The sequence below is a fragment of the Paraburkholderia sp. J8-2 genome, from assembly GCF_905220195.1.
Classification (GTDB): Bacteria; Pseudomonadota; Gammaproteobacteria; order Burkholderiales; family Burkholderiaceae; genus Paraburkholderia.
Genome location: NZ_CAJMZA010000010.1, coordinates 169,931 through 227,601, shown reverse-complemented (window position 1 = coordinate 227,601; position 57,671 = coordinate 169,931). Strand labels below are relative to the sequence as shown.

Below are 57,671 nucleotides of genomic sequence, written 5' to 3'. Positions count from 1 at the left end.
TCACGCTGGAACGTGCGCGCCAGGCCCAGGCGTGCGATCTCGTGCGATCTCAGCCTGGACACGTCACGCCCACCGAGGACCACCCGGCCCGAGTCAGGGCCGAAAGGCGTCTTCGTGATGATATTGAAAAACGTGCTCTTGCCGCTGCCGTTCGGTCCGGCGATTCCAAGAATCTCGCCTTCGTTGACCGACAGACTGACGTCGCGCACCGCCCGAATGGCGCCAAACGATTTTGACGCCTCGGAGATTGATAACAAGGGTTGCATGATCAGGCTTTCATTTGTGTTGCATGAGCCGGCATTCGCCGGCCTTGCGAGGTCACTTCTTGATCCACGGCGGAGTCATGAAAGGCGACGCAGCATACTTCGCGGGTCCGACAAGCACGCGTTTGCCATCCTCGAGCTGCCAGAAAGTCGTCGGGACGTTGTCCTGGCCCAGCAGCGCGACGTGAGTCTTCGGGTCGAACTTGATCCGCCCCGCCACGGTGTCCTTGTTGATTGCGCCAATCGCGTTGCCGATTGCCTCGTGCTTTGACGGGTCTCCGACGGTCTTGAGCGCATCGAAGTACATGTTGGTCATCTCGTACAGACCAACGCCGTAGACACCGCTGTCGATGCCGAACCTTTTCTTGTATTCAGCCAGCAGTTTCGGACCGCGCGGCCATTTGGGCGTATCGAGTGGAGCGTTGATCAGATCGTAGAGAACCCCGGTCGACTTCTGTCCCGTGAGCTTGACGAATTCAGGCACAGATGGCGCGTACTGGAGGAAGACCAGACTATTGGTTGGATCCTCGAGGAACTGTTTGAGAAAGAGCGCAGAGTTTCCCGGCAGGTAGTCCGTGTTGATGACGAGATTTGGCTTCGCCTTGCGTACCTTCGTGAGAATGGGTCTCCAGTCTCCGACTTCGCCGAATGGCACAATCTCGTCCACAGCAAGCTTCCAGCCATCCGCCGCGAACACCTTCTTCATGCCTTCGGAGATCCCCTTCGAATAGGGGTTGTCCGACGAAATGATGGCGACGGTTTTGTCTGTGATGTCAGCCTTTCGGGCTGCGGCAAATGATTTCACTGCCGGGAGTACGTCCGTCGTGTACCCGGAGAAACTCGCGGTGTAGGACCAACAGCACCAGTAGTCCTTTGGTGCCTTGCTGACGATGGCTGCTACCGATGGAGACGGCCCCGCCGAAATGTAAGGAATCCCGTTTTCCTTGAACAGGTTGATCTCGAACATCGAGAGACTTGCATAGCCGGTCAGGACAACTTCCACACCCCCGGTGTCGGCAAGGCGCTCGACGGCACTGGTGACGTTCGCTGCAGAGCCGTCCTTGACGTCGGACACCGCTACCTTGAAGGTATATCCCGCAATGCCTCCTGCGGCATTTGCTTCATCGACTGCCCATTGCACGCCATTGACGAACTCTCGACCGTCGGAAGCGCTCGGGCCCGTGAGCGGTGCAAGCACCCCGATCTTGATCTCGGTAGCGTGGGCGATTCCGACAGAGGCGCCAGCAAAGAATGGAGTTACCGCGAGTGTGCGCGCAATGCGCTTGAGTGTGAGAGTGCCGCTCATGAAGGGTCTCCTTGTGGAAAAAGTCTGTGAGCGAACTATGCTGCTGTCATATTTCTGTGAGAACTAGCAAAGTTTGCAAAAGCGAAGCACTTCGAAACGCGATAAGGTTTATTGCGTCGCAGCAGCTGCGGACTTAGCCTGGAAGATGCGGGTAAACGCGCGTTCGACTCACCAGAAGATATGAGTAATCGAGTGACGGCTTTTGATTGTCAGCGGCGCCCAGCGTTAATTCATCGCACGTTCTCGCGCGCGGCCAGGCGAGTCATGCTCTTGCCAAAAGGCGCGCACTTCAGCCGTCTCTCGACGCGCTGCTCACATGCAAGCGACGGCAAGGCTGCGTGGACTGTACGACGGGTCTAGCGACCCGAGGCAGTGTCCTGCAATCGGATGTGCCTGCGGTTCAGGCGAGGCCATATGAAGGTTCAGGTCAACGTGTGCATCCGGCGCGTTGATGGAGATGAAGAACCGGTGCGCGGTACGATGACCGGGGAGTCGCACTACACAGCCACCCACACGCGTTCTTTCCTGAAAGACGTGGCCACGTTCTGCGACCATTCAGTTCTGGTCCCGTACGCGCTACCTATACGCTATGCACTCATATCTGGTGTCGAAGGGTTCTGTGAGCGACGATTGAGTTCGATGTTTCGAAATCCGGGGGCTGGTGTACAGGGTGATCCGAGTTGGTGTCTGGTTGTCACAAGGATCGCGGGCATCGGCGCGCGCATCCGGAAGTATTACGAGACGCGTGAGCGCCAGGTTACCGTTGAACATTCCGGCGTAGGTGGCCCGGTTGCTTCTTGGCGCAGCGACGTGGCGCGTATCGTCGAACCGAGAGTCCCGTCACCTGCCACGAACGTTGCTGTGAGCCGCCAACGGCTTTCACACCGTACGTGACCGCTCGAAGACGATCCGGTGTGCAGAGACGCTGATCACGCGAACAAGGCCGTCTTCAACAAGTGCGCACAACAATTCGTCGACCTGAACCGTCGAGCTCCCAAGGCTCTTCGCAAGCTCGACAGCCTGATAGACGCGACCATGCTCCATCGCCTGTAGAAGATCACCGGCACACAAGTCCATTTCCAATCTCCCCAGTCTCGAGACGCACTCTCAACAATCCCGATCGTCCTGCTATTTCAGTTCACGCAACCGTCGATAGCAGCCTGAACGGCTCGTAGCGAATTGCCGTCGCGGGTAAGCGACGACGCCTGCACGCGAGGATCAAGGTCGGGCACTATAGTGAAAGAAACGGATCGAATGCCGCCATGATCCTCGAAAGCGCACTGTACCGCACTGCACCGTGCATCGCCCATCAATGCAAATCGCGCTCGCGATCAGTACTGCTCCCATTCGCTATTACCCGGCCTCGCCAATCGCGTGGATACAGATCGCCCCCGAAGCGCGGATCGTTCCGAAGGAGCTCCGCCGGTGTTCGGCAGAGAAGGTATCGCGGGCCCTCGCATTCCTTGCGACGAAGTCTCTGGTAGTTTGAACACGCTGACGGCCTGTGTGAGTCGCTCAGCCTGATCCTGCAGCGACTGCGCCGCTGCCGCTGCCTGCTCCACCAGCGCGGCATTTTGCTGCGTGGTTTCGTCCATTTGCGTCACAGCGCGATCGACTTGCTCAATGCCCGTGCTCTGTTCATCGCTCGCAACGGTGATTTCTCCCATCACATGACTGACACGCCGGATACTCGTGACTACCTCATCCATGGTGGCACCGGCTTGCGCTACCAGCTTGCTGCCCTCGCCGACCTTTTCGACCGAATCGCCGATCAACAGTTTGATTTCCTTGGCAGCGGCCGCAGAGCGCTGTGCCAGTGTGCGGACCTCCGCTGCAACCACGGCGAATCCGCGACCTTGCTCTCCGGCACGGGCTGCCTCCACGGCAGCATTCAATGCCAAAATATTTGTCTGGAAGGCGATACCATCGATGACGCTAATGATGTCCACAATCTTCCCGGACGAGTTGCTGATGGTGCTCATGGTCTCGATCACACGACTGACCACGGCGCCGCCCTCAGTTGCGATCTGCGACGCTGACGCTGCCAGCTGATTGGCATGACGCGCATTCTCCGCGTTCTGTTTCACTGTTGACGTCAGTTGTTCCATTGCGGAAGCTGTTTCCTCCAACGAGGCAGCCTGCTGTTCGGTACGTGTTGAAAGATCCTGGTTGCCGTAGGCAATCTGAGCCGAGGCAGCGGCGATCGCGTCTGTGCCCAAGCGAACGTCGGCCACGATCTGCTGCAGGCGCGTGTTCATCGTTTGTAACGCTGCGATCAACTGTCCGGCTTCATCGTTAGAGTGGACCGCAATCGACTGGGTCAGGTCTCCATCAGCCACGCCCTGTGCTAGTTCCACGGCACGATTCAATGGTGCCGAAATGGCCCTGACCAGCAAGATGCCCATGATCACTGCGACCGAGAGGCCGGTCAGAATCGTCGCGATCGTCAGCGTCAGGAAGATTCTGTACCGCGCCTCCGTTTGCACATAAAGCTGCTTTCCGGCGTCTCGCTGAACCTGGACAAGCTGGTTCAGTGTCTCGTTCGCGCCATTAAATAGAACCTGAACCGGTCCATTGAATCGTTCGGTCGCCTCGCGATAATCGAGGTTATTCAGTGCCTCGATAGCGGGTTGGATACCCTCGAGTGACAGCTTCTTGTATTGCGAACTGAATTGCTCCGCGAGTTTAGCCTCTTGTGAAGACATGTCTGTTGCGAGGTATTCCTTCCAGATTCTCTCGCCCTCCTTCTGTGCCTTCTCAACGCGCTCCGCGTTCTTGCCTGAATCGCTGTAGCCGCCGAGGAGCGCCGCCGAAATGGCAGCATATCGGCTCGCGTTCAGGGAATCACTAAGCTGTCCCAATTTAACGAGAGCAATCATGTGCTCTTCGTACATAGATTTTGTATCGACGCTCGCCCGCTGCAGGCTGATCAGTCCCACGACGCCGAAAAGGCCAAGCAATGTCGACAGGAACCCGACAACAAAGATCAAGCGTGCTTTGATGGAAAAGTTGTTAAACATAAGCTTCATTGTTATTAAGTACCCTGCACAAAAGCGACTCGAGATCAACTCACTGGGGAGCAAAACAGGCAGCCGCGATTGCTATGTCTGACAGTTGTCGGCTTCCCTGGTAGCGCCGGATGCTTATGGCCAAGGACGTCTCCGTAAGAACACGTCAGAAGAATTTGACTGTTTTACAGAGGCACGCACGGCTCGGCCGTCGTCTACGAGGATTGACCGAGACCTGTCGCCGAGCATGGTGGGTTCCCTTGACTAATGTTTGTGCACGGACTATGCTCGCGCCATAAATGTCTGGGAACTGGTAAAGTTTGCAAAAAAGGAAGCACTTCGGACGGCGGATGATCATATGTTGCACGAAGGCTACTCTTTCGATTTTTCGAGCGCGACTTCGGTCAAGGAACTTGAAAGCATCGCGACCCAGTTCGCACAATCGATCGGCTGCGACTACTTCAGCTATCTGATGACAAGGTGGCCGGGTAGCAAGGTTGCCAGCAAGGATGTCGTGTTTCTCTCGAGCTATCCGGCCGAGTGGATGGCGCGATATCTTGCCCGTACATATCAGTTCTACGATCCCGTCGTAAGTCTCGCTCAATCAAATCGCCTCCCTTATTACTGGGGCCAACGCGGTTTTCTTCGCTCCTACAATAAAGCTGAGCGCTACGTTTTCCACGAAGCTGGAGAATTCGGTATTCTGGAAGGCTATTCAGTACCGATCGTCGGTCCTGATTTCGATGCAGGGATATTTTCCATCGTCGTCGATGCACGCAATCAAATCCCCGATATCGTGGAGGCGAGGGTTGGCCAGCTCCAGGTTTTTGCGACAAAATTCCATGACGCCGTAATCCGCCTGACAAAGATTGGCGCATCGGATGAAGATGACCATCTGACGGCGCGCGAACGAGAAGTTTTAACGTGGACGGCCGAAGGTTATTCCAGTGAAGCCGTCGCCGCCAGGCTGGGTCTATCCGCATCCGCTGTCAATTACCACGTCACGAATTGCTGTCGAAAGCTGGATGCGGGGAACAAGGTTCAGGCCGTGGCTCTCGCGATTCGACTGAACTTGATTTAGATTCCTGATGATTTATTGGTGGCCGTCCGTCCGGCATTCTGCGGTCGGTCGCCAACAGCAATCCGCACACTTTCCGCGGCGGCGAGGCTCGCACGCAGGCCCTTCCCACACTCAGGTCGGAACAACCGGTTGCCCGCCTGCTCCGCGGCCACGTTCTTGCATGCCAGTTAGGCCGTGCCTGTTGGCCTAACCATTTCCTCGCCCTAGAGCGGACGGCGCGTTTTGAGGCGATACCTTAGGCATTCTGAGCAAACCGATGGCGGTATCGTGCGCTCCATCGCGAACGGGCGGTACTTTGAGCGCGGAAGCCGGATCATGTCCTTCGCGTAACATTGATGACGGTCCGCGGAATCCTTCAAGGGAAGGTGGTTGCTCGCGAGAACTGTCCAGGCACGACTACGCGCGACGGTCGAAGGCAGATGCAAATGAAGCGTTTCGACAGCACCGCCGTGAAGATTCGCAGCACACAAGGGCCGACAGAACGCCGGCTCCAACTCAACTATAAGGAGTCCGTGTTGATGGCGTTGGCGACTCCGGTGAATAATGTCCCTGCCGACGTGCCATGACGTTGCGCAGCGCGATCCGCGCATACGCTTGCAGTGGCATTGAACGCGGTGTCGATGACCCGTCATCCGAAAAGACCGTGGCGAACCAGGGGCGGTCCTTCGTCGCCGTGGCAACTGATCCGGGCAGGAAGCCGTACAAGGATCCTGCGGAAGGTCGAAAGGTAGAACTGCGTAATAATTGCCAGATTGGTTGTGCTCGCGCGGGAAAGCGTTCTCTACTCGCAAGCGCCTGACTTTGCGGCGTCACCAAGCTCAAGCGTGATCGCGTACTGTCGGGATTCGCCACCCTCCAGCGTCATTGAACTGTCGTTCGCATTTGCCTGCGGATCAAATGGCCGGGCCGGCTCGAGGCCCAGCGCATAGATGCCCGATTGAAAGGCGCGCCAGATGCCGAAGACCGGCAACTGACTGCGACGGTACGAGATCCGTGCGCGTAACCCGCCCAGCACGGTGCCATTTCTGACCTCAATCGTAGCGGTCGGCTTGCCCGTGGTAACCGGGACACCCTGATAGTAATCCACGAAATCGTCCCGCGGCCGTTTGTCCTCCGCGTTAAACAGTGCGGTCGTCTCGCTGCAGAGATCGCCCGCTATCTGTGTCGCCTCGTCCAGGAAAGGGTACCCGAAGTTGATGTGGTACAGGATCGCGTGCGGCGTCGGACGGAAGCCCTGGTTTTGAACCGTATCGCTGACATGGATCATTCCGCCGTGTACGCTGAGGGTGATGCGCCGCTTCAGCACGAGGTTTTCGCCGAACACCGCGCTCTGCCTGATCACACCTTCGGCCCAGATAACCGGTTCGTCAGCATGCCAGTCGATCCCATAGCCGCAAAGCAAAGCTCGCTGGCTGGAAATCCGCCCATGCAGCGGATGAAAGACCTCTTTCCTGTGCTTATGGATATAGCGGCCTCCATCGTCCCTGCGCGCGCCGCCTATATGGTCGAGGCCGCACGTTACCAGAAAGCCGTCCAGGTTTCGATACAGGCCAACGCCATCTTCGGCGTCAACGGAATGGGGTGGCCAGGGCATGCCGTTGGCACTATTCCAGCCGATGTTCACGCCTCGCCAGGTTACCGCGGAGATATCAAAGCCACGGTCCACGGCAATTTCAAGTCCGATACCGGTCGCGTTACGAACGAACAGCAGCCGTTGTCCGCGGCCTGGGCCGTCCTCAACCTGCAACAGACGTATGTCCGCGATACCGCGGCCATCCACCGTACGCTTTCGCCACTCCTTCTGCGGCAATTCGCGGATCTCACTGGCTGCGCCCATACCCGAGTCAGTCACGTGTTGATCCCTCGAACGGCCGGTTGCCATCCATACGCGTGAGCAACGGACGAACTCTCGTCAGAAACGCGTCACTTCCGCATGCGAAGCGCAGCTTGTCGTCCAGACCCGTGGAATCCCAGTCAATCGTATGCGCCACGCCCAGATTGGCGAGAATGGGTAGTGCCGCCATGACATCCCATGTCGAGTCGCCCAGAGAAATGTAGCCGTCGGTCTCTCCCATCGCCACCGAAATGAGCGAAGCCGTTGCGGAACCGTTGACCCGAAAACTGATTCTTAGCTCGTCGCAAATGTAGCGTATCGCTTCCAGGCGTTCGTTCGTCGGCACGGAGGGATGGAAGCTGAGCCCCGTTGAAGCCTGTGACATATCGAGTGTCGGCAGCGGCTTCATCGGCGTTCCATTGAGCGTCGTAGCGAAACCGCGCCCACCAGCAAGCATCAAGTCCCGGATCGGCGCATAGATGACGCCAAACACCGGCCGATGGTCTTCATAGAGGCCAATCGAAACTGCCCAGTCCTGGCTGCCACGCACAAAGTTAAACGTCCCATCGATCGGGTCAATGACCCAAACGCGCCCGGAAGTCCCGGCAATATTGCCTCCCTCTTCTCCGAAGACACCATCATCTGGAAACGCCTCCTGCAGGTGAGCAACAATAACCGCTTCAACAGTTCGATCCGCTTCGGTTACCAGGTCCAGGGGGCCTTTCTTCTTGACCGCCAGGTTGGCCAGCGAACGGAAATGGTGACGTCCAATCTCGCCACCTTTGCGTGCGATTTCCATGACCACCGACACGAAATCATCGGTGGAGTACGTTCGGGTATTCCTGTCAACTGACATTTACTTCCTTCCTGATGTTGGCGAACGGATTTATCTCGTCAGAAAATTTCCAGCCGTCCGGTTCACAAAACTCGAATTCGACCTGCCGATTCCGCGTCGTGGTTCGGCGGTCGTTCCGACTGCCGGCGTTTCTTCATGGCTCGTACCACCACTGAAGATGAGCTCAAGCAGCGTCGCCAAATGCAAGGTCATCAATGGCTCTTTGCCCGGCGCTGCAGCCGCCGAACAATGCATCTATCTCGCTGGAAAACACGTGCGCCCCGGAATTGCACAGGCGCATGGGACCCACGAGGGGAATTTTCTGGCCCTCCTTGAATACACTCACGAGGGCCGCGCAGCCAACCTCGGCCATGCGGGCATCGGGCACCGTGAGCGTTGCATAATTCTCGACCAGGACATTGATCACGTAGCCCCGGTAGCAATAATCTCGTTCCATCACTTTCACGTTTAATGGTTCAGTCAACTTGCGAGGAAACCGCAAATCAGCATGCACGGCCAAAGGCTGCTTCCTCGATGGCGGCTCCGGCCTGTCAGCCCCTCACATACCACCCGACTTGAACACGCCCATCCATCCCATATCCATTCAGTACCTCAAATCTTTCTCCGGGCGCCAGATGCAGGGTCAGTATTGGCCTCACCGGCTGTGCGGCTCGACCGACACGTCACGCGAGTGAAATGCCGACTGCCGGACTCCAGAAGCGCTCCCGACAGTTCCCAACTGGCAAAGTCAAAGGAGGAGGATTCCGGCAGAGGGGTCGCCTGCGAACTGCTCCCGGTTTCAGGCACCATCGCCACAAGCGCACACAACCGAAGGACTGCGACGACGTAGCCCACCAACACACCCTGCTTCCCGGCGTTCGTCGCGCACTGCAAACGCCAACGTCGCGCCGGTTGCCGCCGTGACGGGGTAGCGCCCTGTTTTCAGTGGACGCCACAATTTTATTACACATCATGTGTAATAAATGTGACAGCGGAGCTATCGAGACGTCGCGGGGGCCGCGGGGTCATGACGCGGAGCGCCTGGGTAACGCCTCGACTCCCGGCATCACCCGGAAGATCGCCCCGCCTGGACGCCCAAGACTCGACTTCAAGCGGGCCCTGGCGAGAGGGGTGAGCCGACGGCGAGACCCGGAGGGGATCCAGGTCAGCAATGCGGAATCACACGTATTTCGGGCTCTTACGATGCGAACGCATACCCGCTTGCCGTTCGCAACTCGACCTGACAACGCTTGCACAGGACCGGGGGGCAAGCAGGTCGCCGGACGAACACTCCACCAGTTCCGGGACACGCAGTTTCTAGCGCGCCGGATTACCGTGATCAGGCCGGTTGCGCCCAACGAGCCCACCTCTATCAAAGGCTCGTAACATTAATTTCACACAGCACGGGTAATATTCGTCTGTGCTCGCAATCGCGTCCGGCGGGCAAATTGACCGGGGAGTACAAGTCCGTGCGCCTGATCAGCCCTTAACTGAGGTGGCCAACCTCACAGCATCCAGGTGAATTCCTGGCAAGGACAGCAGCAATGGCGTATTGCGCCGAAGGCCGGGGTGTTCAGGTTTGCACAAGACGGCAAGTCCCCCCAGCTTGCTTTTGGCGGGTGCCCCAAACCATCGGGGATGCCGGGCTGCCCCCCCGTGAAATGGGTCGATCGGTGCCTGGTCTCGAACGATCTGGTTGACAGGGCAGAAGGCCGATTGCACTGGAGCCGACGCGCACGCCTGCGAACGACGATTTCCCGGATGGGATCGATCGTGCGCAAACAGCGGCACTGATGGCTGATACGCCGCCCGGACCACAGTTCGCGCCGGTCGCCCCATCCGATGGCTCCTAAAGTTCGTGATTTGTTCGCGTTTTACCAACCAACAACAGAAACATCTATGTCACCGCTTCTTCGTTCCTCGACAGGAAAAATTCATATTTGCGGCCATCGTGGCCACAGCACCGGCGCTCCCGAGAACACGCTTGCTGCATTTCGCGCAGCACGTGCACTCGGCGGGACGACGTGCGAAACAGACCTCGTGCTGTCCGCTGACGGTGAACTCGTGCTGGTGCACGATGAGACTGTTGACCGCACCTCCGACGGCAAGGGTCTCGTCTCGAAAATGAAGCTTGCCCAGTTGAAGGAGCTTGACGCTGGAAGCTGGTTTTCTGCTGAATTCGCCGGCGAACGGGTGCCTACATTGCGCGAGGCGCTGGTGCTTGCACGCGAGATCGGTCTCACGCTGCAGGTCGAGCTGAAGATTCAAGGCAGGGATGACGAGCTTTTCCCGAAAACGGCAGCACTGCTTGACGAACTGGATGCTCACGACCTTGTAACGTTTTCGTCGTTCGACTTCAAACAGCTGCGTGACATCAAGCTTGAGATTCCGAAGGTTCCGACAGTCGGCATCACCCATTCGCGGCTCATTGATCCGGTTTCGATCGCCAGGGAAGCGCTCATGGATGCGGTCAGCATCGAGTGGCCCCAATTCCCCGCTGGGGACGCCATCCGGTTGCACGAGAACGGCATCGCAGCCCATCTGGTTGTTCCCCGCCCGAACATGTTCGCCCGGCACGCCGTTTACGGCGAGGATCTCGAGAAACGGCTCCAGGAGTGGATTGCCACCGGCCAGGTTGATCAGGTGCTGGGTGACGACGTAGGTTTCGTCTCCCGCGTGGTCAGCGGCCATAGTTGACAGGGATATCGTCGGCTCCGGTGTCAGTACCCGAGACTTTCTCGATCCAGCGTCGGAGAACACACTGAGGGTTCGTCCTCGCCGATCCGGAGTCGATGTCCGCGCCTTCTCATCAGCAACACCAAAGTAAAGAGATCAAACCAAATGCTCAAAACAGCTCGTAGAGACTTTTTGATTCGCTCCGGTGTCGCAGCGCTGGCATCGGCATCGGGTGTCAGATTCGCATTTGCTGCCCTGGAGGACAACCGTCCCGAATTGCGCATCGCGGTCCAGAAGAACCCGGAAACGCAGGAGCCCGTGGACATCCCCTCCAATGTCGCTTTCCGCAACAACTATTCGATCCACGAAACGCTGCTGAAACTCGACTCGACCGGGCAGTTCTCGGTGCAGCCGAACCTCGCGACATCGTGGCGCTGGATTGACGAAAAGACGCTCGAGGTAAAACTCCGCAAGGGCGTCATTTTTCACGACGGCCGTGAGATGACCGCCGAGGACGTCGCGTTCTCCTTCGGTCCGGAACGTCTGACGGACCCGAAGTCTCCTGGCTATCCCGCGTACCTGATCAACTTTTCGAGTATTGATCATGTCAAGGCAGTCGACCCCCAAACGGTGCGCTTCGTCACGAAGTTCCAGGACCCGATCCTCCTCCAGCGCCTTGCCGGCTACGCGGCTGTGGTCATCAGCAAGGATGCCTGGATCAAGCTTGGTGGAAACTGGGCGAGCTGGAAGCAGAAGCCCGTCGGAGCGGGGCCGTACATGGTTGCGGAGTCGATCACCAACGACCACCTTGCGCTGGTGTCCAATGACCGGTACTTCCGCGGCAAACCGCCGGCACGGAAAGTGACGTTCCGCGTTGTCCCAGAGGTTTCAGCCCGCATTGCCGGACTGCTCGCCGGCGACTACGACATTGCGACGGACCTGCCGCCGGACCAGCTCAAGGTCGTCAACAAGGCGCCCGGCTACAAGATTGTCGGCGGCCCGGTTCCAAATGACCGGATCCTGTTCCTCGACAAGTACAACCCCGCGCTCAAGGACCCGCGTGTTCGCCAGGCGCTGAGCCTCGCTATCGACCGGCAAGCGATTGTCGATTCGATCTGGAACGGCCAGACGGTTGTACCGAACGGGCTGCAGTTCAAGCAGTACGGTCCGGTGTATCTCAAGGATCGCCCCCGGTACAAGTACGATCCCGCGAGGGCAGCGCAGCTTCTGAAGGAAGCCGGTTACAAAGGCGAGAAAATTTCGATTCGCTCGCAGAACAACTACTACACGGCGGAAAATCCCGTCAGCGAAGCGGTCGTTGCCATGTGGCAGGCCGTCGGCGTCAATGCAAAGCTCGAATTTGTACCGGGCGATGGCCTGTTTGCCGAGAGCGGTCGCTCCACAGGCAACTGGTCAAGTACTGCAGTGATCGCGGATCCGTATGTCTCTTTCTATTCGATCTCGTTCGGCAAGAGCGCAATCATGGGCACGAGGCACATCTGGGTCAATGATGAATTTGATGCTCTGGGCGCAAAGCTCGAGAAGGCCGTTGATCCCAAGGATCGCGCCAGGATCTTCTCCGACATGCTGGATATCATTGAATGGAATGATCCCGGCGTCATTGTCCTTCACCAGAATGCCGTTTTCTACGGAATCTCCAGCAAGGTGAACTGGAAGCCGCAGCCGGCCTTCTCGATGGACCTCGGTCCGGGAAGCCTTTCATTTGCCAGTGTGACGAAGTGAGACTGAAAGCAATGACTCAACCCGTTCTCGCCGTCAGAGATCTGAGCATTTCCTTTCCCGCCGGCAGAGGCCAGACGACGGCGGTCAAGTCCATCTCTTTCGACCTGAACGAAGGTGAGATCCTGGGTATCGTCGGCGAGAGCGGCTCCGGCAAGTCACTGACCTGCCTCGCCGTCGCCGGCCTCTCTCCAGCGTCGGCGCATGTCACCGGCACGGCGACGATCTGCGGCAAGAACTTCGACGCCAGCACGCTGCCGAAGGCGCTGGCACGAAAGCAGTTGCCGTCGATCGGCATGATCTTCCAGGAACCCGTATCGTGCCTCAACCCGGTGCGCACCGTCGGCGACCAGATCGCCGAGGCGGCCCAGAGCGCCGGCCACCCACCGGAAGAAGCGCGCCGGATCGCATTGCAGCTTCTGCGCGACGTCGCAATCGCGGAGCCGGAGAAGCGTTACCACTACTATCCGTCCCAGTTCTCGGGGGGTATGTGCCAGCGGGTCATGATCGCGACGGCGCTTGCCCTCGAGCCGCAGCTTGTGATTGCCGACGAGCCCACCACTGCCCTCGACGTGACTGTCCAGGCGCAGGTGGTCTCGCTTCTCGTCTCTCTGGTGCGCCAGCGCGGAATTGCGATGATCTTCATCAGCCACGACCTTGATCTGGTCGCTGAAGTCTGCGATCGCATCGTCGTCATGTATGGCGGCGACATCCTGGAAGTCGATACGACCGAAAACATTTACGAGCGGCCGCGCCATCCGTATACGCGGCTGCTACTGGACGCGATGCCGGGGCACGGTGAACCCCTCACCCGGCTTGTCGAAATGCCTCCGGACTGGCGCCTTGAAGCCGCATCGTCATCGCCGGAGACGGAGTTGCCATGAGTTCGAATACAACAGGCCGGACGACGGTCCTCGAAGCTTCCGAGCTGGATTTCACCTATCGCGCTGGATTTTCGCTTTTTGCGAGCCGCCGCGAGGGCCATCACGCCGTTCGGGGCGTTTCCCTGACTCTCGGGCAGGGGGAGACGCTGGGACTCCTGGGCGAGTCGGGATGCGGCAAATCCACCCTTTCGGCACTCCTTTGTGGTGACCGCCGACCGGATAGTGGCGCTATGAGGTTGTTCTCGGAGCCGTTCGACAATTTCCTGAAGCCGAGCCGTCGCCGACTCGCTCGCGTGCTTCAGGTCGTCGCTCAGGACACGCTCGGCGCCTTCGATCCGCGCCAGACAATCGGTCGCCAGATCACGGAAGTGCTCGCCATCCATTCAATTGGTCAAAGGTCGGAATATCGCGACAGGGCAATCGAGGCACTGAGAGCCGTGGCTCTCCCAAGCAGCATGCTGGACCGCTATCCGCACCAGATATCGGGCGGTCAGCGTCAGCGGGCTGCTATCGCCCGGGCGCTCGTGACGGAGCCCAAAATCCTGCTTTGCGACGAGCCCGTTTCCGCGCTGGACGTCTCGGTTCAGGCTCAGGTTCTCAATCTCCTGCTCGATCTGCAGCAGCAGCGTGGGCTTTCGATCCTGTTCATCAGTCACGACGTCCGCGTCGTGCGCCACGTCTCGCATCGGGTTGCCGTCATGCAGATGGGGCGCGTCGTCGAGACCGGTCCAACAGAGCAGGTCTTTTCTTCACCGGCCAATCCCTACACTGCGAAGCTGCTCGCAGCCGTCCCAAAGGGAAGACGTCGGTCAAACCCAGCAGGCGCCAATGCCGCGCCTCGCATCCTCGGGGAGAACGCGGCATGCTGAAAACGATGCTCGGCGCACTTTTGCGCGCGATCCTGACGGTCCTTCTGGTCGTCACCTTTACCTTCGTGATGCTCCGCATCAGCGGCGATCCACTGCACTCGCTGCTGCCGATTGAAACGCCGCCGCAGGTGGTCGACATGCTGCGCCACGAGTGGGGCTTTGACCGTCCCCTGAGCGAGCAGTATTTCACCTATCTTGGCCGGGTCCTGACTGGCAATTTTGGAACCTCGCTGCTCAGCGGCCAGAATGCCCTCAGCCTGATCATGGAAAAGGTTCCGGCGACCCTGCAGCTGATGGGCGCAGCACTTCTGCTGGCGCTTGTTGTCGGTATCCCGCTGGGCATCATTGCCGCGCGCTACCGCGGCGGTTTCGTCGATCGTTCCGTCATCGGTCTCGCGGTGCTCACCCATTCGGTCCCGACGTTCCTGACCGGCATATTGCTGATCCAGCTCTTCGCCGTGAAGCTCCGCATCCTGCCTTCAGGAGGCGGCTCGACTCCTGCTTACATCGTGATGCCAGCGCTGGTGATCGGCCTCTACAACGCCGGCGTGATTGCCCGATTCGTTCGCTCCAGTGCGCTCGAAGTGATCGGTCAACGCTATATCCTTGCTGCAAGGGCAAGGCGCGTTTCGGAATGGACGCTGATCGTTCGCCACGTCATGCCGAATGCGGCGCTGCCGCTTCTGACGTTGCTCGGGTTCCTGCTCGGTGGTCTGATCGGCGGCTCGGCAGTCATCGAGGCGGTGTATGCCTGGCCTGGAGTCGGCAACCTGCTCATCGACTCCGTCAACTCGCGTGACGTCGCTGTCGTGCAGGCGATTGTCATTCTCATCACCATCGCCATGGTCAGTGCGAATCTGATCGTCGATTTTCTCCATGCAATGGCCGACCCCCGCCTGCGCCATTCCGGACATTCCTAAGGAAAGGCCCCCATGTCAGATCTCACTCCCACGGCCCCGAAAGCCCGCTCGAGCCTGCTGCACCGCCTTCCACAGGCCAATCTCCTGCTGGTCGCATGCCTGGTCGTTATCGCCGCACTCATCGTCGTGGCGATCTTTGCCGACAAGCTTGCTCCGTACGGCTTCATGCAGATCGACCTCAGGGCGCGCAAGCTGCCTCCCCTGCAATTCGGCAGCACAGGCACGCACTGGTTCGGTACAGACGAAATGGGCCGCGACATCCTGAGCCGCATCTTTTACGCGCTGCGTATGAGCATGTTGATCTCGCTTGGCGCTGCCGTCATCAGCATGGTCATCGGCACGACCCTCGGTCTGGTCGCCAGTTTTCGTCGCGGTATGTCGGATGCGCTTATCCGGGTCGCGGTCGATTTCCAGGCCTCCTTGCCGTTCATCATCATTGCCCTTGCCGTCCTGGCATTTCTCGGCAACAACCTGACCCTCTTCATTTGCCTGCTCGGCCTTTACGGATGGGAACGTTTTGCCCGACTGACGCGCACCATGGCGGCACTCGAACTTCAAAAGCCCTATATCGCAGCCCTGCATCGCAATGGCGCCGGTGCCCTGCGGATCGCGTTCGTCCATGTATTGCCCAACATCCTCGCCGTGGTCCTGGTGACCCTGACAGTCGTCATGCCGGAGATCCTCATCCTGGAGTCCTCCCTGAGCTTCCTGGGCCTTGGCGTACAACCGCCACAGGTCAGTCTCGGCTCGATGGTTGGCTTCGGCCGCGACTACATCATGACGGAGTGGTGGATCTCGGTCATTCCTGGCCTGGTGATCTTCGTGTTGTCGCTGACGGTCAGCCTTGTCGGTGACCAGTTACGCGACATCTTCGATCCCACCCTTAAGTGAGCACCGCCGCAGTTCATCTGTAAACATGGACGGTGACGATTCCTGCGTCACCGTCCATGTCGTTTAAATTGGCTGCCACTCACCGGCGCGAATACCCTTTACAACGAGAGCCGCACTTTCCGCAGAAGGGCTGAGGTTCTTCTGGAACCTCGACGGCCCACATGCTTCAATCGTTGCCGTCGGGCCCTCGAAACTCATGTAGTCCACCTTGGCCAACCGCGTGCCTCTCAATACCAGAGTCGGCATGAGGCCGCACGACGAAACGGTTTAACGCACCAGGAAACGCCATGGCCGCGGGCACGCGCCTGTGGTTGAGGAGGCGAAAAGACCCCGCAATCAGAAAAGGCGCGGCCGAATTCATGCTGTTCCTCACACAACCAGACGTCTTCTCGGATCGGCGTCGATGACCGGCTTCTGCCAATGGCGACTGACGTGTCGAGCTGACAGGAAGAAGAGGACTCCTGTTCAGGAATCCTGGTGCGGAGATGGCTGCCCCTCAAGCGATAACCAGGCCTCCGTCGCGGTTCATCAGACGGATACGTCTGGGCGACATCCAGCGAATTCGCGCCAGTGCCGACGACAATTCACGCCACAATGGAATGGGTTTCGGCGCTGCAACGAGCAGCTATCCGACATTGAAGAACAGGTTGGTAGCCCTGTATCCGGGACGCGACCGATGGTCGCTCAGTGGCACAAGTCAGTCGCTGGTCTCCGGGACTGGCACAACGCGGGCAACGGGAGCCAGACGTGTTGGCGCAAGCTTCGCGCGCTCGGGGCATCGTCCGGAGCGAGCGCACGTTGGCCAGACTAACCCCTCCCTTGACCCTCATCGAGATCCGCCTATGGCAAGCACGGTGATTGCGGGAGCCGTGCAACTGGTGTGTTCTGGTCGTCGGCCATGGCAGTCCCGCGTGCACTACCTGGTCACGGGGTACCGCGCACGAAGCCCGGCCGGTTAAGTCAGCAAAACCACTTCTCTGGCGCAGCAACCGGCAAGCCAATCCGGAATGCGCCTCGAGCGAGCATTTCAGTACCGCACACACGAGGTACCGCCGAAGCGGCGTCGATGCATCGCAGCGGCGACCTGAATCTGCCGCCCCCTGCTCTCGCACGCCTCCCCCCGGAGACAATCAGGACTCCAAGATATGCACTCGCTTAATAAGCGTGATTGTTGCGAAAAAGGCATGCTGTCACATTTACTACACTATCTGCGTATTAATATTGCATCGCCTGACCGCGGTCCCATCGATGCTCATTACGCTGGCGTGGGTTTGAGGCAGGCATCCTTGCAGCAGAGAAGTGTACCCTGGCCCTTCATATACCGTGATGGGCTCAAGCGGAAGCGTCCACGAGGCGCCTGCCGCCCGGTTGCAAGCCATCAGGATTCGAATGCGTCATCTTTAGTACACATAGTAGGTAGTATTATTCGATGCGACGAATCTCTTGGGCTGCTGCTCAAAAGTCTGAAGGAGTCGGCCTTGTTTCGCGCTATGCCACTGGGCGAGCCCCGCCATCAGCGTGGCAGCGCGCGAGTTCTGGGCCGGATGAGTCGACGGCAGGAGCGAAAATTCACGGCACCGGCCAGGTGCCATGCGACAACGTCGACAAGAAAGAAGGGGGAACACTAAAAACGACATCGATTCTAGCGGGATGTGGGACCGTGCAGCACTGCGTCGCGCAGCGTGGCTGGCGAGCTCACGCTGGCGTACCGATGCATCTGCGTTGTTCAGTGATTCTGCGCGACGGCCTGGGAGCCGACGGCGCAACCGGGATTCAGGTCACTGTGGATGGGTCGCACCACTTTCGCTGCATCAAAAAATATATACGACTCCAGGGAATCAACAGGAATCTCTGTTGAATTAAATAAGGATTGCAAAACAACTTACGTCAATGTTTTCGGTTATCTGGCACGCGTGCATCGCCGGTCCGGAGTGGACTCAGAGTGATGCCGCCTCGATTGTCTCCACCGATCCGGACACAACCGCGTGTACCAGAAAACGCCGCATGCGATAGCCGGCCTGCACTCACGCTACCTCAGTGCCTGCCCCACCCATTTCATAGACTTGAAGGAAAGTAGACCAATGCAAAAAACCGTCCCTTATGCCGTCGCGCTCGCTCTTACCGGCTTCGCGACCCAGGCGTTTGCCCAGAGCTCGGTGACGTTGTACGGCCTCATCGACACGGGGTTCCAGTACACGCACAACTCTGGCGGCAAAAGCTCGCAAATCGCGATGTCAAGCGGCAACCTGTCGGGTTCGCGCTGGGGATTGACGGGCTCCGAGGACCTCGGTGGTGGCCTGAAGACAATCTTCACCATCGAGAGCGGCTATAGCTCGACAACCGGAGCCGGTGGTAGCAGCCTGTTCGGCCGCTGGGCGATTCTCGGTCTCAAGAGCGACCACTACGGTACGCTGACCGCCGGCCGGCAATATGACCCGCTCATCATGCTCGTGAAGCCTTTTCAGGGTAACAACTTCCTCGGCGGCATGTTCGGGACGCCAGGCGATGTCGACAACGCGGGCAACAGCGCACGATTCAGCAAGAGCGTGTTGTGGGCGAGCCCGAATTGGGGTGGTCTGCAAACCCAGTGGATGTATGCCCTTGGCGGCGTTGCAGGGTCGGTGGGCTCCGGCCAGTCATGGAGCGGAGCGGCTTCGTATAACACGGGAGCGCTCGGCGTCGCCGCCGGCTACCTGCACATCGACAACGGCAACGCGACGCTGTCGAGCCGCGGCACATCGACGTCCGATTCGCTCTTCAACACCGCGGTTAACTCCGCGTATTCATCGGCCCGCTCGATCAACATCGCACGCGCGAGCGGCAGCTATGGGCTCGGACCAGTCACGCTGGGTGGCTACTACGGCTTCGCGCAATACAATCCGGACTCGAGCTCGACCTTCAAAACGGCCGAGAAATACAATACGGGCGAAGTATATGCGCTGTGGCACGTGTCGGTGCCGCTGACGACCCAGATCGGCTACACGTATACGAAGTCCAGTGGCGATTCGTCGGCGAAGTACAACATGTTCGCGCTGGGCGCTGACTACGCGATGAGCAAGCGCACCGACTTCTACGGCGTCGCCGGCTACCAGCACGCCAGCGGCAAAAACGGCCTTGGCACCGCGCAGGCTGTGCTGACTTCGACCAACTCGGGCAAGAGCTCGCAGGCCATTGTGATGGTCGGCATGCGTCACCAGTTCTAACGCGCATTCAACCAGATGCAAGGAGCCGGGCCGTCGGCCCGGCTTTCTTCGACGGGACAGCTTCGACTTGTATTCCGCCGCCTGGTCGTTTGTTGCGGGTTCTCCTCTTCCACACAAGCGGTCCGATCTTGTACGAAGGCATAGGTTGAGGCCTTGCAGGAGTGGCTGTCGAACTATGCGAGCAATTCAACCGGCTACAGTAGAAGCGGTACCAGAGGGCTTGCGACCGCACTTCTGGCATTGTCGAGAGATGATCCGACCTTCTGTCCGGACCGCTACCCGGCCCAGCCGCGCCACGATAGCCTCATTGTCATGTGTGCGCTGCCGGCCTGCGCTAGCCTGCATCATGCGGACCGGCAGGCCCCGGCACGCAAACGGTTTTCCCCGGGGGCGATCCGCCTGTGCGCAACACGTCGCATCGCCGGTCCCGGATCACATGACCGGCATCGGGCATCAACGCAGCGAAGAAATGTACTACGCGTTATATGTATTATTTGTGACTGATACGAATGCGCCTGCCTTCACGCACCTGTTTGCAGATGAACGCGCAGATAAAAAACTACGCACAAATCGCAGATTCGGGGAATTTTATTCCTCGTTTTGCCGACCGTTCGTTAATGCAATCACTTACATAACATCCTGATAGACTCAATGTCATTGTGCTGCCTCCAGCAGCCGAACGCCGGTTCAAATCTACAGACAATGAGTGCAAAAGTTCCCGTACCAGCCAGTGTTCCCACCCTCCGCGATGACCATGGCGGGGCGCCCTTCCTGACGGAAAACGAGCGCACCATCATGAATGTCCTTCGCCGCGCAGCGATGCCACGAGCCGCGGTAACGACTCACCTCGACCTGGCACAGCAGTCCGTTCACCGTCTGATTGAACAGCTTATTGAACGCGGTCTGCTGGTCGCAGGCGAACCCGTTCGGAACGGGCGGGGTCAACCGAGTCCGCAGATCGACCTGGCACGCGATGCCGCATTCGCCGTGGGCGTTTACGTGAACGCCGATTGCGCGGTCATCAGTCTGGCCGATCTAGGATGTAACGTAAGGGAAGAACTCCTGATTCGCACACCTCAGTCCAATCGCGTGTCTTCGCTGTCGAGCCTCAATGACGCGCTCAGCCGGATGCTGTCCCGCAACGGAGTGCCGCGAGAGCGTGTCGTTGGCCTGGGATTTGCGGTGCCGGGATTTTTTATAGGTGACGGGCATCAGCTCAATGCCGTACTGCCCCTGCGCGACTGGTCGCTGGTTGACCTGCAACCGATGCTCGAAGAGAGCTTCCAGTTACCGGTGTGGATCCAGAACAGTCATACCACCGCGGCGATCGGTGAAGCCCTCAGTGGTGTCGGCCGCTGGGCGCGCAATTTCGCCTACCTTGCCTTCAATTACGGATTTAGCTGCGGGATTGTCATCAACGGCAGCCCCTACTTCGGCTCACACGGTAACGCTGGCGATGTGGCAATGCACGCGAACCATGAACTCCGGATCAGACCTGCGCTTGCCTTCCTGATCGAAGAACTCGCAAAGAACGGCACCGCGGTTGATTCTCTTGAGGATTTAAGGCAGCGCTTTGATCCCGAATGGCCCGGTGTGGAGGAGTGGATCTCTGGAACGCTACCCGCACTCGACCGCATCGTGAATGGAGTCGCCGGACTCCTTGACCCTGAGGCCATCGTCTTCGGAGGTCAGATAGCCCGGCCTCTTGCCCAGACGTTGATTGAACGCGTCTCCTTCTGGGACGAGAACAGCCGCTATAACCGACCTCCCCCGAGGCCCAAGCTCGTGCTCAGCGAGACGAACGGCGACGCCTCCGCGCTGGGCGCAGCGCTCATCCCTCTCAGGCACCACTTCTTCTGAAAACTTGAGATTGTGCTGTTGTTCTAAAGCGGTGGTGCGCTGTGCAAACGCACTGCCCCCACGTCAGCAACACAATCCCGAGCGCAGCTAACGCATTTCCGGTCATCCTCGGCGTCCGATATTAGCCCGAGCGCTTGCGCATATGCCGAAGCCGTTCAGGGTTCCGCCGGTCGCCGTCCCAATGCGCGTGGTTTTCGACGGCGCCCTTTGCCCCTCGACGAGCAGCGCCGTCCGCTGCGATTCCACCCCGTCTTACGTTGAGACGAGGGTGGTATGCAATCCTTGCCCTTTGGCGTTGCATACGCCGTCGCTGCCGCTCCAGTTCGGGCCTTCGCGAAGACTCTGGCGCCGGCCACAAAGAGGCCGATACACAGCAACCTTGTCCGTGCATGGGCGGCAACGCCCTGTGTTCGGGGTCAAAGACCCCTGCCACGGCAATCGCGCACGACTGCGCATGGCCCGTTGAGCGGGACGCATCACTCCACCCGCCTGCTCGATCTGTCACCCCCGGAACCCGACGCGCTGTGCTCGGGTGTCAAGGCCACGGTGACGTGTCGGCACTCGCCGCGCCCGATACGACCTCGATGGGGACAGCGTCGTATCGATCGAACCTGAACATCGCGCCTGGGCTGTGGCCGCACACCACGCCTGCGCGATTCATGCCGATGCCTCTCACGGCGTGCGGATTGTCCTCGAGTGCTGGCTGCAAATGTGATTCGGCCCTTCGCGGCACGCAAAACACGAGAGCTACATGGCGCAATTGTCATCCTGGCGCCATTGAACGGTTATATGCCGCCCACTATTCTTGATCACGTAGATGAGGAGATTCCTGGCGACCGCCAGACCTCTTCGCTACGTCATATTTTCATAGGAGGCTGCCGTGAAAGTTCAACTAATGTGCCTGCTATCAAGTACATTGCTCGCAGTCAGCACTTCTGCGCTGGCTTCGGGTCCGCTCACGCCGCAACAGTGCGACTCATTCCCGTTTGTCCGGACGCACGCGGAAGTCACGCACGAAGATCTGATGAATGAGCTGGGTCTGCTCAAATCCGTTGGCTACATCCAGCCGGCGGGAGATGACGTGACCTATCCACGTGGCATCAGAACCGCGGGCAAGCGGCTTAATGCGAAGTATCTCGCCGACTGCGAGCCGGCCCAGGGGGCTGTCCAGGCGCCGCCGCAAGTGCAATAAGCCCTCGCCGCCGGAGCGTCCTTCACTGTTCAACGTTGTGCTCGCGGCCCGGCAGCGGCGAGCACAATCGTCTCAACTCAGCGCATCTCTAGCACTACCCAGTGCGCGGGAACACCAGCGCGGCGCTTAACGAATGCTAAATACCCTCCGTGGCGTTAGCGCACTGCATGCCATGTCCTGGCTGATTGAACCAGGCCACATAAAAAAACCCGGCGGGGCCGGGTTAACAACTCGTGAATTCCCACGACACGAGTTGACGTGGAATGTTGTCGACGTATGTTTCAAAACGCCGAAATGCCCCGCGACGACGAAGCAGGCCTCCCTGCGGGGGCCTCCACACAGCTCGCGGTGGTTGTCAGTCGTTATCCACCATTGCCGTTTATGTGTGCCAGTCCGAGCCGGCTCGACCCGTAAGGCAGGAGAGCGGCAAAAGGTCGTACTACACCCAACAGGTCTGCGTGTCACATAGGTGAAAAAGGAGCACTGCGAGATTGCAAATGGCCGGTGATCTGAGGAGCTCCGAGACGCGTCGCGGGGCGGTAGCTTCTTGCAAGAAGCTCGTGGCGCACCTGCAGCGACGATCGAGGAACAGAAAGCACGAGTTCACATACGGCTGCCCGACCCTCCGCTGAGTTGGCTAGTGGAAGGTGTCCATACGCCAGGAAAAAAAGATCGGCGACTCGGTCTCAAGCTGGGGATATTGTGGCGCTTCCGCGGCGTGAAAAGTACCTTCTTCGCAAGCCACGTCGGGCAGCGCGTCAGCGAGGCCCCCGAAAATCATAGACTCCCGTGAAGTGGGCGGACGTTGTTTGTCCGCTACCGACAATCGGATATATCGTCGACGATCTTTCAAGATCCTGTACAGCAAAGAACACCTCGATCTCTAGTTAAAGAGTTGGCGAGAGCGCCTACTTTGCCTCCCGCCGAAAAGTGAATGCCTGCGCGAACCAGTGCCGCCAGGCGTTTGGTCACGCAGATCGAGACAGCAATGTGAAACTCGCCATTCGCCCAGTAACGCAGGCAGCGTGAAAGTCAGAATGGCCGCTTCGACGTACACTTGGTAGTCTTCACCGCTTCTAAGAGCAATCAGATTACCCGTTGCGTCAATAAGCTGGCGCTTCAGACCACTTTCGCTTCGATAGTGACTGAAGCCATTTGCCGGAGCTCACCATTCCATCGCCGCGCACGACATTGTCTTCCTCTTCAATAACGAGCCGGTTCTCCCTGATGATTTCGGCAAAACCCCAGCCTAGTTGCCGGTTGCTCCTTTGTTCACCGGGAACCGATCACGTCGAAGAGCGGTTTGAAACCAGCAGTCGTAAGCTGATTTAGTGCCAATACGATGGCGTGTTGTTTATCCGGCCGAACGCTCCCAGCGGCCAGTCGGAAAAACTTCTCGACTATTTGCTCCCGGCTCATTGGGTTTGCGACATCTCCGAGCGGAGACTTAACTGTCAGGCTCTCCGGACCCGCCCCCTGATCCATTGTCACCCTACAGGGCGTAGTGGCCGGAAACGAATCAGCAAAATCCTCGTGGGCCACGAGTTCAGTTTTGGCCGCCAACGCAAGAACCTCGGCGTCCTCCAGCGAGGCTGGATTTACTGGCTGAAGCGCAGCGACTCCACGGATTGCAGCCAGAGCACAATTAAAGTAATAGCTATACTGGCCACCTTCCAGGGTTTTCGGAGCTCGTTCATTCGGGAGCGAGAGACCTTCCCGAAAAGTTTCGATACGGAGACTGAGAACCGGACGGCCAGGTCGGCGAAGAAACGCAATCGCATCTATCGCTGCATGCATGTACCGGCAGCACGCGTATGGCTTGAGGTAGCAGTCCTCCATCCACCAGCCGTCGCCTAGTCGACCAACGAGAATGTCGCGCCTGAAGCGATCGTCACGATCAAGAAGGTCCCGGGGGCCTGTAGCGCCCGCCTGTGCACGATAAGCTCCCGTCAACCCGGCTACAACGGCCGGCGGAATACATTCCTTGACCGTACTCCCTTCATAGACTGAACCACCGTCTGGAAAGCCGATCGGACCTTCCGCGCCAGCGATCCCAAGCGCATTTGCCATTTCAGACGCGTTCAGCTGCAACAGTCGCCCTGCCGCCGCTGCGACTCCGTAATTCACCCAACGCCCGCTTGCATATGTTTCGACAGTCGATGAGGGCCGCGCTGTTGCCACGCGCAAAGCTACGTCGTAACCGATCGCGATCGCATCGAAGATGCGATCGTCCGATGCCTCGATAGCCTGCGCCACCGCGAATACAGCAGCAATGATCCCAGCACCTGGATGCCCTGCCGCGCCACGGTGCCCGTCGTCAATATCCAACGCACTGGCAGCGGCTGAATTAGCCATTGCCGCTCCGGCGACACTCAAATTTTCACCGCCAAGCCAAACACCGGATTTTCCCTCTCCGAAGATCCCGACGGCAGCGCGGCGGGCAGCCACTGCGAGCTCCGAACTGAAGCCGGCAGCGGTAGCGCTCATCAAATCCATGATCAGTAGCGAACACGCGTCCCGCGCCTTGTCCGACAACTTGCCCTCGGGATGCTCACTCGCGAAAACAGCAAGTTCATCTATTGCGTGCATGCTTATTACTCTCCTTGAGATGGCACCTTGATTCCAGGCGCCAATGACGGCGACCCGCAGGTGTCCGGTCAGCCTTGTAGAGCCTCTGGTAGCGTCCTCCAGGCGAACGCCGAAGCTCTAACATCCAAATCGTAGAATCGACTCGTCGCTTCACTCTGAAGCCCACGGTCTGGGAAATCATGCGCGCGCGAAACGCCTGCGCAACCGCCGAAACTTCCGGACAGTCATCATCACGGGCAGGCGCAGATTGTGAAACGCATAACGCGCTGGCTCCATGACTGCAACCGGAAGGTCTGTGTGCGTAATCCCACGAATCCGCTCGGCTGCGAGTCTCCCCATGACGGTGGCCAGTGCCACGCCCCGTCCGTTGCAACCGTAAGCCGCAACGAGGCCAGGCTCGAGCTCGATGACTCGCGGCAGATGATCCCGCGTGAGAGTGAGCTTTCCGCCCCAACGCGACGTAAATGGCGTCTCCGAAAGCTGCGGGAACAATATGTTCGCCGATCGCGCCAAAGCGTGAAAAAGTGCCGGCTCTTCCTTGTCTGTGAGGCTTCCACCCCCGCCTGCAATAAATCGCCCTGCATCATCGCGTCGAAAATATAGCCCGAGGTCCATGAGATCCGACACTGGCAGCCGGCTTGGCACAACCGTCCGGTCGAGATCTGGAGGCAGCGGCTCCGTGGCGATCTGATAGCTCTGCACCACAATCATCGCCGTCTTGAGCACTGGATACAAATCACCAAGATAACCGTTGGTCGCAAGCAGAACATGCCGGGCGAGAACAGTTCCGCCCGGCGTCTCGAGTCGCCACGCAGCTCCATCCCGCGTGAGCCTCCTGACTGGTGTATTGCCAAGGATTGTCGCGCCCATCGAAGCAGCCGCGCCTGCCAGTCCGCGCGCGTAGCTGAGCGGCTGCACCATACCCGAGCGGCGGTCGATCATGCCACCCTTATAATAAGGTGTCCCGATCATGCGCTGGATGACCTCGGAATCAAGCCATTCCACGTCAGCGCCCTTATCCTGCAACTCGGTGACCCGCCGCCGGACAGCCTTGAGCATGGCCGGCGAATGGGCTGCCTGAATCCAGCCATCCCGATGTGCTTCGCAACGAATCTGGAAGCGCTCAATCAGAGAAAATACCGTCTCCGCGGTCCCGGCGCCAAAGCGGTAAAGTGCTTCCGCTTCCGCAGGTCTGAAGCGAACGGCCAGTTCACTGGGGTCAAGCTTGATACCCGCTATGACCTGTCCGCCGTTTCTGCCCGAGGCGCCGAAGCCCGGCTCCTGCGCCTCGAGAACGAGCGGAGCCAGCCCCGCTTCAGCCAGGTGCAGGGCTGCCGAGAGACCACAGAATCCCCCGCCGACAATCGCAATATCGGTCGAAACATCGCCATTGATCCGCCTGGCTTCGCTGCGGGGCGCCCCGGTTATCTCCCATAACCCGTAAGGCGTGGTTTGTTCTGGAACCCTCAACATGATCTCTCTACTCCCGATTATCGAAGATGCGCCGATCGCGATTCAGTGTCACCGACAAGGAGCTGCCGGCGACGCTGGGCGTTGGTCCTGGCGCCCCCCCTGACTCACGTCGCCACTCTCTCCGGAATCAGCAGCGCGACTCCTTCATCCAATGCTCGCTTCTTGCGCTCGTGTGCCTTCTTACGCTGCGGAATAGCCTTGATGCTATTGCCGACAGTCTCCGCATTCAGACTCGCACGACCTATTTGTTCCACCCTGCCATCCGAATGCTTCGCTGCGAACCCTGCAGGTGTACAGATCCACTAGGAATCGAAGCCCAGTCCAAGTGCGTCCAACACCCGCAGGTAGAGATTCCGCCGGCCACCATTATGATCTGCTCGATTGAGGGACCACCGCGCCAGCTGGATCGACAGGTAGCGCATCGGCTCCGGCGGAAACGGAAGCGGCATTTTCCGTACCATTCTCAGCTTCGTACGCTCCGTAGACAAACCTTCGCACCGGTCCAGCAGTACATTGGCGGCAAAACGCGTGGCTCCAACACCAAGACCGGTAAAGCCCGCCCCATAATGGACACGCCCGCGCATTGCGGTCGCGAAAAATGCACAGAACTGCGTTGACGTGTCGATTGCTCCTGCCCACCGGTGGGTGAACCTGATACCGGCAAGCTGGGGGAACGTGGTGAAGAAATGTTTCGCGACCGTCCGATATGAATCTTCCCGGTCCTCATACCCAGCTTTTACATCTCCACCGTAGTGGTAAATTGCGTCATAACCGCCGAAGAGGATCCGGTTATCCCGGGTCAGCCGGTAATAATGGAACTGGTTACCCATGTCCGATACACCCTGCCGGTGATGCCATCCGATCGAAGACATCTGTGCCGCGCTAAGGGGCTCCGTCATCAGCACGTAGTCGTATACCGGAATCGTGTGATACCGATATCGGCGCAACAGACTCGGATAGGCGTTCGTCGCCAGGATGACCCGCGAAGCGCGTACCCGCGCGCCCGAAGCAAGCTCGAGCACGACTTCGTGTCCTTCGCGCGCGAGCTTCGCCACCGCACTGTTCTCGAAAATGCACACACCAAGTTCAGTTGCCACTCGCGTCAGTCCGTGAAGGAGTTTGGCTGGATGCAACATCGCCGATCCCTCACGATTCCAGCGACCAGCAAGGTAGGTCGGTGAATTCACTTCGGCCCGCACTTCTTCCTGGGAGAGCAACCCCGGCCCCTCGAGCTCGTCAATCTGATACGGCTCAATGGCAACCGTCAGGCTGCCTGTGCGTTCGAAATCGCAATCTATCTGGTAGCGCCTGAGCGTTTCCTCGAACTCGGCGATATTCCTTAAGCCAAGTCTGCGCAACTGGTCCATCTCGTCGGCCCAGCGTTGTGTGCCGTTTTTTTCACCGTGGGTAATGCTGGGCGAACAGAATCCTCCGTTCCGCCCCGACGCTGCGTGGCCGATGGTGCGCCCTTCAAGCAGTATTACCGAACGCGCCGGATTCCGCTCTTTTGCCATCAGGGCAGACCACAGGCCAAGGAAACCGCCTCCGACAATCACAAGATCAGCATGAGCGTCTTCGTTACAGGACGGAAATACGGAGAACGGAGCCGCGTCGTCGAGCCAGAAGGGTTCAAGCTTCGAATTGCGGAGCGATTGGCTGACAATCTTGTCACAGGGCGGTTTCAGTTCAAAAATAGTCTGATTCATAGAGTCTGGTTATCCCATGACGCGTTTGTTCCCGGTCGGCTCGCGAAACAATAGCGCATGTTTCGAACCCTTCCTTCAGATACCGATAACGGCTACACCAACCAACATCACCCGGCCATTCGCCTCCCGAATCCGCAGAGCCGGAGATATCGTGGGCAAGTACAGCGTCGATCGTCCCGAAAACTCCCAAACCGAAACTCCGCTCATATCCTGGGATTCAGTCTTCGACTTCAGTGACTGTCCGCCAATCTTTCGGAAGGCCGGACGCTTTGTCTGTCAGCCAGCGATGCCACACATCTCGGCCGACGATCAATGCGTCTCTATCGGGTGTACCAGCCAAATGGCCCCGGACGCAGGTTGGTATTCACCTGCTTGACTTGCTGATATTCAAGCAAACCGTTCACACCTAAATCACGCCCATAGCCACTCATCTTGTAGCCCCCCCAAGGCGCTTCGTTAAACGTCGGGTTATAACAGTTGATCCAGGTGACGCCTGCGCGGAGCGCTTTGACGACACGAAGTGCGCGGGCACCATCTGTCGTAAACACCCCTCCGGCCAGGCCGTAGCGCGTATCGTTCGCCATTGCTATCGCCTGCTCCTCCGTCTCGAAAGTCTGGATCGATGCAACTGGTCCGAACACTTCCTCCCGGACGATTTCCATCTCCGGTCGACATTCGTCGAGAATGGTCGGAGCCATGAAGAAACCCTTCGAGAGCGCTCCTTCACTCAGTCGGCCGCCTCCGCAGACGAGTTTCGCCCCCTCCTCCCGTGCGCGCTCAACGAAACCCGTCACCTTATCCAGATGCGCCGCCGAGATAAGGGGCCCCATGTCCGGGTTGTCGAGGCCTCGTCCGATTGTCATCTTCGTTGCCCGCTCGGCAAGGCGATTGACGAAGGCATCCTTGATGGAATCTTGCACGAGGATTCTCGCGCCCGCGGAGCAGACTTCTCCCTGATTAAAGAAGACGCCAAACATCGCCCACTCCACCGCACCTTCGAGGTCCGCGTCGGAGAAGATAATATTTGGCGACTTGCCGCCCAGTTCCAGGCCGACTTTCTTAAGGTTACCTACCGCCGCTGTCGCGATAGATTGCCCAGTGCGGGTACTCCCGGTGAAGGTGATCATGTCTACGTCGTTGCTCGCAGCAAGCTCTGCTCCGACATTCGGACCCGTTCCCAGCACGAGGTTAGCGGTTCCAGGAGGCAACCCAGCCTGCTCCATTATCCTGAAGAGGATTGCCGCCGACAGCGGGGTCAGTTCGCTTGGCTTGAAGACGACGCAATTCCCTGCCGCCAGAGACGGAGCCAATTTCCATGCAGCCATGAGAACCGGATAATTCCATGGAGTGATGAGAGCACACACTCCAACTGGCTCATGCATTGAAAACGCGTGCATGGGGCCAAAGGCGTCTGTCACATCATAAACCCCACCTTGGGGTGCGCTGATTAGTCCGGCGTAGTACCGAAAGCATGCGGCAGCATCTTCCACGTCACAGCGTGCCTCCCGCAACGGTTTTCCGTTGTTGCGAGAATCGAGCTCGGCCAATTCGTCGATACGGCTGAGGATTCCGTCTGCCACCCGGTACAGCACTTGCGCACGCAGTGGCGCGGGCGTGAGGCGCCACGTTCCAGCTCCCAGAAATGCCTCCCGCGCTGCCGTAATCGCAAGGCGCGCATCCTCAACATGGCTATCCGTCACGATCCCGACAACGCTGCCGTCCGCAGGATCGCTTACCTTGCGGGTAGATCCATTGAGCGCGGGCTGCCACTTCCCGCCAATATAGTTAAGTATGGTTTCCATATTCCGCGTTAAACGATTGGGGCACGTCTCCATCACCCGTGTCAACGAAAAGACCGACATCCGCCGTCGCGCCACCCAGGACACATTGGCACGGTGACCGATGCACGCCCGAAGATCCATTGCCGTCGCTGGATGGTCTCAACAGAGCCGCTTCGGATCCGGTCGACGGATCGACGTGCCCTGTCTAGTTCTCGCCGCCCTCTTCGAGCTGCTCCTGTGCGCCCTTGCCTTGGCGTACAAGAGTTCCTCGGGGTTACTGCTCGTCGACACCGAATTGCCGGTACACTTTTCTGAGCGTTTCATGTATGTGCCAGATGGTGCGGGCACCGGCAGGCAAATAACAGATCGTTCCCGACGATAACTCCACCGTCCCGGCTCCCTCGATCTCTACCGTCGCACGACCGCATAGAACAACGAAAGTCTCCTCAACTTCGGTGTCGCAAACCGTGCCCGGGGTAATTTCCCATATACCCAGCCGGGAACCGTCTGCTTGTCTCATAAGGACCCGGCCGCGAGTCCCCGGAGTGCCATCCAGTATCTTTTCCTCAGCGAGCCCCCATGGTTCCAATCCAATCTCAAAAGCTTCGAGCGCGATGGGTCGGCCACCGAAACCTGCTAAGTCCTCCATAGATCCTCCATATATAGATCGGTCATTTCGACGCGCGTGTCGCATCGCTCTTAAACACGCCTACCCGACTGAAAGTCCGCCTCACTTCAGACCGATTCTGAAATGTTCGAGGTCGAATCCGGACCACGCGGCAGGCAGGCCGTCGCGACCTGTTCTTATCGACGGACAGTGCTGTGACAGGCGCCTGCGCGTGTGTGCCTTTCGTGAGGATGTACACAGAGCCTGATTGGTTAAAATACAGCCTCGCACAGGCTGGTTCTGCATTGTGCAGTCAGCCTGAGCGTTCCACCCCTGCGACGCTCACGCACAGTTAGAACTTGTGACGCAAGCCAACGGTGACGAGAGCTTGAGAACTTTTTCCCGCGTCAATGTCCGACGAACCGATGACAGCCTGCGCTTGCCCCAGGCCGTCTGTGCCCGCCGCATGCGCATAGGCGACGACGCCGTAGATATCCGTGCGCTTGCTGACCAGGTAGTCCGCCGCGAGCGCAACCTGATGACGCGTCGCCGATGAATCACCGCTCGACTTCGTGTAGTTGTAGCCAATCTGGGTTTGGAACTCAGGAGTAACGTTCCACACCGCGTACACTGCCGCGTTGTTATACTTCTCGGCCTGCTTAAATGTTGAACTCGCATCTGGATTGTATTGCGAGAAACTGTAGTAGCCACCGAGAGTTACCGAGCCAATGACGTAGTTGCCGCCTGCACGGGCAATGTTGATCGAGCGTGCCGACGCATATGCGTTGTTGACCGAACTGGAAAAGAGCGAGTCGGCCGAAGTCGTGGACCTTGTCGACAGCGTCGCATTTCCATTGTCGATGTGGAAATAGCCTGCCGCCAACGTAACGGGGCCAGTGGCGTAGGAGAATGCGCCGCTGTATGTCTGACCCGAACCCACGCTGCCAGCTACACCACCGAATGAGTACATCGCCGACAAATTGAAGCCGCCCCACGTGGGACTCGCCCATTTCACCGCATTGTTCACCCGTACACTGTTGTCAGCGTTATCAATGTCACCTGGGCTAGTAAAGAAGCCACCGAGATACTCGTCCGGCTGTACCGGCTGGACCAGATCGACTAGTGGATCATACTGGCGACCGAGCGTGAGAGTACCCCACGAGGTATCCTGCAAACCGACATAAGCCTGGCGCCCAAACATTCTGCCACCCTGCCCGAGCGCACCGCTGGTCGAATCGAACCCGTTCTCAAGCTTGAAGATCGTCGAGAGCCCCCCGCCGAGATCTTCTTTACCCTTCAGCCCCCAGCGCGAACCGGATTGATTGCCGCTGACCAATGAAATGGCCGTCGACTGACCGCCACTATTGTGGACATACTGAATACTTGTGTCGATGATACCGTATAGCGTGACCGAATTCTGCGCGTGCGCCTGCGATGCGACGGTGATGAGCGCGACCGCGGGGACTGTCATGAAAGTTCGTTTCATTAATATTCTCCAAACTAATTAGGTATACTACTTTTTTTATACATCCAACACACGACAACATTGCGAACAGGTTCGCTAGCCCGCTAGCCGGATTCCGTGGGGTGCGCCACTGCGCGACCGCATCCCACGGAGCATCAGCGCTCCTTACTCAGCCGGTTCTCGCGTCATAAGAAGTCTGTTTCCGGTGAGCGCCCAGAACATCTCCACGCCTATTCGAACAACGGAATACCGCGCGACGCGGTCAAGACATCGAACTAGTTTCGTGTGAAATAGCTCCAAGCCATTTCAGCAACAACACAGACATGAGCGCGTGAGCACACGTGGTCGCGCCCCAACAGAAGTTCGTCGAAAAACAAGCCGCCCACTATCGGTTTCTTCAAGAATCGACGGCCCTGCAATTGGAACGACCATCTCTTTTCAACACCGGATAACAAACGGACGAAATCATTCCACCACAATTTTTTGACCGTCGAAGAATTTGGCCTGGCCGGAATACCCGTGGATCAAGAAGTGCCATGTCGTTGTTACCAGGGCAGCGAAGCCGCCCCGCTTGAGATCCGATTTCATATCCGCGTTCCGAAAAGCTCGCGTCAATTGCCATCCATGAGAGACTTTCAACAGCAGACACCCCATGGGGAGTGCGACCGGCGTCACGTCCGCCCAATGACCGCCTCAAAGTACAGCAATACGCGGCCTTCAGTGCGACAGAAGTTGAATAGTGGCGTAGTGGCTACGTTCTTTATCCATATACCTTAATAACATCTATCGCACCGGCCCGACGCAACCTGATTTATCCGAGTTAATGCTTAAAGGACTTTCGAAAGAAATGCCTGGGTCCTTTCATGTCTTGGCGATGCAAGAACCTGTCCGGGTGGGCCGCTCTCGACAACAACGCCTTGGTCCATAAATACAACCTGGTCGCATACCTCACGGGCAAACCCGAGTTCGTGCGTTACCACCACCATCGTCATTCCCCCTTCCGCGAGTGACCGCATCACGTCCAGAACTTCTCCGACAAGTTCGGGATCGAGCGCCGACGTCGGCTCGTCAAACAGCATAAGTTTTGGCTTCATTGCCAATGCTCGAGCGATGGCGACCCGCTGTTGCTGCCCGCCCGAAAGTTGTTGCGGGTATGCATTTCCACGATCGCCCAACCCAACCCGATCGAGAAGAGTTTGTGCTTCGGCGAGAACTTCGCTTCGTGGACGACCAAGAACATGAACTGGAGCTTCGATGATGTTCTCGAAGACAGTCATATGAGGAAAAAGGTTGAAACGCTGAAAGACCATGCCCGCCGTTAGCCGTGCGCGTGCGGTCTGCCGCTCTTTCATCTCGTACAGTCGACCATTCCGCTCCTCGTAGCCCACTAGTTTATGGTCCACATACAAGCGTCCTGCATCAACCTTTTCAAGATGATTTATGCAGCGCAGAAAAGTGGTCTTCCCTGAGCCCGACGGGCCGATAAGAGAGGTCACCGAGCCCCTTTCGACGCGCAGGTTAATGCCCTTGAGGATTTCTGTATGTCCGAAACTCTTCCTCACCCCTCGAGCTTCCACCATAGGACCGTTCATTTCATCCTCCTCGCTCGGCGGCGCCTAGCTCCATTGGGTATCGTGTCGAAACCACGTCCATAGCGTCGTTCGAGTTTGTTTTGAAAGAAGCTCATGACTGTCGTCATGAAGAGGTACCACAGACTGGCTACGATGAGCAGCGGAATTGTCTGGAAATTGGTCGAGTAGATAATCTGAGCGGAATACAGCAAGTCGGAAATAGCCAGAACGCTGACGAGTGAGGTTCCCTTTAGCATTGAGATGACCTCATTCCAGGTTGGCGGAAGTACTACACGCATCGCTTGGGGGAGAATGACTCGCCGCAATGCCTTCGAACCATTCATCCCAAGTGCTCGAGCAGCCTCGTGCTGACCTTTGTCAACAGACGCAATGCCACTACGAATGATCTCCGCCATGTAGGCGGCTTCGTTGAGCGACAGTCCCAGGAGAGCGGCGCCGAGAGGCGATATAAACGCATTTGCCGACCCAAGGACCCAAGACGGGCCACCAAACGGGACCCCAAGTGCGATAACCGGATACAGAGCGGCAATGTTGTACCAAAAGATCAACTGAACCAGGACGGGTGTACCGCGGAAGAACCATATGTAGGTACGGCTAACGCTGCTTACCACTGGGTTGGCGGACAGACGCATCACCGCGAGAATCGTCCCCAAGGCGATTCCGATGGCCATGGCGACAATAGTGAGAACGAGTGTGAGTCCAGCCCCGCTCAGTATTTGAGGCGCAAAGATATAGCCAACAACCACATCCCAGTGGAAACGCGGATTCGTCGCGACATTCCAGGCTGCGCCTGCCGCGAAGAGAATCAGGAGTACTGCAATAGCCAGCCTGACCGGATGTTTAAGGGGGACGACCGGGATGGAATCGTCGGTGGAAATCGGCGCCCCGGGATCGGCAGTCGTATCGACTTGAATTGGGAGCATGGAACTCTCCTGGTTACTGGGGCTATCGTTACTGTGCAAAGTTGACACGGGCATTAGTCACCGCACTTGTTTTGACGCCATACTTACTCAGAACCGCAAGATATGCGGGGCTCTTGATTACATATGCAACGGCAGCAGATGTTGCCTTGAGGAGATTTGAATCTTTAGATACGCCGACGGCGACCGGGTCAAAGTTGAAAGTATCTGCCACTGCGATTTCGGCGTTTTGCCGGGCGACCAAATCGAGGATCGGCGAATCAGCCCAGACAGCGTCTTGCCGGCCGCTGATAAGCGCAGCAATTGCCTGTTGAGTTTCCTGGAACGTACTTACCTGGATCTGCGCTTTACCCGCCGCCTGGCATGCCTTATTGAAATCCGGAAGCTCGACTGTAAGCTGATACGAGCCTGTCAGAAGGGCGACTTTCTTCCCACAGAGGTTGTGTTGGTTCAGGCCTAAGGGGTTTCCTTTGGGGACTACGATGTCTTCTCCGATCGCCATATAGTCAACAAAGTCGAGCACCTTCATTCTTTCGGTCGTGGGCGTCATTGAAGCTACGCTCATGTCGTATCGCCCTGCTGCCATTCCAGGAATGATAGCGTCGAATGTCGCAACCTTGATGTCAACACGCAGGCCTAGCGCCTGTCCGATCAGGCGTGCAATTTCAGGATTGATCCCAGTCATGTTCTGGGTACCAGCTTCGTAATACTGGGTAGGCGGTTCGTTGGTTGGCATGACCACACGAAGCACTTTCTGAGCCTTAATTGATTCCGGCAGAAGCTTCACCGCCTCCTGGTCTACCGCCAGAGCAGGAACGCCCGTCTCACCAGCGTAGCTTGAGGAACCAGCGATCAACAGCGAAGCAGCCAACAGGCCAGCCATCGCTACTCGCGGAGCGCGGAATTTGCGGGGGATTTCAAAGTAGCTGATCATCGAAAAATCTCCGTTCTTGCATGGTTGGTGAATATTTCTGGCGAAACTCCCAAGAAAGGGAACTAGCCTCGGTATAGCTTTGTTATGCTTATTAATCTGTATTTTTCTTACAATGGCGATTCGTATCTGGTCACAAATGATTCGTCATCTTCATTTACTCTTCGTACTGTCACAACTCAGGCGCTTTTCAAACTTCACATTCACGTGGCACACAGGAGGCCCTCTCCGAATGGGGCATACTCCCCTTGATAGCCAACGTGCAGCCGCACTAGCGCACGTCTGCGACGCCTAAAGTCTTCTTCACGTCGCGCTTCCTTTCCGGACTCGCGAGGCTGAAACCCAAATCATCGACCCGAATACCTCGCGACACACGTTTTGTCTTCCCAGCGCGCACCACCGATGACTCAATCGGCTAGCCGCGACGGAATGGGCACTCGACTGGGAAATGACGTACCACCCATACAAATTCCGTATCGTCGCCCCCCCTTCGTCGCCCGCCCACCTTTTCCGCAGTGGGGCGGATGGCATCGACTCCGCGTCGAGCCTGTGGCGTCCGCTTGGGAGATCCACTCGTTCATCCTAGCTCATCAAGATGATTCATCATGGGAGAAATAATAGCCCCTATGGAAGAATATGATCGTTTTTTATTGTAGGTGTTTACACCCGTATCCCGGGAAAAATGTCCATGCTTCAGGCACATTTAAGGGGATATTGCATCAATTTCGCGCATGCTGACGGCGTTTCCCGAGCGGTTTGACGCAGTTGTGCGTGGTAGCTTGCGACCCACTTTGATAGGTTTAAAGGGGTGACGTGGAAGATTACGGTTTCCCTGGCGGTGGGTCATGATCACCGTGAACCAGCTGCAAACGCATATGGTTACGGTTGGGCAGGAATGCGCAGGCACCAGCAGCAGATCGCGCGGAAGTATTTCTCGATTCGCAATTGAAAGCGACTGGGTGCGAAATATCTGGAGCTCGTGCAGTGCCGAGAGCCAGGCCGTCGGCCTGGAATATCCAGGGCATCTGCGGGGCTAGCGCAACTTCGCGGTCACAGATGCGGGCTTCTCATTCCCCTCCGACGGGTCCTACCACTGATTCCCACTCGACGGCGACGGGCTCGAAGTATGCGCGAGTCTTGTCGAAACGCCCGTTGTCAACAAGGGCGCTGGGCGCCTTCGCGGACCGGTATGATCATCAAGATCCAATCCTTGAGGCGACGATCATTTTTCAAAGGTCAACCTTCGTTCTGTGCGCCGCGCCAGGAGCCTGACACGAAGCAGGTCGCCGCCTGTACGCCAGTCATCTCCGCTGAAGTGTCCCGCTGACGGCAAACCACCCATTGGGCTGAGAACGAGCAGATACTCCCAAACTATCTCGAGCATTTCCGTGAAAAATGTACCGAACACGCCAGGGCGATAGGTTGTAAAAATCCTTTATAATCAATGTATTGATGGACAATCCGCTGAGAAACAAGGGTAAACACCTAAATCTCATAACAATCGAACTCTGCCACGAAGATATATCATTTCTACCACAAGAAACCATCACGCATTGCAACTCGATCTACGGCGGAACACTGCCATAGGCAGGGGCCAACCCGCCTTTTCCGCGTTGCACTCAGCATTACAGCATCCCGGACCAAGTCGCGATGGACGTCAGGCCTTCGGACCGGTGTCGCCACCCCATACCCAGGATCCATCCCAGATTCGCGCGCACCTTTACAAATCTGGGATGGGACGCTGGATGCGATACCAATGCGGGGTCGAGCCTTAGCCGGCCTGCACCGATCACTGGCAGCCCCCGCTCCGCGCCAGATTTCGCGACACAGATTTGTGTGAGGATACGACGTTGCGAAAGCTCAACGGTGAATGGAGATGAACACAACGCCTGACATTCAGAGGCCGGCTACCCAAACGGCCGTCAAGCCAATCCTCTCATGCCGCCTCATCCCGTGACGGTCGAGTCTCGGCACACCGGAAAGAGAAAAACCTGGGCGATAGACTGGGAGTGGGCGTCGCACCTTACTGTGGGTTAGGCCACACATTAACTTTAGGATCAGCGGAGACGAAATGATCAGATCCCGAGCAAGCAAAAGTACGAGTGGGGATTATGTGGAGACAGTGCCCGAAGACATGCTTCAGGCCGAACGGCAGGAGCGTATCGTCGACTGGTTCGACCACAATGTCGGCGGATCGAATCAAGAACTTGCACGCCTTTTCAACGCATCGGTATCGACCATCCGCCGCGACCTCGACGCTCTTGCCGCGCGCGGTATTGTAAGGCGGACTCACGGGGGCGCGGTCCGCACCCGGCAGCAGGTGACAGAGGAACAATCAATTGTCGAAGCACGCGGTACGGCCGTAGAAGAAAAGCGTGCTATCGCTGTTGAAGCCGCGAGACGGCTATCGGCTGGCCAAAGCATTTTGATTGACACAGGCTCGACGGTGTACCCGTTTGCCCAGCTAGTTGCCGACCTGAAAATCCCCCTCACAGTGGTGACCAGTGACCTGATGGTGGCGAATATGCTAACGGACAAGCCTCATATCCAGCTGATCGTGCCAGGTGGCCTGTGCCGGAGTGAAGCGTTCACACTGCTTGGCGAACCAGGATTCTCTTTTCTCCGCGGCTTGCGGGTCGATCAATTCTTTATGTCAGCGCAGGCAGTAGACGAACAATGCGTCTCCGACACTTTCCTCGAACTGGTGACGCTTAAGCGCTTGATGCTTGACGCAACGACTCACACAATATTGTTGATCGACAGTAGCCGCTTCGCCTCCCGGGCGATTCATCGCGTTGCCGATTTGACGGGGATTCAGGAAATTATCACGGACGATGGACTCGGTGACGCTGAATACCAGCGATATCTGCAACTCAATGTGAAGATCACCCGCGCACGGACGGATGTGCCGACCCTGTAAAACGGCACCACGCCAAGGTTGGGATTTTCGCGCGACCGGAGGCGGGCAACTCCCGCAGGTGGCCCGCCCGGTGGCGATTAACGAGCGCAGCAATCGGCCGCTTCCTCCCTAAATCTCGATACCTGAGAGATTCCCTGCGGCCGCATCGAGACAGACTCAACACGTTCGCAAGGGGAAGGACCTCGGTCGAAGCACCCACCTTTTCCAGACGTGTCTCACGAATTCCTTATGAGAATTTCGCCATGATGTGGCGCGCGCAGGTGTAATCCTCAAGCGCAAACGAGGACATGTCCTTACCGTAGCCCGAGCGCTTCATGCCGCCATGCGGCATTTCACTAACAAGCGTAAAGTGCGTGTTGATCCATGTGCAGCCATATTGGAGCTCTGCCGCCACCTTGAAAGCCTTGTTTACGTCGCGCGTCCAGACCGAACTTGCTAGCGCGAAGTCTGAATCATTTGCCCAGTCGATAGCCTCGTCGACACTGTCGAAACGTGTCACCGAGACAACCGGACCGAAGACCTCGCGACGCACGATTTCATCGTCTTGATGCGCTCCGGCCACAACCGTTGGTTCGTAGAAGAAGCCTCGCCCCTCTGCGACCTTGCCGCCGGTTGTGATCTCGATGTGTTTCTGGCTCTCGGCCCTTTCGACGAAGCCGGCCACGCGTGCGCGCTGGCGCTCGGAAATCAAAGGTCCCATTTCGACACCTTCCAGGCTCTGTTCCCCGTAACGGATCGAGCCGACCGCGCACGTCAGATCAGCAATGAGTTTCTCGTATATCTTGCTCTGCGCGTAGATGCGACACGCCGCCGTGCAATCCTGCCCGGCATTGTAGAATCCGAAGGTACGCAAACCTGCGACGACCTCGTCCAGATCGGCGTCGTCGAAAACGATTACGGGTGCCTTGCCCCCAAGTTCGAGGTGCGTGCGCTTTACCGAGCGCGACGCAGCCTCAAGGATCCGCTGACCGGTCGAGACATCACCCGTCACCGAGATCATGCGGACCTGCGGTTGTGAAATGAGCGGTGCACCCACGGTGTCGCCCCGCCCCGTCACGACATTGACGACACCCGCCGGGAAGATTGCGGCGAACAATTCTGCTAGCTTAAGCGTAGTAAGCGGCGTTTGCTCAGACGGTTTCAGGACGACGGTATTGCCTGCGGCCAATGCGGGCGCGAGTTTCCACGCAGCCATCATCAACGGGTAGTTCCAGGGTGCAATGGACGCAATCACGCCGAGCGAATCGCGGCGGATCATGCTCGTGTGCCCTGCAATGTATTCGCCTGCGGATGGACCATGCTGCGTGCGGCACGCTCCTGCAAAGAAGCGAAACACGTCAGCAACGGCCGGAATCTCGTCGTTGAGCGCGCCGAGATACGGCTTGCCACAATTGAGGGATTCGAGGCGTGCAAACTCTGTCGCACGCACTTCGATGGCGTCCGCAAGCTTGAGCAAGAGCGTTGCGCGGTCCTTGGGCGTAGTACGGGCCCATGCAGGCCATGCACGGCTGGCGGCAGCGGTGGCCGCCTGCACCTGTTCGAGGGACGCCTCTGGAACGAGCGCGATGACTTCGCCCGTCGATGGATTGAAGATATTTTCTGCGCCACCGTGACCCGACTGGAACTCACCGCCGATCAGTAGTTGTGTTTGCAAAGCCTTGTTCATTTTACCTTTCCCGATATATGAATAATCCTAAATATCTGAATATCTACAACCACGCGAACGCTGTACGAGCTGCGTTCAGCGGCTGCTTCCCGCTGTACTTTCCGTATCACGGGTTAGATACCACGCACCGAAAATCGGGATCAAGGTGATCGCCATGACCATCAGAGCAACAACGTTCGTGACCGGCACGTCGCGAGGACGCGAAAGTTGGTTGAGCAGCCAGATCGGGAGTGTGCGCTCCTGACCTGCTGTAAAGGTCGTGACGATGATCTCGTCAAAACTCAGCGCGAACGCAAGAATTGCTCCAGCGAGCAGGGAGGTGGCGATCTGCGGTAGCACGATATGGCGGAGCGTCTGCCAGCCATCCGCACCAAGATCCATCGACGCCTCGACGAGGCTCGATGGCATTCGGCGCAGACGGGCGACCACGTTGTTGTACACCATGACCACGCAGAACGTGCCGTGCCCGACCGCAATGGTCCAGAACCCCAGATCGAGGTTTGCGGTCTTGAATGCGGAAAGCAGTGCGATCCCCGTGACAATGCCAGGCAGCGCAATAGGCAGGATCAGTGCGAAGGTAATTGCTTCCTTGCCGAAGAAATTTCGCCGATAGAGCGCACCAGCCGCTGCTGTCCCGAGGGTCATCGCCAACAGTGTGGCGAGCGCGGCAACCTTGATAGAGAGCCACGCCGCGTCGAGCATGTCGTCGCGCGCGAAGGCGTCTGCAAACCAGTGCAGCGTAAACCCCTTTAGCGGGAAGCTGAACGCGCTTGTCTCCGTGTTGAAGGCATACAGCGCGACTACGAGGATCGGCAGGTGCAGGAATGCCAGCCCGCCCCAAGCGGCGCCGCGCAGGAAGACCGATGGTTGAGCGTCAGAGTGCATCGAAGGCTCCTAACCTTTTGGCAAAAGCGAGATAGACGCCGATAAGCAACATCGGTACGAGCGTGAACGCGGCCGCCATCGGTACGTTGCCGATCGAGCCCTGCATCGTGTAGACCATCGTGCCAATGTATAAACCGCTCGGACCGACGACTTGCGGAATGATGTAGTCGCCAAGCGTAAGGGAAAACGTGAAGATCGAACCCGCGGCTATGCCCGGAAACGTGAGCGGGAGGATCACGGTGCGAAACGTCTGGCGAGGATGCGCGCCAAGATCAGCAGAGGCGTGAAGAAGATTTGCGGGAATTCGTTCGATCGCTGCCTGGATCGGCAAGATCATGAATGGCAGCCAGATATAGGTGAAGACAAGGAATCGACCAAGATTCGAGGTCGAGAGCGAATCGCCGCCAATTACAGGCAAATGCAACAACGCGTCCAGCGCAGGGCGCAGATGAAGTGTTTCGACGAACCAGTAGAGCATGCCCCCTTGCGCAAGGATCACTGTCCACGCGTAGACCTTAACAATATAACTCGCCCACATTGGCAGCATCACGGCCACATAGAACAGCCCCTTTTTCCATCCTTTTGTGTAACGCGCCATGTAGTAGGCAATCGGGAAAGCAACCAGCGCGCTCATGATCGTTACGCAGCACGCCATCCCTGCCGTGCGCAAAATGACATCGAGATTGGCTGCATCGTGCACGAGCGCCAGATAGTTCGCGAACGTGAAGTCGCGACTGACGGCCATCGTAAAATCGTCGAACCGGTAGACACTTTGCAGAAGCAGCGCGAGAAGCGAACCGAGGTAGACTACGCCGAACCACAACAGCGGCGGCAACAACAGCAACAACAGATAAAGATTCGCGTGGCGATAGAGGAACCCGCTTGCGCGGCGCAAAAGACTATCGCGCGCGCGAGGCGGAAGTGGAACGGCCGTGTTTGAGGTCGTAGGCATGCTCATCCTCTTTTCTCCAGCACCACCATCGCGCGACGCGACCAGGCGAGGGTCACCGCCCCGCCAACGGTGGGCAGGCTCGCCGTCGAATCGTCCTGGTTCGAAACGGTGACGGCAAGCGTCTGCCCGGAAGCCGAGCGCACTTCGAATCTGCTCGTCGCGCCGTGGTACTGGATATCGATGAGGATGCCTGGCAAGTGCACATCTGCGTCGATACCCGATTGTGCCTTTACGAAGCGGATGTGCTCGGGACGGATGGAGAACGCCGTATCGACACCTGCGAGCTGCAGCGAGCCGGGATCGGCGATGACATTCGAGGTGCCCACGAAATCCGCTACAAACGGCGTGGCTGGACGCGTATACAGATTGCGAGGGGTGTCCACCTGCTCGATGCGGCCCTTGTTGAACACGGCGACGCGATCGGACATCGAAAGCGCCTCGCCCTGGTCGTGCGTCACGTACACAAAGGTCACGCCAAGCTTGCGTTGCAGAGTCTTCAGTTCGGTCTGCATCTGCTCACGCAGCTTAAGGTCAAGCGCGCCGAGCGGTTCGTCGAGCAACAGGATGCGCGGACGCAGGACCAGCGCGCGCGCCAGTGCCACGCGTTGCCGCTGGCCGCCCGAGAGCTGGCCGGGGCGGCGGTCGCCGTAACCGCCAAGCGCGACGAGATCAAGCGCCTCTTCAGCCTGCTTTAGACGGACGCGCTTGTCGACCCCGCTGACAAGCAGCCCATACGCAACATTATCGCGAATGTTCATATGAGGGAAAAGCGCGTAGTCCTGGAACACGGTGTTCACGTCGCGCTGATATGGAGGCAATCCAGTGGCGTCGCGCCCGTGCAGTACGACGCGCCCTGAGCTTGGTTGCTCGAAGCCGGCGACCAGGCGCAGACAAGTGGTCTTGCCTGAACCGGACGGGCCCAGCATCGAAAAGAATTCGCCGTCCTCGACAACGAGTGATACGTCGTCCACGGCACGCACGCCGCCGTAATGACGTGATACGTTTGAGAATGTGACTGCGCTGTTCATGTGATTTCCTGGCCGTACTTCGGTGTGTCATGGCGAGCAGCCCATGAGTCCCCGATGCAATGCTGCCTATGCGCCGGACCCATCGCTGCCTCGTGTCGCTCTATCGACCGCCCATAATCGAGATGAAATCCTGAGTCCAGCGGCTGTATGGCACGCACTTGCCTTGCGAGCCGCAATTTGCTACAGGGGTCTTCCAGAAGTGGATCTGATCGAAACGGTTGTAGCCGTTGGACGCGCAGAAGTTGCTGCCCCCGACCGCTTTCTGGTCACACCCGCCCGAGATGACGGGATTAGAGCCAAACCATTCGGCGAGGTCAGCTTGCAGCTTGCGGTTGAGCGACCAGTTCATCCACTTGTAGGCGCAAACGGGATGAGGCGCATCCGCATGCATCATCGTCGTGTCGGCCCACCCCGTCGCGCCCTCCTGCGGAATCGTCGCAGCGATCGGGAATTTCTCGGCCTGGAGCGAATTGACGGTATAGCCCCAAGCGCTCGACACTGCGATCCCTTCGTTCTTGAAGTCGTTCATCTGCACCGTGACGTCGTGCCAGTAGCGGTGCACGAGTGGCTTTTGTGCACGCAACACCTTGAGCACTTCCGCGTACTGCGCTTCATTCAGTTCGTACGGGTCTTTGATGCCGAGCGCTGGTTTCGTACGCATCAAATAGAGGGCGGCGTCCGCCACGTAGATGGCGCCGTTATAGGCCTGGACACGCCCCTTGTTAGTTTTGCCGTCAGGTAGAGTTTGCTGTTCAAACACGACGGACCACGAAGTCGGCGCCTTTGGGAAGATTTTCGTGTTGTATGCGAGAAAATTTGCCCCCCACTGATACGGAACGCCGTAATGCTCACCGTTCACCGTATACCAGGGAGCGTTCTGCAGCCGCGGCTCAATGGTGCTCCACGCAGGAATCAGCGCGGTATTGACTGGCTGCACCTTCTTCCCGTAGATCAGTCGCAGGCTCGCGTCGCCAGACGCTGTCACGAGATCGTATCCACCCTGATTCATGAGCGAAACCATTTCATCCGATGTCGCCGCAGTCTTCACGTTGACCTTGCAGCCCGTTTCCTTTTCGAATCCAGTAACCCAATCGTATTTCTTGTCAGTGTCCCCGCGCTCGATGTAGCCTGGCCATGCAATGATGTTGACCTGCCCTTCCGGCTTGCCGAGTTGCGTGAGCGGCGCCGCGCCCGCCGAAGTGGCAAGCCCAGCGTCAAGAAGCGTTGTGACCGCGATAGCAGCGGCGATCCATGAGTTTTGCGGCATTTTCTAGTTCCTCTTGTGGTTGCGTCGGGCAGCCCGACGGTAAGGGGTCCACGGCAACTTCGACGAAGGTTTTTCGCGGTTGTGGTAGTTGCCATTCTTGGTCGGTAAGCCAAAACACCAATACGAGCGATAGGTATTTCCGGACGGTAGTCGGCCATAGTTCATCGGGACACGTCACTAGAAGTGGCTGTCCGTTTGGGTATGTACGCCGCCCGCTAGGCATCACGTGTCACCGTCGGGCAATATCACGCCACCTGGCACGGACCGTTGGTGAGCTTCCTGGTCGCATGATTGAGATGCTGCCTCGTAAAACCCTTAACGTGATGCGCCGAGAGTGCTCGCACTTCGAAATAACCGCTCATCTCGCGCTCGATATCGGCGAACCAGATTGAGGACTTGCTCTGCGTGCGCGAGTACTCGCGCGCCACGGCGAGAACCTGCTAAACCAGATCAGACAGATTCAGGCTGCGTCGCCAGGCAGCGCCAATGTCAACAGTCGGCGTTCGCCAAGGATCTCTTGCACTTCGAGCCAGTCGCCGTCGAGCGACCACGGGCGATAAAGCACATCGGGAAGAATCGACAGGCCTCTCTTGTCAGAGAGACTCATTCAAGGCGCCTCCATACCTAGCCGACGGAACGCAAGATCCTGAGCGTTGCTGCGCCAAGGTCCATACACGACATGCGTCCAACTCACGAATACTCACCCCCGCCCCAACGTCCTATACGACGCGCGCCGCTGTGCACATAGCCTCGCGTGGCACAACATCCCAGTCGTCTCACGGTGGCGCTGATGCCGAGCGGTTCGCTCCATGTCCGCATGACTCCGTTACGCGAGCGCCGGACACGTTCTCGCCCTTAAGGTCAGCCCTTCACATCCATGGTTGGCCGAACTTCGCACCAGAAGATTGATCGCGCGGGGCACGTGCAACCTCATACGACCGCAAATACCCACGCGCCAGCAAAGCGCTCAACTGCCGCGCGCATCGCCAGCCACCCGTGACGCTCTTGATGCCCTTCAACGGACCGCCGGTACATCAAACGCACCACCATCAATCCATAAACATGTCACATTCAATCATAATCTACCACACATGATCGCCGCGGTCATCGGTGAAAACCATTGTTTGGATGCACTTCGCCGATGGAAATCAGTGTAATATCTTGATATTAGTGGAATCTTGACGCGAACATGCGCGTAAACACCTACGACAAACAACGCTCATAATGTTCCACAGAAGCTATCATTTCTACCATGAACAATCACCTAGATGAACAACTGAACAAGAAGGATGCTTGCCCCGTTCGCGACGAGCTCCTTGCAGTCGAGGTGCCACCCAACCATGGACGTGTTTTGTTTGGGTCCTCAGTGCGCTGCACAGCGGCTTGCTGACCGTAGCCTGAGGATTTGCATCGAGGCGTTGGAACGACCCGGGTGGACCCGCCGTCTGCCTGCGAGACCCTGTTACTGGCCAGACTGGAGCGACGCTTGAGGTCCGAGGCAACACGTTCCCTAACAGAGTCGCGCCGACCATGCGGGCAGCGAGCGCTCAACCCCGCCCGCTAGCTAAGGCGCAGCCAACAGAGGCCAGAGCGGCGAGTGTCATCATTGTCGACCACTGCCATTAACCTTCATCTGCAGGATTACCAATTAATATGGGACCAAAAGTCGACACCGTCTCCGAGGACACGACCGTACCCACCGAAGTCGACGTCGTAGTGATTGGCGGCGGGATTATTGGCGTTAGCACTGCCCTTTCTCTCAGCGACAAGGGGTTGCGCGTCGCGCTCTGCGAAAAAGGCCATATTGCGGGCGAGCAATCAAGTCGCAACTGGGGGTGGGTTCGTGTCACGCATCGAGATTTGCGCGAGCTCGAACTGAGCATCGAGAGCGCGAAGCTCTGGCGTAAGCTGGATGAAACACTTGGGATCGAGACCGGGCTGAGCCAGTGCGGCGTCCTGTATATGACTGACGACGACAATGTCCTGGAAAGTCATCGCACTTGGCTGGAGAATGCCCGATCCGTGGCGGGCGATACGTTCGATACACGCATAGTGGACTCGAAACAGGTCGCCGCGTTGTTACCCGGCGCAGTGAAGACCTTTAAGGGAGGGTTGTACACGCCGAGCGACGGGAGGGCTGAACCGCAAAAGGCCGCGCCCGCGATCGCAAATGCGTTGCGCAAACGTGGCGTCAAGATTCTCACCCCATGCGCCGCGCGCGGTATCGAAACCAGTGGCGGACGGGTTAGCGCGGTCGTTACCGAGCACGGCACCATTCGCTGTCAAAGCGTCGTTCTAGCGGGCGGAGCCTGGTCGCGGCTCTTTTGTGGGAACCTGGATATCGACCTGCCACAACTGCTTGTGCATGGATCGGTTTTGCGCACCACCCCGGTTGAAGGGGGGCCAACGTGCAATGCAAGCAACAAGCGGTTTGCGTTTCGCAAACGTGCTGATGGCGGCTACACCGTCGCGTACGGGTTTCGCTCGTACAGTGACCTGACGCCTGACAGCTTCCGCCTTTTCTTCAAATACATCGAAGCGCTAAAGAGCCAGTTAGGTTCTCTGCGAATCGGAGTCGGCGCGCGTTTCTTTGAAGAACTACGTCGCCCCCGCCGTTGGGCGCTGGATCAGCCTACGGCGTTCGAACAGGTTCGCACTCTCGATCCAGACCCAATGGTCCGTTTCGTGGATGGCGGCTTGCGCGAATTCATAAGTGTGTTCCCGCGTCTTGCCACCGCTCGCATCGCACATCGGTGGGCGGGTTACATGGACGTTACACCTGACGCCATTCCGGTGATCTCTGGCGTGGATTCTCTGCCGGGACTCTTTATCGGAACCGGCTTTTCCGGGCATGGATTTGGGATTGGCCCGGCCGCTGGCAAGCTCATGGCGGACCTCGTCACCAACGATACGCCGCTCGTGAACCCCCACGCATTTCGCCTCAGCCGGTTCAACGACGGTACGAAAATCGTAATCGACGCAGGCTTCTAAGGTACAGGTGGGCAAAAAGACGGCGCAATTGCGTCACGATCGGCAGTCCTGCCATAAGGAAGCGAACGGTGCGATCGCCACGTCGCTCGTCGGATTGAACAGTCGGCCGTTCATGACAGGAGATCACTATCGTGTCGCATCATCCAACCGTCGAGAAGCTCCGCTCGCTGCGTCTGTTCGGCATGGCCACTGCACTGGCGGAACAACAGGCGCAGACCGGCATCGATCAGCTCGGCTTCGAGGAGCGTCTCCGGCTACTCGTCGACCGCGAAGCCAACGAACGCGAGTCGCGCCTGCACAATGCGCGACTGTGCCGGCTCAGCGCACGTCTGCGCCGCGCAAAACTGCGTTTCCCTGACGCCGTTCCGGAAGACATTGACTACCGATCGCCGCGCGGCCTAGACCGCACGCTGCTCGCCCGACTGCTGACCGGCGAGTGGATTCAGGAGCGACAGAACGTGATCCTGGTGTCGCCGAGTGGTCTCGGAAAAAGTTGGCTGGCCTGCGCCTTAGTGAATCAGGCCTGCCGACAAGGCTACTCCGCCTGCTACTTACGCATGCCGACGTTCAGTGAAGAGATCGCCATTGCACACGGAGTCGGTCGCTATGCCCAACTCCTCGGGCAGTGGGCCCGAACCGATATCCTGGTACTCGACGATCTCGCGCGGGCGCCGATGTCCGCTCAGGCGTGGCGTGACTTGCTCGAGGTGCTCGAAGACAGGCACGGCTCGCGCTCGACAATCATTACCAGCCAGATTCCCGTCGAAAATTGGCACCCCACCATCGGCGACCGGACGCTAGAGGACACGATCCTCAATCGCCTCATTCATACAGCGCATCGCCTGACGCTCGCCGGCGAATCGATGCGCACGCGCAGAAACGGGTTGACCAGCAAGGCCGTGTCGGAGTAACGACCGCGCACCCAAATGGCCACGTCCGTAGCGTTCACATGCGCAGAATGCCCCTTCGAATAGCCGAGGAGCACCGTTCTCTCAAGCCTGGAGCGTATGTTCGGCTTGCACGGAAGCGCACGCCACTCGTGCACCCTCAACGGCAACCCTTCAACTGACGTAGAAGAATGATCTGCCGATCTGCTGCGGGTGCAGTTCTTTGATTCGCCGGCATAACGCCGTGGGAAGGACAACGCAGTCCGCTCAATTTGATCGGCATTGCATGCATGCCAAGGACTTCCATCACGCTCGGATTGTTGTATGCCTATGCACGCTGGTTTCTGCGGATCTGTCCGATTTTCCGCGTCAAACCACGTCGCGAATGCTCAACGAGCTCTACACAAAAACACGAAGAGAACCCACGCGTTCACCTCGAGAGCTTCGATGTGATTGCCACCCTCCCTGCTCGATCACCGTTGGAATCTGCAACCGATCTCGCCGAATGCCTCGGCCGCATGATTACGTTTGTGCCCTTCCAACGACAATTATTCTCTGCCGGTTTTGCTACCCTGCTGCTGTCAGTTGCCGCATCCTGCTTGCCGAGGAAACGCCTTCGTAAGACGTTTGAAGTAGTGCATCTTGTTCTTCATCTGGCCGAGTTGCGATGATACCTGCTCCAACGTTTCCACAAGCTACCCCCTGAGCACCTGCACGCGCTTACAGCGTCGTTTCGAGCAGTAGCTCCCGCATGGCCTAGCCACCAAGACTGGCAGCTGGCAGTTGCGGTTGTGCTGTCGTGCAAGCGCAGGCACCCACGCCATTTCAACTCACCTGAACGTCGAGCTGACGACAGATATTTGGGAAGTTAGGGCAGCGAGTTTCTCGAAAATTCCGATAATTAGAATTTATATCCACAATATGTTGCGATAAAAAGAATTTTTTGACGGCCGTTTCATTTTTCGATATCTTGACCGCTAGAGGATTGAGGCAGAATAGCTTACTGACTGGCCTTTCACTGACGCATACGGCGATTGATGCGCCTTTTGTTATCGGAACAAAGCGAGAGACCACCCGCGCGGATGTTCAATCTGCAGCGGCTAGCTTGGGAGCCAAGTCGTTCACCATGTTTCGCAGGGTCATACTGCCATTGCCCACGCAATCGATTTCCACAGCGGCGTGGGCTTGCCTTTTGGGGTTACTTCTGCGAGTTGGCGAGCACGCCTTTCCTGGCCGAAAAATCCGTGGCGACGCTGGGGGTTGCGATCTACCGCAATACAACACGAAAGTCGCTCCACAGTTCGCGACGACGTTGTTTCGTCGGGTCCTCGAGATCGCATCTTCTGATGCTGCCCCTGGAGAGCACTGGACGAGCGATTGGAAACCAAGATGAATCAACTCGGCATGAATGCCGCGATCGTCCTGTGAATACGCAAGCACCCTTCACATTCCTGCCATTGCACGCGACGACACGGATAAAGGGTATGTCAGCCAGCACGAAAGTGCCTCATATACGCACTGGTGAAATCAAATCATGCATGCAATCGAAGAACTCGCGAAATTCGCCGCGACGCACCCGGCCGGAAGCCTCTGTCTATCGACGAAGAACGCTTGCGCGGTCTTGATCACTGATCTTTTGGCGGCTGTTGCAGCTGGTCTGGATTCCAAACTGGCGGTTGCGGCCCGTCAGGCCGCGATAGCAAACTATGGAACGGGACCGGCGAATGTCTGGTTGACCTGCAATACCTTGTCGATAGCAGGTGCGGCTATGGCCAATGCCGCAGCGGCAAGCTCGCTCGACTTGGATGATGGTCATCGTGGTGCTGCGGGGCATCCTGGTGCCGGCATCATTCCGGCCGTTTTTGCCATTGCGCAGGCGATCAGCGTCTCCGACGAGGAGATATTCGAAGCGATCGCCATTGGTTACGACGTGGCGCTGCGTGTGGCAACAGCCCGTCCAACGCCAACAATTGATACCTATAGCAGTGGTCGCTGGGTGAACTACGGAGTAGCCGCCGCAGCGGGACGTCTTCTGAAGCTAGCGCCCTCACAGATGGCCAACGCCCTCGCCATAGCAGGCGCAGAGGGTCCGATTGGGGTAAAGAAAGGCACTAGCCGCTATCAGGGCAGCACAGTGAAGGAGCTCATCCCGCCCGCAGTTGTCGCCGGGTTAACGGGTGCATTTCGTGCTCAAGCCAATGCAACCGGCCCTCTCGACCTGCTGGACAATGAGCAGCTTTACGTGCGGTCAGTGATGACTGGCGAACTCGGTCTACATTGGTGGCTGGAGGACTGCTATCTAAAGCCATATGCCTGCTGCCGTTACATGCACGCGGCGATCGATGCAATTCTTGCAATGCGGCGTGCTTGTGCGCCGATCTTAACCCTGCGCATCGAGACCTTCCAACGTGGAACCGAACTCTCCAACGAGCGTGCCCCTCTGACTTTAGAAGGTGCACAATATAGCTACCATTTCAGTTGTGCTCTCGCCGCCCTTTATGGCCGGGAAGCCTTGCAGCCGGTCGATCCAATGCGGCTACACGATCCGAAGGTTCTTGAGCTAGCTGGGCGCATCGAACTTATTGCCCATCCCGACTTTGCTGAGAGCTTTCCCAAGGGAACTCCATGCCGCGTGATCCTCGATCAAGGCAATGGGCCAGAAAGCTGCACAGTCATCTCTCCGCTTGGTGATGTCGACAATCCGATGAGCCCAGCACAGGTCAGAGAGAAGTTTCGGCGTCTCGCAACCACCAATCTCGACCCTGCCTGGCAGGATTCCGTTCTGAGAGCCCTCGACGGACTAACGACGGCTGGTTTCGTTCCGTTGTTCGGCACTCTCAACAGCGGCCTCGGTAAAATTGATCAATCAAAAGAGCGGGTATTAGCGTGAATTGTGGATTTACTCATCGAATCACGCCATTCAAACTCTCGTTCCGGGGAGGGGCGAACGCCCGCCTCGCCCTTCTATCCTCCAGCCGGATGCCGCCTGACCCGTCGGCCAATATCGCATCATGAAAATGTATGTCGAACCAAGTGGCCTGTGCTCGAAGGAACTCAATCCTGCCGACGGAGCTGACAGCCGTCAGATCGAAATGCCCTGCACTCTTTAAGTGTCCCAGGCGACGCGCCCGCGGTGCGACCGCTTGCTGGGGATCCAACCGCACTTCCCAGCATCGGTCAGCCAAATTTTTCTATTTTCCGCGTTCAACAGGCTAACGCAATGGTCGACTTATCTTTTTGCATTCCTTTCGATCTGGCTCGCGTCGAGGATGACCCCACCCTTCCAGATCAAGCCGATGTCGTCGTGATTGGGGGTGGCATTGTGGGCATTTCAGCAGCCTACTATCTCGCCAAAAAGGGCTTCAGCGTTGCCGTCATCGAGAAAGGCGCCGTCGCGGCCGAACAATCCAGCCGCAACTGGGGCTGGGTTCGACAGCAGAACCGCGACGCGCGCGAACTACCACTTGCAAAATGGTCGCTGGCAGAGTGGGCGATCCTCGCGCAGGAAATCGGACCGGAGCTGAGCTTCGTGCGAAAGGGCCTGACGTATGTCACGGACAACGAGAACGAGCTAGCCAGTTGGGAAAAGTGGGTGTCGATGGCCCGCGGCTACGACGTGCATAGCCGTTTATTGACTGCGTCGGAAGTTAACACCATGATGCCCGCATCGCCTGGTCGCTGGGTGGGCGGTGTGCAGTCGCCTACCGACGGATACGCAGAGCCAACGAAGGCCTGCTCCGCAATCGCTAAGGCCGCAAGACGACTGGGCGCGACGATTCACCAGAATTGTGCGGCGAGAGGGATGGAGACCCAGGCCGGTGCAATATCCGGAGTAGTAACGGAGAAGGGCACGATCCGCACGTCGCGCGTACTGTGCGCGGGGGGCGCCTGGACCTCTCTGTTCTGCCGCAGGCATGGGGTAAGGTTTCCGCAGGTCGGCGTTAGAGCAACTGCGTTTGCGACGAAGCCCGGACCCAGGGTAATCGAAGGCGGCTTCTCAACGCCGTCGTTTACCTTTCGCCCACGGGACGATGGGGGGTATACCGTCTCAATCCGAGGACGGGCTCGCGTCGAGTTGACGCCGCAAGCCTTCAGGTACGCGCGCGAATTCATGCCCATGTTCCGTGCGCGTTGGTCAACAAGTCTTTCCCTCGGCATCAGCAGCTTCGCCTTCTCCGGCCCAGAAGCGCTCTCCAGTTGGACGCTCGATAGTATTTCGCCATTCGAGAGGACACGAGTACTCAATCCCGCGGCGGATCAAAAAACTATTCGCCTGGCGTTGAACGCATTGACAAAAAGCTTCCCCACACTGGCTGGCATCGGTGTGGCACGGCAATGGGGAAGTTGGATCGATTCAACGCCTGACGCAGTCGCGGCCATCGGGCCCGTGCCAGAAATACCCGGCTTCTTCATTGCTTCTGGCTTCAGCGGACATGGTTTCGGGGTCGGTCCAGCTGCAGGGCGTCTTGCGGCAGATTTGATCACCAACGATGCTCCGATCGTCGACCCATCGCCGCTCCGCTTTACACGCTTCTCCGAGAAAGACCTGGATGCTCCCGCCGCAATGTAATTCCGAGAAGTGGCAAACATGATCTACACACGACTGCTGGCCACACCGGATCTCCGTCGGTTGGAAACGTCAAACGTCTTAGGAGTCAAGTGAGTTTCGTTCCGGCTCCACGACGTACGAAGGAGAATCGATTGAGTATCGAGCACTTTCGTCGCCTGTGAACCTCGACTGCGACGGGTCAACTCCTCGAATCGTGACGACAATAATCATTGCCTCACAGGTCGAGGTCGATGACGCCCTTAAACCACGCAATATGTGCGCTCCCTTTTTGACTGCAACCGGCTCTGCCATGCTCTTCAACGAAACCCATTCAGGAGCTATCTGATGATCAAACACTCCAGCCTTTATATCAACGGTATCTGGCTTCAAACGAAGAGCACAGAGACCTTCTGGGCCGTAAACCCTTCAACCGAAGAGCCATTTGCCGAGTTCGGCGTAGCTTCGGCAGGCGATGTCGATCGCGCCGTATCAGCGGCGACAGATGCCTTCCCGGCCTGGAGTGCCTCGGACAAGAGTACGCGCAGCGAGGCGCTTTCCCGTATCCTCGAAGCGTATGAATCGCGTTCGGAAGACTTGGCGATAGCCCTTGCCACCGAAATGGGCGCACCGATCGATCTTGCGCGTAACAGCCAGGTGCTCTCTGGCGCGAATCATCTCCGTGCCTTTATCAAGGCGCTTGATGCCTTTAATTTTGTCGAGACAGCCAGCGAAGAGGTGTCAGGACAAAACGTTCTTCATGAGGCCGTCGGCGTGGCTGGTTTGATTACACCATGGAACTGGCCGCTCAATCAGATCACGCTTAAAGTCGGGGCTGCCTTGGCGGCCGGCTGCACCATGGTGCTGAAGCCATCAGAAGTCTCACCGCTCTCGGGGCAGATCTTTGCCGAGATAATCGACGCTGCAGGTTTGCCCAAGGGGGTCTTCAATCTCGTTCACGGTGACGGGGCGACTACGGGAGCCGCGCTCGTTGCTCATCCGGATATTGACGTCATCTCGTTCACCGGCTCCACCCGCGCCGGCATCGCAATATCTGAGGCCGCAGCTCCTTCTATCAAGCGGGTTAGCCTGGAACTTGGCGGAAAGTCACCAAGCCTAGTTTTTGCGGACGCGGAACTCGAAAAAGCAGTGAAATGGACCACCAACTTCTGCTTTAACAATAGCGGCCAGTCTTGCAACGCCGCCACACGCCTGCTGGTCGAACGCAGCGTCTATGATAGGGCTGTCGAGATCGCGGCAGACGTCGCCCAAAATATCCGCGTGGATGAAGCGGCGAGACCTGGTGATCATATTGGTCCGCTCTCATCAAGGACCCAATTCAACAAGGTGCAGGATTGCATCACCCGAGCCATAAACGAGGGGGTGAAACTCGTCGCGGGTGGCGCGGGGCGACCAGAAGGCAAGCAACGCGGTTTCTTCGCAAAGCCGACAGTGTTCGCTGATGTGACCACTGAGCATTCAATCTTCCGCGACGAGGTGTTCGGGCCTGTCCTCGCTATTACACCGTTTGACAGCGAAGAACAGGCTGTCGAACTCGCCAACGATACCGTCTACGGATTGTCCGCCTATATTCACACCAGCGATGCAACGAGGGGACGCCGGGTGGCACGACAGGTTCGGGCAGGCATGGTGCAGCTCAATGGCACAAGTCGAGCACCGGGAACGCCCTTCGGTGGCTACAAGCAGTCCGGCAACGGGCGCGAGGGTGGGCGCTGGGGCATTGAAGAATTTCTTGAAGTCAAATTGGTTACAGGTTGGCCCGGATAATTCGGGTTCGACTCTCCGTAGTGGAAGAAGTTGCTCGGGTCCTCGTGATTACTATTGCGGCCAAGACAAAGTGACGCGCGTCTCTTTCACGTCCCGAGGATCCGACGGCAACAACACGCTTCTCCGGCGGGCCGGCCATATCGCCGTCGTGACTCCGCCACTTTACGTTGAATCGCATGTCGATACGATTCGCTCATACGATGAATAACGGCTTGAGCAACTGACAAAGTGCTACGCAGCTTGAGCGCTCGCGTCCGAATACCGCTGCAGGCGGCTTCGCTCCCACTGCGCCCAGCGAACCATGTGCACTGATCCAAGCGGCCCCGAGAACCCTTCGATGTTCCTAGTACTGCGACCAATTGTCATGCGGTAGCCAAGTCACGACCTTTACTCAACGGCTACCACGGCCCATTTTTTAATGATTCACAAAAAATCTCTGCCAGCAGGCAAGACAAAGGCTCCCGCGGTCCGGTGACGGTTTGCCACTTCTCTCGCATCCGAGATCCGTCAATATGGCCCTTTAATTCAAATAGCAAAGTTCGACGTAGTCGCCCTTTTTCCTGACGGGATCGCGGAAGAAGATCGATGCGTACTACCACTGAATTTCGTGGTAGTGTACAAGTCGCACCGAAATTGTTCCAGTATCCGGAATTTCCAACTAATGAAAAGCTCTGCCTCTTCTACGAACGCCGAACGGGCGCTCGACATCATGCTGCTTTTGGGAGAGGTAGGTCCAGAGGGATTTAGCCTCGCCGAGATCGCTGATCGCCTCGGAAGTGCGAAGCCGGCCGTACATCGCACGCTCGCGGCCATGGTTCGAAAAGGTTTTGCCGAACCGACCGAACGTTACGGCCACTATAGACTTGGTACTGCTGTGCCGATGCTTGCACGGAGTCAGGAGCGACTTGAACCGCAGGTTCAAAAGTTTCGACCAGGCATGACAGAATTTGCCAGACAGACAGGCTTCAACGTCTATCTGTTGGTACAGTCGGGAATAGACGCCATTTGCGCTGAAATGATCAGCCGCTCGACAAGACATCAGTTTGCTATGGGCCTCGGCGCCCGTGTACCGATGGGGGTCGGTGCCGGAAGTCTTGCCTTAATGTCGCTGCTTCCGGATAGCGCGGTCAGTCAGATTTTGGAAGCGAACGCTGCCAGATATGAAGCACATCCATCCGTCCGGCCCGTTGACCGGGGACTCATTTTGACCCAGGTCCTGGACGCCAAGCGACGCGGGTACGCCATCAATCAAGGTTTCTTCTTTTTCGGCGAGGGAGGGGTCGGCCTACCGCGGGCGGCAACCGGCATGTACGAAGTCAACATGGCGTTTTCATTCAACGCGCCCCTCGAGATGATGAACGATGCCTGGATCGAGTCGCAAGTCTCCTTGCTACGCGACTGTCTCAAGTAGCAGAATGCGCCGAAGCCGTAGCTACTGTAAGCCGAAATACACCTTGCTGATGGATTTCGGCTCATTCGTGTGGCGACATTCGCTCGCAGATGCTGTCACACATCGCTCAATACCGAATTGCCAATCAGGATTCCGAAATAGAATCCGACTACGGTCGTGAAGGGACGAGACAGTTACCTAGAGCGTGGCGCCAAACGACTGCCCAACAACTAACGCCTTTCGCACTCGCAGTGCGTACGAAGTCCTCCCTCAACACCTCGAGCATGGCTAAACGAGTCACGCGAGTGATGTAGGCCATCATGATAAGAGCTAGACTGACAGTCGGCAGTATCGTTCACGCAACCAGCCTGTGCGCGTGTCGCCAGCCCCTGTGCTGATGACCGGAAACCAGTGCGGTCGAATGGTAAGCGGCTCGTGCCGGCCGTTGTAGACGGCGGACGAGGGAGACATCAAAGTGATGCCCATCATCATTTCCGAAGCAGAACCTGCCCGACGGCACGGACATCTCTATGGCAGGTTGGGCGCCTCCGTCAATGCCTTCGGCCGCCTTGAAGACTCGAGCGTCAGGATGACGATCCCGGTGATCACCGCTGCGGGCGCCAGCATGAAGGCCGGTGCTGCCGTCGAGTGTGTCAACCTTATCAGTAGCGTCGACATAAACGGCGAAAATCCGCCGAAAACAAGCACTGCGAGCATGAAGCCGCTTGTCATCCACTGGGAACGCAAGGCTGTCGGGAAGATCTCGCAAATTGCCGCCGGACCAGGTCCCGAGAAAGTCGCATACAAGGCCGCAATACAGCACTCAAGCACGATTACCTCTGTGAGGCTACCCGCCTGCGACATCTGATGCATGAGTGGGTAAATCAGAATCGCCGTCGCGAAGCAGCCAAAGAGCAGCAAAGGCTTCCGCCCAACGCGATCCGACAGTGCACCCATAACGGGCAGCAGGATCATTTGCGTCAGTAGTGCAAAATTACTGGCCATCAACGCGTCATGTCGAGAGAGCCCGACCTCATGCTCGACATATGTCACCATGTACGAAGACAGCATGTAGGACAACATGGTCCAGAAAATCGTAAATCCGAAAGCTTTCAGGCCGAGCTTCCACGGAGATTTGTAATCTGTTGCAGCTTTTCCTTCCCTTTCCATCTGGCTGTATTCAGGAGTTTCTCCCGAATGCGTTCTGAGGTAGATGCTAACCATGAAAATCGCCAGCCCGCCCACAACGAACGGAATTCGCCAGCCCCAAGAATCCACAGCTGCCGGCGAAATCGTGGCGGCAATCACTGTTGCGCCCAGCGACGCGAGCAGCGAACCGCCCGATGTGCTGACACTCTGAAAACTTCCGAAGAAACCTCTGTTCTCCCGAGGTGCCCATTCGACGATGTAGGTCGCAGCCGTTCCCCATTCGCCGCCCGTAGCAAATCCCTGGACTAGCCGCAACGCTACTAGTGCGATCGAAGCGATGGCACCAATATTGTGGTAGGTCGGAATCAGGCCAACACCAATCGTTCCGATCGACATCAACGATACTGTCCAGAGCAGAACCGGTTTGCGGCCTCTCCGCCCCGCCATCCGCCCGAAGAAAATAGCGCCGAGCGGTTGCATCACAAAACCGATCCCGTACACGGCAAACACCTGCATCAGCGCGGCAACAGGGTCAGCGCTCGGGAAAAACTGCCTGCCAATTGTCGATGCGAAATA

At 57.9% G+C, this 57,671-nt stretch carries 43 protein-coding genes (2 of these 43 running past the window's edge); 19 read left to right on the top strand and 24 right to left on the bottom strand.

Annotated features, from left to right (window positions below):
- The 4 genes from U5A52_RS22830 to U5A52_RS22815 form a co-directional block, all read right to left on the bottom strand.
- Positions 1-266, bottom strand: the 5' end (the start) of a protein-coding gene (locus U5A52_RS22830; protein WP_321936334.1) for an ABC transporter ATP-binding protein. Its footprint begins 481 nt before the window's first position; the window shows 266 of its 747 coding nt (coding positions 1-266); the start codon lies at positions 264-266; the stop codon falls past the left edge of the window.
- Between the two features lie 52 nt (positions 267-318).
- Positions 319-1,569 (bottom strand): ABC transporter substrate-binding protein, encoded by a 1,251-nt coding sequence (locus U5A52_RS22825; RefSeq protein WP_321936333.1) that lies wholly within the window; start codon positions 1,567-1,569, stop codon positions 319-321.
- An 879-nt stretch (positions 1,570-2,448) separates the two neighbouring features.
- Positions 2,449-2,646: a hypothetical protein gene (locus tag U5A52_RS22820; protein ID WP_321936332.1), complete on the bottom strand. Its 198-nt coding sequence runs from the start codon at positions 2,644-2,646 to the stop codon at positions 2,449-2,451.
- Between the two features lie 254 nt (positions 2,647-2,900).
- Positions 2,901-4,589, bottom strand: coding sequence for a methyl-accepting chemotaxis protein (locus U5A52_RS22815; protein WP_415774043.1), 1,689 nt, complete (start codon positions 4,587-4,589; stop codon positions 2,901-2,903).
- Between the two features lie 346 nt (positions 4,590-4,935).
- Here U5A52_RS22815 and U5A52_RS22810 point away from each other — a divergent pair, with 346 nt between their 5' ends.
- Positions 4,936-5,658: a LuxR family transcriptional regulator gene (locus tag U5A52_RS22810; protein ID WP_321936330.1), complete on the top strand. Its 723-nt coding sequence runs from the start codon at positions 4,936-4,938 to the stop codon at positions 5,656-5,658.
- 781 nt (positions 5,659-6,439) lie between these two features.
- Here U5A52_RS22810 and U5A52_RS22805 read toward each other — a convergent pair.
- Together U5A52_RS22805 and U5A52_RS22800 are read right to left on the bottom strand one after the other, a co-directional pair.
- The gene (locus tag U5A52_RS22805; protein ID WP_321936329.1) at positions 6,440-7,510 is read right to left on the bottom strand and encodes an aldose 1-epimerase family protein; all 1,071 of its coding nucleotides are present in this window, start codon (positions 7,508-7,510) and stop codon (positions 6,440-6,442) included.
- Positions 7,503-8,291: an inositol monophosphatase family protein gene (locus tag U5A52_RS22800; RefSeq protein WP_321936328.1), complete on the bottom strand. Its 789-nt coding sequence runs from the start codon at positions 8,289-8,291 to the stop codon at positions 7,503-7,505. The genes U5A52_RS22805 and U5A52_RS22800 overlap by 8 nt, the downstream gene beginning before the upstream one ends.
- Between U5A52_RS22800 and U5A52_RS22795 the strand changes: the two genes are divergently transcribed.
- The 10 genes from U5A52_RS22795 (at position 8,290) to U5A52_RS22750 (ending at position 22,562) form a co-directional block, all read left to right on the top strand.
- Positions 8,290-8,799 carry a hypothetical protein gene (locus U5A52_RS22795; RefSeq protein WP_321936327.1) on the top strand — a complete coding sequence of 170 codons (510 nt, stop codon included), beginning with the start codon at positions 8,290-8,292 and terminating at the stop codon, positions 8,797-8,799. The two genes, U5A52_RS22800 and U5A52_RS22795, sit on opposite strands and share 2 nt — an antisense overlap.
- Positions 8,800-10,226: 1,427 nt before the next feature.
- Positions 10,227-11,024: a glycerophosphodiester phosphodiesterase gene (locus U5A52_RS22790; RefSeq protein WP_321936326.1), complete on the top strand. Its 798-nt coding sequence runs from the start codon at positions 10,227-10,229 to the stop codon at positions 11,022-11,024.
- A 144-nt stretch (positions 11,025-11,168) separates the two neighbouring features.
- Positions 11,169-12,746 carry an ABC transporter substrate-binding protein gene (locus U5A52_RS22785; RefSeq protein ID WP_321936325.1) on the top strand — a complete coding sequence of 526 codons (1,578 nt, stop codon included), beginning with the start codon at positions 11,169-11,171 and terminating at the stop codon, positions 12,744-12,746.
- A gap of 11 nt (positions 12,747-12,757) precedes the next feature.
- The gene (locus U5A52_RS22780; protein ID WP_321936324.1) at positions 12,758-13,627 is read left to right on the top strand and encodes an ABC transporter ATP-binding protein; all 870 of its coding nucleotides are present in this window, start codon (positions 12,758-12,760) and stop codon (positions 13,625-13,627) included.
- On the top strand, positions 13,624-14,496 hold the full coding sequence (locus U5A52_RS22775) for an ABC transporter ATP-binding protein (RefSeq protein WP_321936323.1): 873 nt from the start codon (positions 13,624-13,626) through the stop codon (positions 14,494-14,496). Before U5A52_RS22780 ends, U5A52_RS22775 begins: the two co-directional genes overlap by 4 nt.
- Positions 14,490-15,416: an ABC transporter permease gene (locus tag U5A52_RS22770; RefSeq protein WP_321936322.1), complete on the top strand. Its 927-nt coding sequence runs from the start codon at positions 14,490-14,492 to the stop codon at positions 15,414-15,416. Before U5A52_RS22775 ends, U5A52_RS22770 begins: the two co-directional genes overlap by 7 nt.
- A 12-nt stretch (positions 15,417-15,428) precedes the next feature.
- Positions 15,429-16,307 (top strand): ABC transporter permease, encoded by an 879-nt coding sequence (locus U5A52_RS22765; RefSeq protein WP_321936321.1) that lies wholly within the window; start codon positions 15,429-15,431, stop codon positions 16,305-16,307.
- A 2,081-nt stretch (positions 16,308-18,388) separates the two neighbouring features.
- On the top strand, positions 18,389-19,510 hold the full coding sequence (locus tag U5A52_RS22760) for a porin (protein ID WP_321936320.1): 1,122 nt from the start codon (positions 18,389-18,391) through the stop codon (positions 19,508-19,510).
- A 795-nt stretch (positions 19,511-20,305) separates the two neighbouring features.
- A complete protein-coding gene (locus tag U5A52_RS22755) occupies positions 20,306-21,370 on the top strand; it encodes an ROK family protein (RefSeq protein WP_321936319.1) in 1,065 nt (354 codons plus the stop codon).
- Between the two features lie 880 nt (positions 21,371-22,250).
- Positions 22,251-22,562, top strand: a complete 312-nt coding sequence (locus U5A52_RS22750) for a hypothetical protein (protein ID WP_321936318.1) — start codon at positions 22,251-22,253, stop codon at positions 22,560-22,562.
- A gap of 1,272 nt (positions 22,563-23,834) precedes the next feature.
- Here the strand turns inward: U5A52_RS22750 and U5A52_RS22745 are convergent.
- From U5A52_RS22745 to U5A52_RS22705, 10 genes are all read right to left on the bottom strand, one after another.
- Positions 23,835-25,151, bottom strand: coding sequence for an MmgE/PrpD family protein (locus tag U5A52_RS22745; RefSeq protein ID WP_321936317.1), 1,317 nt, complete (start codon positions 25,149-25,151; stop codon positions 23,835-23,837).
- A 177-nt stretch (positions 25,152-25,328) separates the two neighbouring features.
- Complete coding sequence (locus U5A52_RS22740; protein WP_321936295.1) at positions 25,329-26,624, bottom strand: FAD-binding oxidoreductase; 1,296 nt, start codon at positions 26,622-26,624, stop codon at positions 25,329-25,331.
- A gap of 302 nt (positions 26,625-26,926) precedes the next feature.
- Positions 26,927-28,330 (bottom strand): FAD-dependent oxidoreductase, encoded by a 1,404-nt coding sequence (locus U5A52_RS22735; protein ID WP_321936294.1) that lies wholly within the window; start codon positions 28,328-28,330, stop codon positions 26,927-26,929.
- A gap of 320 nt (positions 28,331-28,650) precedes the next feature.
- A complete protein-coding gene (locus U5A52_RS22730; RefSeq protein ID WP_321936316.1) occupies positions 28,651-30,132 on the bottom strand; it encodes an aldehyde dehydrogenase family protein in 1,482 nt (493 codons plus the stop codon).
- Between the two features lie 253 nt (positions 30,133-30,385).
- The gene (locus U5A52_RS43330; protein WP_415774042.1) at positions 30,386-30,631 is read right to left on the bottom strand and encodes a cupin domain-containing protein; all 246 of its coding nucleotides are present in this window, start codon (positions 30,629-30,631) and stop codon (positions 30,386-30,388) included.
- Positions 30,632-31,070: 439 nt separating this feature from the next.
- Entirely contained in the window at positions 31,071-32,204 is a 1,134-nt protein-coding gene (locus U5A52_RS22725) for a porin (RefSeq protein ID WP_321936315.1), read from the bottom strand.
- Between the two features lie 444 nt (positions 32,205-32,648).
- Positions 32,649-32,771 (bottom strand): hypothetical protein, encoded by a 123-nt coding sequence (locus tag U5A52_RS22720; RefSeq protein WP_321936314.1) that lies wholly within the window; start codon positions 32,769-32,771, stop codon positions 32,649-32,651.
- Between the two features lie 239 nt (positions 32,772-33,010).
- Complete coding sequence (locus tag U5A52_RS22715) at positions 33,011-33,775, bottom strand: amino acid ABC transporter ATP-binding protein (RefSeq protein WP_321936313.1); 765 nt, start codon at positions 33,773-33,775, stop codon at positions 33,011-33,013.
- Positions 33,772-34,698 carry an amino acid ABC transporter permease gene (locus U5A52_RS22710; RefSeq protein WP_321936312.1) on the bottom strand — a complete coding sequence of 309 codons (927 nt, stop codon included), beginning with the start codon at positions 34,696-34,698 and terminating at the stop codon, positions 33,772-33,774. Before U5A52_RS22710 ends, U5A52_RS22715 begins: the two co-directional genes overlap by 4 nt.
- Before the next feature lie 28 nt (positions 34,699-34,726).
- Positions 34,727-35,629: a transporter substrate-binding domain-containing protein gene (locus U5A52_RS22705; protein WP_321936311.1), complete on the bottom strand. Its 903-nt coding sequence runs from the start codon at positions 35,627-35,629 to the stop codon at positions 34,727-34,729.
- Between the two features lie 2,068 nt (positions 35,630-37,697).
- On the opposite strand from U5A52_RS22705, the gene U5A52_RS22700 reads away from it, so the two are divergent.
- The gene (locus tag U5A52_RS22700; RefSeq protein WP_321936310.1) at positions 37,698-38,546 is read left to right on the top strand and encodes a DeoR/GlpR family DNA-binding transcription regulator; all 849 of its coding nucleotides are present in this window, start codon (positions 37,698-37,700) and stop codon (positions 38,544-38,546) included.
- A 226-nt stretch (positions 38,547-38,772) separates the two neighbouring features.
- Here U5A52_RS22700 and U5A52_RS22695 read toward each other — a convergent pair whose 3' ends face one another.
- From U5A52_RS22695 to U5A52_RS22670, 6 genes are all read right to left on the bottom strand, one after another.
- Positions 38,773-40,212 carry a gamma-aminobutyraldehyde dehydrogenase gene (locus tag U5A52_RS22695; RefSeq protein ID WP_321936309.1) on the bottom strand — a complete coding sequence of 480 codons (1,440 nt, stop codon included), beginning with the start codon at positions 40,210-40,212 and terminating at the stop codon, positions 38,773-38,775.
- A gap of 75 nt (positions 40,213-40,287) precedes the next feature.
- Positions 40,288-41,097, bottom strand: a complete 810-nt coding sequence (locus U5A52_RS22690; RefSeq protein ID WP_321936308.1) for an ABC transporter permease — start codon at positions 41,095-41,097, stop codon at positions 40,288-40,290.
- Positions 41,087-41,944 (bottom strand): ABC transporter permease, encoded by an 858-nt coding sequence (locus U5A52_RS22685; protein ID WP_321936307.1) that lies wholly within the window; start codon positions 41,942-41,944, stop codon positions 41,087-41,089. The genes U5A52_RS22690 and U5A52_RS22685 overlap by 11 nt, the downstream gene beginning before the upstream one ends.
- 107 nt (positions 41,945-42,051) lie before the next feature.
- Positions 42,052-43,077, bottom strand: coding sequence for an ABC transporter ATP-binding protein (locus U5A52_RS22680; RefSeq protein WP_321936306.1), 1,026 nt, complete (start codon positions 43,075-43,077; stop codon positions 42,052-42,054).
- Positions 43,078-43,177: 100 nt separating this feature from the next.
- Positions 43,178-44,344, bottom strand: a complete 1,167-nt coding sequence (locus U5A52_RS22675; protein WP_321936305.1) for an ABC transporter substrate-binding protein — start codon at positions 44,342-44,344, stop codon at positions 43,178-43,180.
- A 460-nt stretch (positions 44,345-44,804) separates the two neighbouring features.
- Positions 44,805-44,951: a hypothetical protein gene (locus U5A52_RS22670; protein ID WP_321936304.1), complete on the bottom strand. Its 147-nt coding sequence runs from the start codon at positions 44,949-44,951 to the stop codon at positions 44,805-44,807.
- Positions 44,952-45,997: 1,046 nt separating this feature from the next.
- Here U5A52_RS22670 and U5A52_RS22665 point away from each other — a divergent pair.
- From U5A52_RS22665 to U5A52_RS22635, 7 genes are all read left to right on the top strand, one after another.
- Complete coding sequence (locus tag U5A52_RS22665; protein WP_321936303.1) at positions 45,998-47,335, top strand: FAD-binding oxidoreductase; 1,338 nt, start codon at positions 45,998-46,000, stop codon at positions 47,333-47,335.
- A gap of 131 nt (positions 47,336-47,466) precedes the next feature.
- Entirely contained in the window at positions 47,467-48,246 is a 780-nt protein-coding gene (istB, locus tag U5A52_RS22660; RefSeq protein ID WP_321936302.1) for an IS21-like element helper ATPase IstB, read from the top strand.
- 266 nt (positions 48,247-48,512) lie between these two features.
- The gene (locus U5A52_RS43325) at positions 48,513-48,893 is read left to right on the top strand and encodes a hypothetical protein (protein ID WP_415774037.1); all 381 of its coding nucleotides are present in this window, start codon (positions 48,513-48,515) and stop codon (positions 48,891-48,893) included.
- Positions 48,894-49,756: 863 nt separating this feature from the next.
- A complete protein-coding gene (locus tag U5A52_RS22650; RefSeq protein ID WP_321936301.1) occupies positions 49,757-51,112 on the top strand; it encodes an MmgE/PrpD family protein in 1,356 nt (451 codons plus the stop codon).
- Positions 51,113-51,442: 330 nt separating this feature from the next.
- On the top strand, positions 51,443-52,792 hold the full coding sequence (locus U5A52_RS22645) for an FAD-binding oxidoreductase (protein WP_321936300.1): 1,350 nt from the start codon (positions 51,443-51,445) through the stop codon (positions 52,790-52,792).
- Positions 52,793-53,116: 324 nt separating this feature from the next.
- The gene (locus U5A52_RS22640; RefSeq protein WP_321936299.1) at positions 53,117-54,556 is read left to right on the top strand and encodes an aldehyde dehydrogenase family protein; all 1,440 of its coding nucleotides are present in this window, start codon (positions 53,117-53,119) and stop codon (positions 54,554-54,556) included.
- Positions 54,557-55,217: 661 nt separating this feature from the next.
- Positions 55,218-55,967: an IclR family transcriptional regulator gene (locus tag U5A52_RS22635; protein WP_321936298.1), complete on the top strand. Its 750-nt coding sequence runs from the start codon at positions 55,218-55,220 to the stop codon at positions 55,965-55,967.
- Between the two features lie 148 nt (positions 55,968-56,115).
- Here U5A52_RS22635 and U5A52_RS43320 read toward each other — a convergent pair whose 3' ends face one another.
- Together U5A52_RS43320 and U5A52_RS22630 are read right to left on the bottom strand one after the other, a co-directional pair.
- The gene (locus U5A52_RS43320) at positions 56,116-56,295 is read right to left on the bottom strand and encodes an ABC transporter permease subunit (RefSeq protein ID WP_415774041.1); all 180 of its coding nucleotides are present in this window, start codon (positions 56,293-56,295) and stop codon (positions 56,116-56,118) included.
- A gap of 179 nt (positions 56,296-56,474) precedes the next feature.
- Positions 56,475-57,671, bottom strand: the 3' portion of a protein-coding gene (locus tag U5A52_RS22630) for an MFS transporter (RefSeq protein WP_321936297.1). 96 nt of this gene lie beyond the right edge of the window; only the last 1,197 of its 1,293 coding nucleotides appear in the window; the start codon falls outside the window, past its right edge; its stop codon occupies positions 56,475-56,477.

What these genes read in the sequence shown, in the direction of transcription:
- U5A52_RS22720 (WP_321936314.1), bottom strand. Translation starts at nt 32,771, where the DNA reads ATGAAATCGGATCTCAAGCGGGGCGGCTTCGCTGCCCTGGTAACAACG.
- U5A52_RS43325 (WP_415774037.1), top strand. Translation starts at nt 48,513, where the DNA reads ATGCCAAGGACTTCCATCACGCTCGGATTGTTGTATGCCTATGCACGC.
- U5A52_RS22650 (WP_321936301.1), top strand. Translation starts at nt 49,757, where the DNA reads ATGCATGCAATCGAAGAACTCGCGAAATTCGCCGCGACGCACCCGGCC.
- U5A52_RS22670 (WP_321936304.1), bottom strand. Translation starts at nt 44,951, where the DNA reads ATGAGTCTCTCTGACAAGAGAGGCCTGTCGATTCTTCCCGATGTGCTT.
- U5A52_RS22665 (WP_321936303.1), top strand. Translation starts at nt 45,998, where the DNA reads ATGGGACCAAAAGTCGACACCGTCTCCGAGGACACGACCGTACCCACC.
- U5A52_RS22790 (WP_321936326.1), top strand. Translation starts at nt 10,227, where the DNA reads ATGTCACCGCTTCTTCGTTCCTCGACAGGAAAAATTCATATTTGCGGC.
- U5A52_RS22695 (WP_321936309.1), bottom strand. Translation starts at nt 40,212, where the DNA reads ATGAACAAGGCTTTGCAAACACAACTACTGATCGGCGGTGAGTTCCAG.
- U5A52_RS22640 (WP_321936299.1), top strand. Translation starts at nt 53,117, where the DNA reads ATGATCAAACACTCCAGCCTTTATATCAACGGTATCTGGCTTCAAACG.
- U5A52_RS22795 (WP_321936327.1), top strand. Translation starts at nt 8,290, where the DNA reads ATGACCACCGACACGAAATCATCGGTGGAGTACGTTCGGGTATTCCTG.
- U5A52_RS22690 (WP_321936308.1), bottom strand. Translation starts at nt 41,097, where the DNA reads ATGCACTCTGACGCTCAACCATCGGTCTTCCTGCGCGGCGCCGCTTGG.
- U5A52_RS22760 (WP_321936320.1), top strand. Translation starts at nt 18,389, where the DNA reads ATGCAAAAAACCGTCCCTTATGCCGTCGCGCTCGCTCTTACCGGCTTC.
- U5A52_RS22700 (WP_321936310.1), top strand. Translation starts at nt 37,698, where the DNA reads ATGATCAGATCCCGAGCAAGCAAAAGTACGAGTGGGGATTATGTGGAG.
- U5A52_RS22710 (WP_321936312.1), bottom strand. Translation starts at nt 34,698, where the DNA reads ATGCTCCCAATTCAAGTCGATACGACTGCCGATCCCGGGGCGCCGATT.
- U5A52_RS43330 (WP_415774042.1), bottom strand. Translation starts at nt 30,631, where the DNA reads ATGAGACAAGCAGACGGTTCCCGGCTGGGTATATGGGAAATTACCCCG.
- U5A52_RS22785 (WP_321936325.1), top strand. Translation starts at nt 11,169, where the DNA reads ATGCTCAAAACAGCTCGTAGAGACTTTTTGATTCGCTCCGGTGTCGCA.
- U5A52_RS22765 (WP_321936321.1), top strand. Translation starts at nt 15,429, where the DNA reads ATGTCAGATCTCACTCCCACGGCCCCGAAAGCCCGCTCGAGCCTGCTG.
- U5A52_RS22815 (WP_415774043.1), bottom strand. Translation starts at nt 4,589, where the DNA reads ATGTTTAACAACTTTTCCATCAAAGCACGCTTGATCTTTGTTGTCGGG.
- U5A52_RS22735 (WP_321936294.1), bottom strand. Translation starts at nt 28,330, where the DNA reads ATGAATCAGACTATTTTTGAACTGAAACCGCCCTGTGACAAGATTGTC.
- U5A52_RS22825 (WP_321936333.1), bottom strand. Translation starts at nt 1,569, where the DNA reads ATGAGCGGCACTCTCACACTCAAGCGCATTGCGCGCACACTCGCGGTA.
- U5A52_RS22730 (WP_321936316.1), bottom strand. Translation starts at nt 30,132, where the DNA reads ATGGAAACCATACTTAACTATATTGGCGGGAAGTGGCAGCCCGCGCTC.
- U5A52_RS22635 (WP_321936298.1), top strand. Translation starts at nt 55,218, where the DNA reads ATGAAAAGCTCTGCCTCTTCTACGAACGCCGAACGGGCGCTCGACATC.
- U5A52_RS22680 (WP_321936306.1), bottom strand. Translation starts at nt 43,077, where the DNA reads ATGAACAGCGCAGTCACATTCTCAAACGTATCACGTCATTACGGCGGC.
- U5A52_RS22770 (WP_321936322.1), top strand. Translation starts at nt 14,490, where the DNA reads ATGCTGAAAACGATGCTCGGCGCACTTTTGCGCGCGATCCTGACGGTC.
- U5A52_RS22800 (WP_321936328.1), bottom strand. Translation starts at nt 8,291, where the DNA reads ATGGAAATCGCACGCAAAGGTGGCGAGATTGGACGTCACCATTTCCGT.
- U5A52_RS22645 (WP_321936300.1), top strand. Translation starts at nt 51,443, where the DNA reads ATGGTCGACTTATCTTTTTGCATTCCTTTCGATCTGGCTCGCGTCGAG.
- U5A52_RS22780 (WP_321936324.1), top strand. Translation starts at nt 12,758, where the DNA reads ATGACTCAACCCGTTCTCGCCGTCAGAGATCTGAGCATTTCCTTTCCC.
- U5A52_RS22775 (WP_321936323.1), top strand. Translation starts at nt 13,624, where the DNA reads ATGAGTTCGAATACAACAGGCCGGACGACGGTCCTCGAAGCTTCCGAG.
- U5A52_RS22810 (WP_321936330.1), top strand. Translation starts at nt 4,936, where the DNA reads ATGTTGCACGAAGGCTACTCTTTCGATTTTTCGAGCGCGACTTCGGTC.
- U5A52_RS22705 (WP_321936311.1), bottom strand. Translation starts at nt 35,629, where the DNA reads ATGATCAGCTACTTTGAAATCCCCCGCAAATTCCGCGCTCCGCGAGTA.
- U5A52_RS22755 (WP_321936319.1), top strand. Translation starts at nt 20,306, where the DNA reads ATGAATGTCCTTCGCCGCGCAGCGATGCCACGAGCCGCGGTAACGACT.
- U5A52_RS22745 (WP_321936317.1), bottom strand. Translation starts at nt 25,151, where the DNA reads ATGCACGCAATAGATGAACTTGCTGTTTTCGCGAGTGAGCATCCCGAG.
- U5A52_RS22820 (WP_321936332.1), bottom strand. Translation starts at nt 2,646, where the DNA reads ATGGACTTGTGTGCCGGTGATCTTCTACAGGCGATGGAGCATGGTCGC.
- U5A52_RS22725 (WP_321936315.1), bottom strand. Translation starts at nt 32,204, where the DNA reads ATGAAACGAACTTTCATGACAGTCCCCGCGGTCGCGCTCATCACCGTC.
- U5A52_RS22675 (WP_321936305.1), bottom strand. Translation starts at nt 44,344, where the DNA reads ATGCCGCAAAACTCATGGATCGCCGCTGCTATCGCGGTCACAACGCTT.
- U5A52_RS22740 (WP_321936295.1), bottom strand. Translation starts at nt 26,624, where the DNA reads ATGTTGAGGGTTCCAGAACAAACCACGCCTTACGGGTTATGGGAGATA.
- U5A52_RS22715 (WP_321936313.1), bottom strand. Translation starts at nt 33,775, where the DNA reads ATGAACGGTCCTATGGTGGAAGCTCGAGGGGTGAGGAAGAGTTTCGGA.